Raw genomic sequence first — 57671 nt, 5'->3', positions numbered from 1 at the left:
CACCCTGACCTACGGCGATAACGAGACCGCTTCTGCCGGTTTCGACTACGCCCTGACCGCTGTGGATTCCGATTACATCTATGTCGGCTTCTACGTTGCCCGCAACGCAAGCGTCACCTTCAGCGATGTGCAGCTGACCACCAGCGGCGTCTCCTCCGGTTCCCCGCTCAAGACTGCATGGAACCGCATCGTCAGCATCTTCCCTTTCTGAGTAAGGCGAAAGCTGCCGCATAACCGCTGAAAACCAAAACCCGGAACCTTCTTGAGCCCTTGCGGCTCCGAAAAGGTTCCGGGTTTTTTGCGATCTTTTTTCAGTGAGCTATTGCCCACCGACCATACTGCTTTCTACTCAGCCCAGTGCCTGCTGGATCTTTGCAAAGTCCTCCAGCGTCAGAGCCTCCGGGCGGATGCGGGCATCGAAGCCAGCGGCCTCGATGGCGGCAATGACTTTCTCCTTGGGCAGATTCAGCCCGCCCGCAATGGCATTGGCGGCGGTCTTGCGGCGCTGGCCAAAGGCGGCGCGCACCAGCGCAAAGTAGCCCGCCTCGTCCTCCACCTGCACGGCGGGGGTGGGCCGGATATCCATGCGCACCACGGCGCTGGTCACCTTGGGGGCGGGGTAAAAGCTGCCCGGTGCGGCGGTGAACATCAGCTTGGAGGTGGCGTAGTAGTTCACCGCGCAGCTGATGGCGCTGGAAGCGCGGGTGCCGGGCACGGCAGCCAGACGGTCTGCGGCCTCCTTCTGCACCATGACGGTCAGGCTCTCGATGGGCAGGCGGTCGCCCAGCAGCTTCATCACGATGGGGCTGGTGATGTAGTAGGGCAGGTTTGCGCACACCGCCACCGGCATACCGGGGAATTCCTCGGCGATGAGGGCTTTCAGGTCCACCTTCAGCACGTCCTGCAGCACCAGCTTGAAGTTGTCCACCCCGGCCATGGTCTCGGCCAGCAGGGGCGGCAGGCGCTCGTCCACCTCAATGGACACCACCTTGGCGGCGCGCTTGGCCAGCTCCTTGGTCAGCACACCGATGCCGGGGCCGATCTCAATGACACCGTAGCGCTTGTCTACCCCGCTGGCATCCACGATCTTGGTGGGGATGCCCGGGTTGATGATAAAGTTCTGCCCAAAGCCCTTGGAAAGTGCAAAATCGTATTTTTCGCACAGGGCACGGATCACAGAAAGATCGGTCAGTTCCGGCATAGGGTCAATTCCTTTCTCAGAAAAAGGCTGTTGCAGAACGCAGCAGCCTTTTTGGTGTTATGGTTCAGGATCGCGGGGTTCACTCCGCTGCGCTTGCAGCAGCTTCCGGCTCAGACGCGGCAGTCTCGCCTTCGGCGGGCTCTCCCTCCGCAGCTTCTGCGGGGGCGGTATCGTCTGCTGCGGCAGAGGCTGCGGCACTGTCCGCTGCGGCGGCAGAGCTTGCACCTGCCAGCGTAGTGGTGCCGCTCAGCTGCTGTGCAGCGCTGACTGCGCGCTGCACCTGCGGGTCGGTCTGAGGCGTATAGTCGTAGAAGTTCGTAGCTTCCTCTGCGCTCAGGGCGCGCTCCACGTCCACCGTCAGACCGGTGCCGTCAAAGCAGCTGCCGTCGCCGCAGATCAGCTTTGCCACCGTGATGACCACGGCACTGCCGTCCGACAGGCGCTGCGGGCTGCTTTGAATAGTGCCCTTGCCCATGGTGGTAGTACCCACCAGACGGGCTCCGTTCATGGTGCGCAGGGTGGCTGCGAACAGCTCGGCTGCGCTGGCGGTGTTGCCGTTGACCAAACAGACCATCGGCAGGCTGATGGAGCTTTCGGCATCGCTGCTGCCGATGACGGTGCGGTTGCCGTTTTTATCCTCGGCGTAGGCCACCGTGCCCTCCGGTGCGATCAGGTCGATGCAGTTTACGGCATCTTCCAGAATGCCGCCGCCGTTGTCCCGCAGGTCAAACACCAGACTGGCCGCGCCGTTTGCGGTCAGGGTACGCAGGGCGTAGTCCAGCTCGCTGGGGGTGGTGCCGTCGAATTGACGGATACGGATGTAGCCCACATTGTCCAGCAGCTGGTAGTCCACGGTAGTGCTGGTGTAGCCGGAATGGGTCAGCTCAGCCGTTTTGCTGGCGGCAGCGCTGTCCAGCCATGTCACGGTAACAGTAGTGCCGGCCTCGCCTTGCAGAGCCTTGTACACGGCATCTGCGCCGGACAAGCTCTTGACATCGGTATCGCCCACGGTGGTGATATAGTCACCCACGGCGATGCCCGCCTCCTGCGCGGGAGAGCCATCGTAGACACGGGTCACCTTGGCGTAGCCGGTCTGGTCGATGCCAAGCTCCACGCCGATGCCCAAAATCTTGCCGCTCTGGATGTTCATCAGCTCAGTGTAGGCGTTGGCGGTGTAGTAGCGGGCGTACTTGTCGCCCGTGCCCAGCAGATAACCGGCGGTCAGGCGGTCGTACAGCATCGTCTCGTCGATGGTGTAGTAATCGTTGCTGCGGACGTAGCGGTCCACCTCAGCGATTTTATTGTACATACTTTCCTTTTCTTTTACGCTGTTGACCGTGCTGTCGAACAGACGCATGGCGATGAGCATCGTGATGGAAAAGGTCACGGTCATGGCAAGGATCACGATAGTGACCGCCATACCCAAAGAAATTTTACGGTTCATGGTTCTTTCCTCCCGGTCAGAGCAGCAGCATCATAAGGATGCTGCCCAGCAGCGAGAGTACAAACACCCCTGCCAGAACCAGACAGCCGATGCGCAGCACGCGCTTGCGTTTTTGTTCGTTCATAGATCAACCAGACTCCTTGCGTTGCTTGTTGGGGTGTATCTGAAAACAAAGAAAATGACGAATATTTCGCAAGCACAAGCGGGATTTAAGGCAAATAGCCGCAGGAATCCTTTGTGGATTTCAAGGCTGATTCACGCAAAATCCAGCTGTGCTTGTAGAAATAGACTAAATTTTCGACTTTTCAGATACCCCCTAGTTGTGGGGGATGGGGATGCAGCTGCGGGGGTTCACGGCGTTGGCCTTGGAGCCGCCCTTCCACACCTCCAGATGCAGGTGGTTGCCGGTAGAATTGCCGGTGCTGCCCACATAACCGATCAATTCGCCCTGCTTCACATACTTGCCTGCACTGGTAGCCACCGAGCGCATGTGCGCGTACAGGGTGGTATAGGTATTGCCATCGGACATTTTGCCGTGGTAGATGATAACGTAGTTGCCGTAGCCGCCGGTGGACCAGCCTGCCACCTGCACATAGCCGCTGGCGGCTGCGTAGATAGGCGTGCCGCCGGCTGCCGCAAAGTCGATGCCGGCATGGAGCTTGTTCACGCCGGAGACCGGGTTCTTGCGCCAGCCGTACTCGCTGGAGATGCGGCTGTAACTCTTCAGCGGGCAGGCAAAGCCGCTAAAGCTCAGCTGCGGCTTGCTGGCAGAGGCTGCGGCGATCATCTTCTGGATCTCCTTTTTCACGGCCTCGTAGTTCAACTCGTCGGATTCAATGGCTGCCTGCGCCTTCTGCTGCGCCGCCTGTGCCTCGGCAGCGGAAAGCTGTGCCGCAGAGATGCTGCTGTTCAGCTCGCTCTGCTTACCCTTCATCTGGGCGTTCTGGCTGTCCAGCTCGCTCTTCTGGCTCTGCAGTTCAGCCTTCTCGGCTTCCAGACTGGCTTTCTGCTCTTCCAGCGCGGCCTTATCGTCCTCCAGCCCCTGCTTGGCAGACTTCATTTTGTTCATGATCTCGGTGTCCTTGATGGAGATATCCTGCATCACCTCGTTGAAGGTAAGCAGCTCGTACAGGTCGTTCACTGCGCTGAGCATGGCTACGCTGCCGCCGTCCCGCAGCTCCTGCATGGCAGCCATGTGCTTTTTGAAATCGTCCCACTGACCGTCGATCTCGGCCTGCTTTTGCTCGATCTGGGTCTGCTTGTCCGTGATCTGGGTCTGCATCACACCGATCTGCTGTTCCTTTTCGCCGATGCTGTTCTGCACTGCGGCGATCTGACCGCCGAGCACACAGATCTGATCCTGCAGAACGGTGACCCGCTCCTTCAGTTCGTTTTCCAGCGCTTTGGCGGCAGACTCCTTCTTTTTGGCGTCCGACAGCTCCTTTTTGTGCTGGTTGATGGACTGGGAAAGCTTATCCAGCTTGGTCTGCAAGCTGGCCATACTGGTGCTATTGGTAGCTGCCGAGGCCGGGTACACCGTAGCCGTCAGCAGCAGGCAGACACAGGCCAGCCCAAGGCTGACCGCACGGATCAGCTTGCTGCAGGGGCTTTCCGGCCGGGCGTGCCGACCGGTATAAGGGCCTGTGAGCCGGAAGGGCTTTGCGTGCATTGCTTTACTCATAAAACGCGGCTCCTTTCGGTCACACATTCAGATGTTTGCGGATAGAGAACATACTGCCCACGCCGCCTACGATGGCACCGCTGAGCAGGCTTGTTACCACGATGGTCGGCAGCACGTTTGCCACCGGCACCAGTGCGCGGCCCATGAGCATCTGCCAGATGCCGCCCAAGCCACCGGCGGCGTTGACCACATAGCTGTAGCAGCCAAGGCTGACCGCTGCGGTCAGGATACCGGAGATCAGACCCATGGTCAGACCCTCCACAAAGAAAGGCAGGGTGACCATGCGGTTGGTGGCACCCACATACTTCATGATCTCGATCTCGCGGCGGCGGGCAAAAACGCTCAGGCGGATGGTGCTGCCCACTGTGATGATGCTGACCACCATCAGCACCAGCACGATCATGCGGCCGCCCTTGGTGACGGCTTTCTGGATCTCCACAAAGATATTGGTCATCTCCACCGGGGCGGTAACGCTGACAACGCCCGGGATGGCCTGCATCTTCACGCTCATGCTCTCCATCTGGGTCAGGTCGCTCAGGGTGACCCGGTAGTTGGCCTTAAAGGGGTTATCGGTCTCAAATTCATCCCACAGGGAGGAATAATCCTGCATATAGCCGCGGTAAGTGTCAAGCACATCCTGTTTAGAAACGTACTGCACCCCGCTGACCCCCGGCATGGCCGAAAGGGTCTCGCCTACCTGCGCGGCGGTGGCATCATCACATTCGGGATCCAGATAAACAACCGTCTCGTTCTGGCTGCCCAGATAGGCCACCATGCTGCCCACGTTCACCTCGGCCAAGCTGGCAAAGATGTTCAGGGTCATACACACGCTCAAAGAAGCGATGCAGGCAATGGTCATGGCCCAGTGCTTGCCCAAGTTGCGCACACCGCGCCGGGTGAGGAAGAAGAAGGTAGAGGGTCGCATCATACGGTAGCCACCTCCTTTTTGGCAACGGACGCATCGTCCGCATCAAAGGCGGCAACATCCAGCGAAAGATCGTCCTCGGCGGCAGCCACGGGGTCTGCGGGCACGTCCGAGATGATGCGCCCATGGCTCAGGGTGACCACACGCTGATGGAAACGGTGCACCAGCTCGTGCTCGTGGGTGACCACCAGCACCGTGATGCCCATCTTGCTCACCCGCTCCAGCAGCTGCATCATTTCCTGGCTCAGTTCCGGGTCGATGTTGCCGGTAGGCTCGTCTGCAATGACCAGCTTGGGGTTATGTACCAGCGCGCGCGCCACAGCTACACGCTGCTGCTCGCCACCGGAAAGGGTATCCGGGTAGCACTTGGCTTTGTCCTCCAGATGCACCAGCTCCAGAATGTACTCCACGCGGGGACGGATCTCCTTGCGGGGCACATTGAGGACGTGCATGGCAAAGGCCACGTTCTCGTATACGGTCATGCTGGGGATCAGCCGGAAGTCCTGAAAGATGATGCCCATCTGACGGCGCAGGTAAGGGATCTTATGGCGGCGCAGCTTGGCAACATCCTTACCCAGCACGGTCACCTTGCCGGAGGTAGGCAGTGCCTCCCGCAGGATCAGCTTGAGCAAGGTGGATTTGCCCGCGCCGGAGTGCCCCAGCAGAAAGACGAACTCGCCTTCATCCACATGGAAGTTGATATCCTCCAGTGCAAGGCGTCCGCCCTTTTTATATTCTTTGGAAACGTGTTCAAAATCGATCATGGAATCGTATTAGCTCCTGACATCAAGATTTTTGACGGTCAAGACAGCCCGTCCGCAGCTAACACTGCAAAAAGAACCGGCCAGCATCGGTTTCGAGCGGCCGGTTCGGCGCCGGCGGGGCAAAACCCGCACAGCGGAATATCAGTATTTGGCCGGGTTGTTGGACAGGTACTTCTTGACCATCAGCGCTACCTTAAAGACGATAGCGTCGTCGAACTCACGCAGATCCAGACCGGTCAGCTTTTTGATCTTTTCCAGACGATACACCAGCGTATTGCGGTGCACAAACAGGCCGCGGCTGGTCTCGGACACATTCAGGTTGTTCTCGAAGAAGCGCTGGATGGTGAACAGGGTCTCCTGATCCAGGCTTTCAATGCTGCCCTGCTTGAACACCTCGCGCAGGAACATCTCGCAAACGGTGGTGGGCAGCTGGTAGATCAGACGAGCAATGCCCAGATTATCGTAGCGGATGATCTGCTTTTCGGTATCGAACACCTTGCTCACTTCCATGGCGATCTGGGCTTCCTTAAAGGAGGTAGCCAGATCCTTCACATTGGCAATGGGGGTGCCAATGCCAACCACGGCCTTGATGTAGTGCTCGCCGGAGAGGGTATCCACGATGCTGGCAGCCAGCTTTTCCATATCGGTGCGGTCAATGCCCTTGCGGATCTCCTTGACCAGCACGGTGTCGGTCTCGCTGATATTGAACACAAAGTCCTTCTGCTTATCGGGGAACAGGCTGCTGACCACATCATAGGCAGAGATATCGCCGCCGCTGATCACCCGCACAATGAACACCACGCGGGAGACATCGGTGGCAAAGTGCAGCTCCCGTGCCTTGGCGTAGATATCGCCGGGCAGGATGTTGTCCAGCACCACGTTCTTGATAAAGTTGGACTTATCGAATTTTTCGTCGTGGTACTGCTTGATGCTCTGCAGGCTGATGGCCAGCACACCGGCAAACTGCCCTGCAGTCTCGTCGGCGCCCTCCACGAACACGGCATAATCGTTATGCTTGGCGTTGGAGAACTGCTGGTAAGTATAGCCGTCGCGCACAAAGCGGTCGCCTGCGTTCAGGCGCTCGGCCATATAGCCCTCGCGCACCTCGCCGATCAGGTTCAGCTCCGAGCAGGAAATGACAGCGCCGGTCTCATCCACAACGCCGACCACCCGATTGATCGCGTCCTTCATCTGGTAGATCACGCTTTGAAATACTCTATTGGCCATAAATGGATACCCCTTTTCCTCGTTTGTGCAAGCCGCGGCGGCATGGGTTGTGATTTTAAACAATTTAGCCGCATTACAATCTATATTTTACACAAAAGAATTTACTTTTGCAACAGATTTCAACAAAAAAAATAATTCTTTCTTGTTGAAATTATCTTTCGGGGCCATTTTTTGCCAAAAAAGTGCCTTTTTGCGTGGTTCTTACCGTTATTTTACCGATAAAATGTGATACATTTTTGAAAACCGCGTGAAAAGCGCAGCGTTTTATCTGGTAATTTTTGCCACTTCTTCGTTAGAAAGCTCCCGCCACTGTCCCGGGGCAAGCTGTGCATCCAGTGCAAGGCCGCCAATGGCCTCCCGGTGCAAAGCATTCACCCCAGCACCGTACACGCCGAACATCCGTTTGATCTGATGGTACACCCCCTGCCGCAGCACCACCCGCACGGTGCACCCATCCGGGGAAAGGGCGGTCACCTCGGCGGGTGAAAGGGCGGTGCCGTCCGCCAGCGTGACCCCCGCCGCAAAGCCGGTGCACATCTCCTGCGTGAGCGGGGTGTCGATGGTCACAGTGTAGGTCTTGGACACATGGTGCCGGGGAGACAGGATATCGTGGGCAAAGCCGCCGTCATCGGTCAGCAGCACAAAGCCGGTGCTGGTCTTGTCCAGCCGACCTGCCGGGAACAGCTCCCGCCGGGGGTAGGCGTCCCCTACCAGATCCACCACGGTGGTATCCCGCTTATCGGTAGAAGCGCTCACCACCCCCTCGGGCTTATTGAGCATGAGGTAAACGAATTTCTGATAGCGCAGCGGCGCACCATCCACTGCCACGGTGTCGGTATCCTTCAGCTGGGTGTCCCCTTTTTTGCACACCGCGCCGTTCACCTGCACGCGACCCTTTGCCAGCATGGTTTTGGCCTCGCTGCGGGTGCACTGGGCAGTCTCGGCCAGATATTTATCCAATCGCATAAGCGGTTCTCCTTTGTTGATGATGTCCTCAGTGTAACATGACAGACAAAATCGTGCAAGGCACAAACGCAAAAAAGGAGAAGCCCGCGGGCTTCTCCTTTTTGCAATTGATCCTATTATCAGACGCTCAGGGAGGCGTGCTGCTCCACATCCTCAGGGTCCGCATCAAAGATGGGCTGCAGGACGTTGGCGATGAACTCCTCCACCTGCTGGGGTGCACGGCCCACAAAGTTCTCCGGCACCAGCCCTGCCACGATCTCCTCGCGGGTCAGGCCAAAGGCCGGGTCTGCGGCAATACGATCCACCATATCGTTGGGCAGACCCTCTTCCTTGACCTGCTTACCGGCGGCGATGGCGTGCTGACGCAGGCGCTCGTGCAGTTCCTGACGGTTGCCGCCCTTTTCCACAGCCTGCATCATGATGTTCTCGCTGGCCATAAAGGGCAGCTCGGCCATCAGGCGGCTGCGCACCACCTTGGGGTACACCACCAGACCATCGGTAACGTTGAGCATGATGTTCAGGATGGCATCAGTGGCAAGGAAGCCCTCAGCCATAGCCACGCGCTTGTTGGCGCTGTCGTCCAGCGTGCGCTCAAACCACTGGCAGCCGGTGGTAAAGCTGGGGTTCAGCACATCCACCATCAGGTAGCGGGCAAGGGCGCAGATGCGCTCGCAGCGCATGGGGTTGCGCTTATAGGGCATGGCAGAGGAACCGATCTGGTTCTTCTCAAAGGGCTCCTCCATCTCCTTGAAGTTTGCCAGCAGGCGCAGGTCGGTGGCAAACTTCATGCAGCTCTGACCAATACCTGCCAGCGCGTTCAGGATAAAAGCATCCACCTTGCGGCTGTAAGTCTGGCCGGACACCGGCACAACGGCCTTGGGGTCAAAGCCCATCTCCTTTGCAATGGAAGCATCCACGGCGCGGATCTTGTCGGCATCGCCCTTGAACAGCTCCATAAAGGAGGCCTGCGTGCCGGTGGTGCCCTTGACACCGCGCAGCTGCAGGGTGGCCAGACGATGGTCGATCTCGGCCAGATCCATCACCAGCTCGTTGGCCCACAGGGTAGCGCGCTTGCCCACGGTGGTGGGCTGTGCGGGCTGGCAGTGGGTGTAGGCCATGCAGGGCATATCCTTGTACTCCTTGGCAAAGTGTGCCAGCTTTGCCAGCACACCCACCAGCTTTTTGCGCACCAGCTCAAGGCCCTGCCGCATCACGATGATATCGGTGTTATCGCCCACATAGCAGCTGGTAGCACCCAGATGGATGATGCCTGCCGCCTTGGGGCACTGCTGACCGTAGGCGTAGACGTGGCTCATAACGTCGTGGCGCACCAGCTTTTCCCGCTCGATGGCCACTTCGTAGTTGATATCGTCCACATGAGCTTCCAGCTCGGCTACCATGTCCGGGGTGATGTTGGTCAGGCCCTGATTCATTTCGGCACGAGCCAGCGCCACCCACAGCCGCCGCCAAGTGCGGAACTTGTTGTCGTCCGAGAAGATGTACTGCATCTCATCGGAAGCGTAGCGGGTGGAAAAAGGGCTGATATAGCGATCATGCTGTGACATTGGTTGTTTTCCTCCTGAAAGTAACTCCCCCAGTCGCCTTCCGGCGACAGCCCCCTCGAAGAGAGGGCCCTTCAGCCTCCCTCTCCGAGGGAGGTGGCATCGCGCCAGCGATGACGGAAGGAGTTTTTTCTCTATTCTACCATCAAACCTTGAAATAGTCCACGCCGCCCTCAAAGATCGGCTGGTATTTATCGCCGGTGACGTTCTTGTACAGGTACTCGCCGCTGCGCTCCGAGTGACCCATCTTGCCGAACACGCGGCCGTCCGGGCTGGTGATGCCCTCGATAGCCAGCACAGAGCCGTTGGGGTTGAAACGCTGATCCATGGTGGGCACACCGGTCAGATCCACATACTGGGTAGCCACCTGACCGTTGCGCAGCATGGTGTCCAGCACCTCCTGCGGCGCCACAAAGCGGCCCTCGCCGTGGCTGATGGCGATGGTGTGCATCTCGCCCACCTCGCACTTGCTGAGCCACGGGCTGCCGGTGGAAGCCACACGAGTGTGCACCAGCATGCTCTGGTGACGGCCGATGGTGTTGAAGGTCAGGGTGGGGTCGCAGGCGGTGATGGGGCGGATATCGCCGTAGGGTACCAGACCCAGCTTGATTAGAGCCTGGAAGCCGTTGCAGATGCCCAGCATCAGGCCGTCGCGCTGCTGCAGCAGACGGCGCACAGCCTCGGTGACCGCAGGGTTGCGGAAGAAGGAGGCGATGAACTTGGCGCTGCCGTCCGGCTCGTCGCCGCCGGAGAAGCCGCCGGGCAGCATGACGATCTGGCTTGCGTCAATAGCCTTGACCAGTGCCTCGCAGCTCTCGGCAACGTCGGCGGGGGTCAGGTTGCGCACCACCAGAATTTCGGGGTCGGCACCGGCGCGGGCAAAGGCCTTGGCGGTGTCGTACTCGCAGTTGGTGCCGGGGAACACCGGGATGATGACCTTGGGCTTTGCCACACCGATCTTGGGTGCGGCGGGAGCGGTCAGGCTGCCGTTGATCTTCTCCACGGCAGAACCGGCCTTGCGGTAGGGATACACAGGCTCCAGCTTGCTCTCCCAAATCTCCTGCAGCTCGGCCATATCCAGCTTTTCACCGCAGGACTCGAAGGTGTACTCCTTGGTGGTCTCGCCCAGCAGCATACCGGCGGGAGAATCGGACACCATTTCCAGAATGATGGAGCCGTACATGGGCTCGAACATCTGGTGGGTGGTCATGTTCGCACGCATCTTAAAGCCGATGCGGTTGCCCAGACCCATCTTGAACAGCGCCTCGGCAATGCCGCCGTAGCCCACGGAGCAGGCAGAGGCGACCATGCCCTCCTCGATCATGTTCTCCACGATCTTGTAGTTGGCCTTCAGGGAGAAGAAGTTGGGGCAGCCGGTCTCCGGGTCGATGATGGGCCGCACGAGCACCACGGTACTCTCGGGCTTCTTGAACTCAGTAGAGATTACGCGGCTTGCCTTACCAATGGCAGTGGCAAAGGACACCAGCGTGGGAGGCACATCCAGCTGCTCAAAGGAGCCGGACATACTGTCCTTGCCGCCGATGGAGGCAATGCCCAGACCGATCTGTGCATCCAGTGCGCCCAGCAGGGCAGCCAGCGGCTTGCCCCAGCGCTCGGGCTTGTTGCCCAGACGCTCGAAGTACTCCTGGAAGGTCAGGTAGGCGTCCTCGTAGCGGAAGCCGGTGGCGACCAGCTTGGTCACGCTCTCAATAACAGCCATCCGTGCACCCACATACTGGTTGGCGCTCATCAGATAGGGGTTATAGCCCCATGCCATGCCGGAGCAGGTAGTGGTCTCGCCGTCCACCGGCAGTTTGGCTACCATGGCGTTCTGGGGGGTCAGCTGGTATGCACCGCCAAAGGGCATGAGCACGGTGGCAGCGCCGATGGTGGAGTCGAACCGCTCGGAAAGACCCTTCTTGCTGCAGACGTTCAGATCGCCCACCATGGACTTCATCTTCTGGCTGAAGGTCAGGCCGGCCCACTGGGGCTGCCAGACGCTGCCCTTTTCCACATGGACGTTCTGGTGCTTTTCTGCACCGTTGGAGTTCAGGAACTCACGGCTGATGTTCACGATGGAAACGCCGTTCCACACCATGTTCAGGCGTTTTTCCTCGGTGACCTTGGCCACAGGGGTAGCCTCGAGGTTCTCCTCGGTGGCAATGGCGATGAACTTGTCCACATCCTCCGGGGCAAGCGCCACAGCCATGCGCTCCTGGCTCTCGCTGATGGCCAGCTCGGTGCCATCCAGACCCTCGTACTTTTTGGTGACCTTATTCAGATCGATATACAGACCGTCGGCCAGTTCGCCGATGGCAACGGAAACGCCGCCGGCACCAAAGTCGTTGCAGCGCTTGATCATCTTGCAGGCGTCCTCGCGACGGAACAGGCGCTGCAGCTTGCGCTCGATGGGCGCATTGCCCTTCTGCACTTCAGCACCGCAGTGCTCAAGGCTGTCCAGCTTGTGTGCCTTGGAGGAGCCGGTAGCGCCGCCGATGCCGTCACGGCCGGTGCGGCCGCCCAGCAGCACGATCACATCGCCGGGGGCGGGGCACTCGCGGCGGACGTGGGAGGCAGGGGTAGCGCCCACAACAGCGCCGATCTCCATGCGCTTTGCCACATAACCGGGGTGGTAGATCTCGTCCACCTGACCGGTAGCCAGACCGATCTGGTTGCCGTAGGAGGAGTAACCGGCGGCTGCGGTGGTGACCAGCTTGCGCTGGGGCAGCTTGCCGGGCATGGTCTCGCTGACCGGCTTGAGCGGATCGCCTGCGCCGGTGACGCGCATAGCCTGATAGACATAGCTGCGGCCGGACAGCGGGTCGCGGATGGCACCGCCGATGCAGGTGGCAGCGCCGCCGAAGGGCTCGATCTCGGTGGGGTGGTTGTGGGTCTCGTTCTTGAACAGGAACAGCCAGTCCTCGTCCTTGCCGTTGACATCGCACTTGATCTTGACGGTGCAGGCATTGATCTCCTCAGACTCGTCCAGATTCTTCAGGATGCCCTGCTTCTTCAGCTCCTTGGCACCAATGGTGGCAAGGTCCATCATGCAGCGGGGCTTGTTCTCGCGGCCCAGCTCGGTGCGCATAGCCATGTAGCGGTCAAAAGCTTCCTGCACCACGGCGTCGTCGATCTGCACATCGTCCAGAATGGTGCCGAAGGTGGTGTGGCGGCAGTGATCGGACCAGTAGGTGTCGATCATCTTGATCTCGGTGATGGTGGGGTCGCGCTGCTCGGAGCGGAAGTACTCCTGACAGAACTTGATGTCGCCCAGATCCATGGCCAGACCCTTTTCCTCGATGAACTTGGCAAGGCCAGCCTCGTCCAGCTGGTTGAAGCCCTCCAGCACTGCCACGGCAGCGGGCACAGGGTAATCCATCTTCAGGGTCTCTTTGGTCTCCAGAGAAGCCTCGCGGGCTTCCACAGGGTTGATGACATACTTCTTAATTTCGGCCACCTGCTCGGGGGTCAGAGCACCCTCCAGCAGGTAGACGCGAGCAGAGCGCACCAGCGGGCGCTCGCCCTGACTGATGAGCTGGATGCACTCAGCAGCAGAAGCTGCGCGCTGGTCGAACTGACCGGGCAGATACTCCACCGCGAAGGACACGCCCTCGGCAGCGGGCAGCTCGGCGTAGGTGTTATCCACCGGCGGCTCGCTGAACACGGTGCTGACGCACTGGTTGAACAGTGCCTCGTCGATGCCTTCCACATCGTAGCGGTTCAGCAGGCGCAGACCGGTCAGGTCCTTGATGCCCAGCAGGCTGGTGAGCTCGTTTTTCAGACCGTTTGCCTCGACATCAAAGCCGGGCTTTTTTTCCACATAAATACGATAGACCATTGGGTAGGTTCCCCCTTTGTATTCTTTCTTACTGCTTCTCTGCCAGCGCTTTCAGGGCACGCAGGCCGATATCGCTGCGCTTATGCAGCTTTTCAAAGCTGATCTTTTCGGCTGCTTCATAGGCGTGGCTCAGGGCGTTGGTCAGGCGCGGGCCGGTGGCGGTAACGCCCAGCACGCGGCCGCCGTTGGTCACCAGCTGGCCGTCCTCGGTGATGGCAGTACCGGAGTGGTACACCGTCACGTTCTCCTCGCCGGGCAGCTGACCGTCCACAAGGCCGGAGATGGGCTTGCCCTTCTCGTAGGCCACAGGGTAGCCGCCGGAGGCCAGAATCACGCAGGCCGCAGCACCATCGGAGAACTTGACCTCCTGCTGTGCCAGCGTACCGTCGGTGCAGGCCTGCATGATGTGCAGCAGGTCGCTTTCCAGCAACGGCAGCACCACCTGCGTTTCGGGGTCGCCGAAGCGGCAGTTATACTCGATGACCTTGGGGCCGTCCGGGGTGAGCATGAGGCCGAAGTACAGGCAGCCCTTGAAGGGGCAGCCCTCGGCGTTCATGGCGCGGATGGTGGGCAGGAAGATCTTTTCCATGCACTCCGCAGCCACTTCCGGGGTGTAGTAGGGGTTAGGGGCAATGGTGCCCATGCCGCCGGTGTTCAGGCCGGTGTCGTGGTCGTTGGCGCGCTTATGGTCCATGCTGGAGACCATGGGCTTGACCACCTTGCCGTCCGTAAAGCTCAGCACGCTGACCTCCGGCCCGGTGAGGAACTCTTCCACCACCACATGGTTGCCGGATGCGCCGAACTTTTTGTCCAGCATGATCTCCTTGACGCCATCAGCGGCCTGCTGCTCGTTTTCGCAGATGAGCACGCCCTTACCCAGTGCAAGACCGTCTGCCTTGATGACCACCGGGTACTTGCCCTCGGCGCGGATGTAGTCCATGACCTTTGCGGGGTCATCGAAGGTCTCGTACTTTGCGGTAGGGATGCCGTATTTCTTCATCAGGTCCTTGGAGAACACCTTGGAGGCCTCGATGCGGGCAGCAGCCTTGTCCGGGCCAAAGGCGGGGATACCCACCTTTGCCAGCGCGTCCACCATGCCCAGTGCAAGAGGGTCATCCTGCGCCACCACAACGTAATCGAACTTTTCTTCCACTGCAAAGCCCACCATAGTATCCACATCGGTGGCCTTGATGTTTTTGCACTTGGCGTCATAGCTGATGCCGCCGTTACCCGGTGCGCACCAGATCTCGCCGCAGTCGGGGCTCTTTTTCAGTGCCTTGATGATGGCGTGCTCGCGGCCGCCGCCGCCCACTACCAGAATTTTTTCAGCCATATCATTCACCTTCCCGTTTTTGATCTGCCTGCGTATGCAGGCATCCTCTGAAGGCTTCCCTCTTTGGGGGGAGCCTTTTTGCTGCGTTGCTCCTGTGCAGAGGAAAATCAGTGATGGAACAGCCGCAGGCCGCAGAAGTCCATGGCGATGCCGTACTTATTGCAGGTGTCGATGACCTGCTGGTCGCGGATGGAGCCGCCGGGCTGCACGATGGCAGTCACGCCGGAGCGGCGGGCGCGCTCGATGTTGTCACCGAAGGGGAAGAAAGCGTCCGAACCAAGGCAAACACCGGTCACCTTGCTGAGGTAGGCCTTCTTTTCCTCGGCGGTCAGCGGCTCGGGCTGGCGGGTGAAGGTCTCTGCCCAGACGTCATCACCAATGACATCCTCCGGGGTATCGCCGATGTAAACATCAATGGCGTTGTCGCGGTTGGGCTTTGCCACATCGTCACGGAAGGGCAGATCCAGCACCTTGTCCATGTGGCGCAGCTGCCAGTTGTCGGCCTTCTGACCGGCCAGACGGGTGCAGTGGATACGGCTCTGCTGGCCTGCGCCCACGCCGATAGTCTGACCATTATAGGTATAGCACACGCTGTTGGACTGGGTGTACTTCAGGGTGATGAGGGCAATGATGAGGTCACGCTTCTGCTCCTCGGTCACGTCCTTGTTCTCGGTGACCCAGTTGTTCAGCATGGTGTCGGCGTTGATGACCAGCTCGTTGCGGCCCTGCTCGAAGGTGATGCCGTACACCTGCTTATGCTCGATGGGAGCGGGCTGATAGGCAGGGTCGATGGCGACCACGTTGTAGTTGCCCTTCTTTTTGCCGGACAGGATAGCCAGTGCCTCCGGCTCGTAGCCCGGGGCGATGATACCGTCGGAGACCTCGTGCTGGATCAGCTTTGCGGTGGGCACATCGCAGATGTCAGACAGGGCGATCCAGTCGCCGAAGGAGGACATCCGGTCTGCGCCGCGGGCGCGGGCATAGGCACAGGCCAGCGGAGAAAGCTCTGTCTCCGGGGCAATGTGGTACATCCGGCGCTCCACCTCGGTCAGGGGCAGACCCAGTGCTGCGCCTGCCGGGGAAACGTGCTTGAAGGAGGCCGCTGCGGGCAGACCGCAGGCGGTTTTCAGTTCCTTGACCAGCTGGATGGAGTTGAGAGCATCCAGAAAGTTGATGTAGCCGGGCTTGCCGTTCAGCACGGTAACGGGCAGGTCGGAGCCATCTTCCATATAAATACGGCTGGGCTTCTGGTTGGGGTTGCAGCCGTACTTCAGTGCGAGTTCATTCATTGGTGCATCCTCCTTATATCCTAAGGTTTACTCTTATTCTTCCTCGGCGTCAAGCTTTTTGAGCAGTTCCAGCTCCTCGGGCAGCAGCTCCGGCTCCTCAGGGTCGTCAAAGTCGCTGCACACCGGATCATATTTATTAAAGATCATATCGCCGCTCTCGCCGGTTTCCAGATCAATGACCCGGGCAAACAGGCTCACCTTGTTGTCCAGATTCAGGCTGCTCCACATATCGTGGGCAAAATCGCCGATGGTGCGGGGGCAGGCAAAGCGCAGAGGCTCGCCCTCAAAGCTGGGGATGGGGTTGCCGTTGTGCTTGTAGGTGCTGATGAAGTGGCCCTCGCCTGCAACGGGCTGGGGATAATCAAAGAAATAGCGCTGTACGCTGTCGCCGTTGCCGTCGGCAGACTTGAGGATGCTCATCTGGTAGCTGCCGTCGGCGTACACCACAGCAGAGATGCGGGGGGTGTAGTTGGGGCCGTCCGGCTCAAAGGTGCGGGTGCGCAGGGCGTCGGCAAAGCTCTTGCCCTGACTCATCAGGTCGTAGATGGTATCGGTCTGGTCGCCGTTGGTCACGATGTGGGTCTTGCCAAGGGTCAGCACCGGGTTGTAAATGATCAGGCTGGGGTCCTCCAGCTTTGCGGGGTCGGCTGCAACAGTGCAGATGCCGCCGCGCTCGGGCACGGGGTCAAACACGCGGTTGCGGCTGTTCTCGCTGCGTCCCATGATAAAGTAGCCGATAAACATCTGCCGTCCGTCCGGTGCCATTGCCACAGCAATGCCGCGGCCGGGGTACTCGTTGGCGGCCAGATACTCGTTCAGGTTGATCTTTTCCATTGTTGTTCTCCTATTTACGGAACTCCCCCAGTCGCCTGCGGCGACAGCCCCCTCGGGGAGGGGGCCTTAAGCCTCCCTCCTTGAGGGAGGTGGCGCGCCGTCAGGCATGATAGAAGGAGTTTTTACTCCACTTCACCGTTACAGATCATAGCCACAGCCTTGGGCAGCAGCTTCCATTCAGCCTGCTCCATCACCCGCTTCTGCAGCACCTCGGGGGTGTCGCCGGGCAGGATATCCACGGCCTTTTGCAGCAGGATGGGCCCGCCGTCGCACTCCTCGTTGACAAAGTGGACGGTAGCGCCGGTCACCTTGCAGCCCCGGGCCAGTGCAGCCTCGTGGGGGCGCAGGCCGTACATGCCCGGCCCGCAGAAGGAAGGGATCAGCGCGGGGTGCACGTTCAGGATGCGGCGCGGATAGGCCGCGATGACGCTGGGGCCCAGCACGGACAGAAAGCCCGCCAGCACCACCAGATCAATGTTGTGCGCCCGCAGTGTTTCCAGCAGTGCAGCGTCAAATTCCTCGCTGGTGGCGTAGTCCTTGCGGCGCACCACGCAGCCTTCCACACCGGCCTTTGCAGCGCGTTCCAGCGCAAAGACGCCGGGCTTGGAGGCCACTACCAGCGTAATTTTACCATTGGGGTTCTCGCCCCGGGCCTCGCTGTCCAGCAGCGCCTGCAGATTGGTGCCGCCGCCGGACACTAACACGGCAATGTTCAGCACAGCTCCACGCCCTCACCTTCTGCGATGACGCCCAGACGGTAGGCCTCCGGCTCGCCGTTGGCGTGCAGGATCTCCAGTGCCTTATCAGCCTGCTCGGCGGGCACGGTGAGCACCATGCCCACGCCCATGTTGAAGGTGTTGAACATATCGTGCTCGGAGATGCCGCCCACCTTCTGCATCAGGTGGAACAGCGCCGGGGTGCGCACATCTGCCTTGTTGATGCGGGCGCAGCAGCCCTTCTTCAGGCTGCGGGGGATATTCTCGTAGAAGCCGCCGCCGGTGATGTGGGAGATGCCCTTGACCTGCACCTCTTCCAGCACCTTCAGCACGGGCTTGACGTAGATCTTGGTGGGAGCCAGCAGCGCCTCGCCAAGGGTCTTGCCGCCCAGCTCGGCGGGGGTGGAGAACAGCACATCGGGGTCGGCGTCAATGTTGAACACCTTGCGCACCAGCGAGAAGCCGTTGGAGTGCACACCGGTGGAGGGCAGAGCGAGGATCACGTCACCTGCTGCCATGGTCTCGTTGTTCAGGATCTTTTCCTTGTCCACAACGCCCACGGTGAAACCGGCCAGATCGTACTCGTCCTCCGGCATCATGCCCGGGTGCTCGGCAGTCTCGCCGCCCACCAGTGCACAATCGGCCTGCACGCAGCCCTCGGCCACGCCCTTGACGATGTTGGCGATTTTTTCCGGCACGTTGCGGCCGCAGGCGATGTAGTCCAGGAACACCAGCGGCTTTGCACCGGCGCAGATGACATCGTTGACGCACATAGCAACGCAGTCGATACCGATGGTATCGTGCTTATCCATGATCATAGCCACCTTCAGCTTGGTGCCCACACCGTCGGTGCCGGAGATCAGCACCGGGTGCTTGTAGCCGGTGCAGTCCAGCTCAAACAGGCCGCCAAAGCCGCCCAAGCCGCCGATGCAGTGCTCGTTCATGGTACGGGCGACATACTGCTTCATCAGCTCCACAGAGCGGTAACCGGCGGTAATGTCCACGCCTGCTGCGGCGTAGCTTTCAGAATAGCTCTTTTCCATGTTCTTACTCTCCTAACTTTTTGGCGTCCTTGGGACGGTCGTTCAGGTGACGGTCGTGAATATCGGTAGAAAGCACACTTTCCGGCTCTACGGCATACTCGCCGGTAAAGCAGGCGGTGCAGAAACCGCATTTTGCATTTTTGGCAAGCTGGACAACGTGCTCGTTGGACAAATAGCCCAGCGTATCGGCGCCGATGACCTCGTTGATCTGCTCCAGCGTGCGACCGGTAGCCACCAGCAGCTTCTGGTCCGGGATATCGGTGCCAAAGTAGCACGGATACTTGAAGGGAGGTGCCGAGACCATAAAGTGCACCTCGGCAGCACCGGCATCCCGCAACAGCTTGATGATGCGGGCAGAGGTAGTGCCGCGCACGATGGAGTCATCCACCAGCACCACGCGCTTGCCCTTGACAGTGCTGGACACCACGTTCAGCTTGATGCGCACGCTGTTCTCGCGCTGCTTCTGGCTGCCCTGAATGAAGGTGCGGCCGATGTATTTATTTTTGATGAAGCCGATGCCATAGGGGATGCCGCTCTCCTGCGAGTAGCCCAGTGCTGCATCCAAGCCGGAATCCGGCACGCCGATGACCACATCGGCCTCCACGGGGTGCTCCTGTGCAAGGAAGCGTCCTGCCTGCTTGCGGGCTTCGTGCACCGAGCTGCCCTCGATGACGCTGTCCGGGCGGGCGAAGTAGATGAACTCGAACACGCACATCTGGGTGTCCGGGCGGCCGCAGTGATCCTTGATGCTGCGCAGTTCGCCGGTCTTGGTATCCATCACTACGATCTCGCCGGGCTCCACATCCCGCAGCAGGGTGGCACCTGTGGCATCCAGTGCGCAGCTCTCGCTGGCAAAGACGTAGCCGCCGCCGGGCAGGGTGCCGATGCACAGGGGACGGTAGCCCCGGGGGTCGCGCACCGCGATGAGCTTGGTGGCAGACATGATCACAAGGCTGTATGCACCCTCCAGCACGTCCATGGTCTTGCTGATGGCAGTCTCGATGCTGCCCATGCGCAGACGGTTGCGGGTGATGAGGTAGCAGATGACCTCGGTATCCGAGGAGCCGTGGAAAATCGCGCCCTCATTCTCCAGCTGGCGGCGCAACTCCACGGCGTTGGTCAGGTTGCCGTTGTGGCACAGCGCCATGGTGCCGCGGCCATGACGGACGATCATAGGCTGGGCGTTGGCGCGGACGCGGGTGCCGGCGGTGGCGTAGCGCACATGACCGGTGGCCATGTGTGCCGTGGTAGTAGACAGGCTTGCCAGCACCTCCGGGGTGAACACCTCGTTCACAAGTCCCAGATCCCGGTGGCCGGTGATCACGCCGTCATCGTTGACGGCAATACCGCAGCTCTCCTGCCCGCGGTGCTGCAGCGCATACAGGGCCGAATAAGCCGCTGCGGCCACATCCTCGGTACCGGCACGGTCGTAGATGCCGAAAACGCCGCACTCCTCATGCAGCGGATATGCAAAATCAGACATTGGTTCTCCTTTACAGCTCGTTCAGTTCGTTCTGCAGCTTTTCTTCCTTTGCTGCGATCTGCTGTGCCATGGCTACGCGCTCAGCCTCCAGCTTTTCAGCCAGTGCGTCATCGCTCAGGGCCAGAATTTCAGCAGCCAGCCATGCGGCGTTCTTGGCACCGTTCAGCGCCACAGTCGCCACCGGGATGCCGCTGGGCATCTGCACGGTAGCCAGCAGCGCGTCCAAGCCATCCATCGCGCCGCCCTTCATGGGGATGCCGATGACCGGCAGGGTGGTGTTGGCGGCAAAAGCACCTGCCAGATGTGCTGCCATGCCTGCTGCGCACAGGATGACACCAAAGCCGTTGGCCTTTGCGCTTTTTGCAAAAGCTGCTGCCTCGGCGGGGGTGCGGTGTGCCGAAAGGATATGTGCCTCAAAGGGGATGTCCAGCGCTTTCAGCTGGGCGCAGGCACCCTTGACCACCGGCCAATCGCTGTCCGAACCCATGATCACTGCCACTTTACGAACCATTTTCCAAAGCCTCTCTTTCTCAACTGTCCAACAAGACCGACAAACAAAAAAGGCTGCGGTACACCTGTACCACGGCCTTTATTTCCGGTTTTTCTGTCCGCGCATTTTGCACAAGGTTGCACCATGCCCCTGATTGCAGTGAATGTGACCCCATTCCATGCGACCCGGCACCAGCAGCATCATTGAAGTTTCCCTCCGCAGTTTCCTGTGCAAGCGTTTTTTCAGGCGGCGATGCAAGCCCGATTTTTGGGGCATCGTCCCTGTACTAGATACAGTTTACGGCAAAAAAACCGCTTTGCAAAGAGCGTTTGGGCAAATTCTCCCTTGTGTTCCCATGCCGTCAAAAAACTTTCGAAAGTTTTGTGCAGTTTCGCCATTCTTTTTCTTTTTAAGTATGACTTATGCAGCGGGTATATTTTATGTAAAGGCCGTGTTGATGTATCCCAGATATCGCGCCGGATTTTTAAAAAATGATCTTTGCGGTGGCAGCGCGGGCAGCGCGGATCAGATCCGCCGGGGCGCAGCACACCTGCGTGCCGATGCGCCCACCGGAAACGTAGACCTTCTGCTGGGTCAGCACGCTTTCGTCAAAGACGGTGCGGTACTGCTTTTTCATGCCCACCGGGCTGCAGCCGCCCCGCACATAGCCGGTCACCTTGTTGATATCCGCCACATGGATCATTGCCACGCTCTTTTCGCCCACGCTGCGGGCAGCGGCCTTTAAGTCCAGCTCTGCCGCCACCGGAATGACGAACACAAAATAGTTTTTGCTGCTGCCCTGCGTTACCAGCGTCTTGTATACGCAGGCAGGGTCCTCGCCCATGCTGGCGGCTACGGTCACGCCGTCCACCGCCACCCCCTCCTCGTGGGGGTACTCGTGGGCGATATAGGCCACCTTTTCCCGTTCCAGAATGCGCATTGCGTTGGTTTTAGCTTCTTTTCCCATTGTTATTCCCTCTTTTACATTTGCTCTGTTTCTATTTTACCACTTTTTCTGGAAAAATTCAAAATTTCTCTTGACTTCAGTTTCATGAAGTGATATCATAGCGTCACGCACTTCAGAGTAATGAAGTTTGACACTGCAAGCTGCGGCAAAGGAGCCGGTCTCCCTCGCCGTTTCACAGGATAGAAAAAGGCAAAGGAGACAAAACACTATGATCATCGTACTCAAACAGGATGCCCCCGACGTACAGGTGCGCGAGTTCTGCCACGAGCTGGAGGATATGGGTCTGCAGATCAACGATTCCAAGGGCAGCGACACCCATATTCTGGGGCTGATCGGCGACACCAAGGCCATTGCGGAAAGCTGGGTGCTGGCAAACCCGGTGGTGGAGACCTGCCGCCGCGTGTCCGAGCCCTACAAAAAGGCCAACCGCAAATTCCATCCGGACGACAGTGTTATCGACGTGGAGGGCGTCAAGATCGGCGGCGGTAACTTTGCGGTCATCGCCGGGCCGTGCAGCATTGAGAGCGAGGAGCAGATCACCTACTGCGCCCAGCGCGTAAAGGCGGCAGGCGCTTCCCTGCTGCGCGGCGGCGCATTCAAGCCCCGCACCTCTCCCTACTCCTTTCAGGGTATGCGCAGCGAGGGTCTGGACCTGCTCAAGCTGGCGCGCCGCGCCACCGGTTCGCCCATTGTGACCGAGATCATGAACACCGAGCACCTGCCCCTGTTTGAAAACGTAGACCTGATCCAGGTGGGTGCCCGCAATATGCAGAATTTTGAACTGCTCAAAGCTGTTGGCCGCCAGAAAAAGCCGGTGCTGCTCAAGCGCGGCCTTGCCAACACGCTGGAAGAGTTCGTGATGAGCGCCGAGTACATCATGGCCGAGGGCAACGAGAACGTCATCCTGTGCGAGCGCGGCATCCGCACCTTTGAGACCAGTATGCGCAACACGCTGGACCTTGCCGGTGTGGTCATGCTGCACAAGATGACCCATCTGCCGGTGGTGGTGGACCCCAGCCACGCCTGCGGCCACGCATGGATGGTGCCGGAGCTGGCCAAAGCCGCGGTCGCCGCCGGTGCCGACGGTCTGATGATCGAGGTGCACAACAACCCCGCCAAGGCCAAGTGCGACGGCGCACAGAGCCTGACCCCGGACCAGTTCGATGAACTGATGCAGTTCATCGGCAAAGAGGTAGAGTTCTTCGGCAAAAAAATGAACTGAGCCCGCTCCGTCCGCTCCCCCGCAAGGGGGAGTTTTTTTGTATGCACCGGCGGGTTTTCATTTTCTTTTCACGGGTTTTATGGTATACTATGGTGTATTTTGAAAATTCACTGCCGAAAGAGGTTTTAAAGATGAAAGCACACATTGCACGCAACCAGAACGCCGGGGTGCCGCTGGCGCTGGGCTGGAACCTTTCCCCCGCCGACCGGGGCAAGCTGGAGGGTATGGCACCCGCCCTTGGCATGAAGCTGCTGCTTGTTTCCCCCGCCGATGCCGGCAAGACCGTTGCCCAGCTGCTGGGCGAGGTAGAGGTAAAAGCCCCCAAAACGCTGGTACTGGAGCCGGGCGCCTATCCCCCGGCGCTGGTGCTGGCAAACTTCCGCGATAAGGACGTGGACACCCTGCTGGACCTGATGCGGCAGGCACAGGTGACCATCCCGCTCAAGGCGGTGGTCACCCCCGCAAACCGCAACTGGATGTTTGCAGACCTGCTGGCGCATTTGCAGGAGGAGCACGCCGCCTTTACCGCCGCAAAGGAGAGCCAGACCGTATGAAGAGCCGCATCACCCGCATGACCGCTGCCATGCTGGCGGCAGTGCTGAGCCTTAGCCTGCTGGTCGGCTGCAAGCCCAAAAAGGAACTGACCCGGTACACCACTATCTTTTATGATGTGTTCGACACAGTGACGCAGGTCATCGCCTACTGTGAGAGCGAGGAAGAGTTCAACACCCAGATGCAGGCGCTACATCAGGATCTGATTGCCTACAACCAGCTCTATGATATCTACAACGACTACGACGGCGTTGTGAACGTCAAGACCATCAACGAAAACGCCGGCAAAGCTCCGGTACAGGTAGATGACCGTATCCTCTCCATGCTGGAGCTGGCGCGGCAGATGTACGACCTGACCGGCGGCAAGATCAACATTGCCATGGGTAGTGTGCTGGGCATCTGGCACGATTACCGCGAAGCTGCCGAACAGAACGCCTCCGAGGCCGACAACACCCTGCCCACACAGGAGGAGTTGGAAGCCGCTGCCCAGCACTGCGATATCAACGACCTTGTCATCGACGAGGAGGCCAAAACGGTCTACCTGTCCGACCCGGAGATGTCGCTGGACGTGGGCAGCGTGGGCAAGGGCTACGCCGTGGAGATGGTCTGCCGCGCCGCCGAAGCCCGGGGCCTGACCAGCGCACTGGTGAGCGTGGGCGGCAACCTGCGCGCCATCGGCACAAAGCCGGACGGCAGCCAGTGGACGGGCGGCGTGGAGAACCCATGGAACGCCTCGGAGGTGTACACCAATAGCAACTCCATCTTCGGCTCGCCCATCAACATGAGCGACCTTGCGCTGGTGACCAGCGGCGACTACCAGCGCTACTTTGTGGTAGACGGCAAGCGCTACCACCACATCATCGACCCGGACACCTTGTGGCCCGCTGCCTACTACAACGGTGTCACCGTGCTGTGCCCGGACTCCGGCATGGCAGACTGCCTGACCACCGCCCTGTTCTGTATGCCGCTGGAAGAGGGACAGAAGCTGGTGGAATCGCTGGACGGCGTAGAGGCCATGTGGTGCACGCCCGATCAGCAGGCCACCACCTCCAGCGGCTGGGACAGCCACCTGAAAAAGTAAGTTCTGCCGTTTTGCAGGCCAACTATTTTTAATTTCGGAATAGCGGAGCGTCTGCGGACGCTCCGCTATTCCCTTTTCACGGAAATTTTTCTTACGCAAAAAGGCTGCCGCACAAAATGTGCAGCAGCCTTTTGTTTGTTTATCCGGTTATCCCGTCCGGCATCACTCCACGATGATGCTCTTGCCGGTCATCTCGGCGGGAACGGGCAGGCCGATATAGGGCAGCATGGTGGGTGCGATGTCGGCCAGACAGCCGCCCTCGCGCAGCTTCACGTCGCCGCAGCCAACTGCCACAAAGGGCACAACGTTGGTGGTGTGGGCGGTGAAGGGGGTGCCGTCCGGGTTCATCATCTTTTCGGCGTTGCCGTGGTCAGCGGTGATGAAAGCGCAGCCGCCGGCGTTCAGCACAGCGGTGACCACCTGATCCACGCAGGTATCCACAGCCTCAACGGCCTTGACAGCAGCATCGAACACGCCGGTGTGGCCGACCATATCGCAGTTTGCAAAGTTCAGGATGACCACATCGTACTTGCCGCTCTCGATGCGCTTGACGCACTCGGCAGCGACCTCGGGGGCGCTCATCTCAGGCTTCAGGTCGTAGGTGGCAACCTTGGGGCTGGGGATGACGCAGCGGTCCTCACCCTCGTAGGGAGCCTCCACGCCGCCGTTGAAGAAGAAGGTGACATGAGCGTACTTCTCGGTCTCGGCAATGCGCAGCTGGGTCTTGCCATGGGCAGACAGGTACTCGCCCAGAACGTTCTTCAGCTCCACCGGGGGATAAGCAACCTCGCAGTTGGGCATGGTGGCATCGTACTCGGCCATGCAGACGTAGTTCACCTGCTTGCGGCCGCCGCGGCGCTCGAAGCCGGTAAAGGCATCGTCGCAGAAGATGCGGGTCATCTGGCGGGCACGGTCGGGGCGGAAGTTCATGAAGATGACGGTGTCGCCGTCCTGCACGCGGCCACCCTCGCAGGTGACGCAGGGCAGCACGAACTCATCGGTCTTGTCTGCTGCGTAGGAAGCCTCGATGGCCTCGGCAGCGTTGGCAGCGTGCTCACCCTCGCCGTAGACGAAGGCAGCGTAAGCCTTCTCTTCACGATCCCAGTTGTTATCGCGGTCCATGGCGTAGTAACGGCCGGAAACGCTGGCGATCTTGCCCACACCCAGCTCGTCCAGCTTGGCCTGCAGGTCAGCAAGGAAGCCCTTGCCGGAGTGGGGGTCGGTATCACGGCCATCGGTGATGCAGTGCAGGTAAACTTCCTTTGCACCCAGATGCTTTGCCATTTCCAGCACGCCAAACCAGTGGTCGGCATGGCTGTGCACACCGCCGGTGCCCACCAGACCCATCAGGTGGATGGCCTTGCCAGCCTCAATAGCGGCCTTCATGTTCTTGACCAGCACAGGGTTCTTGAGCATCTCGCCATCGTGGATGGACTTGGTGATAAGGGTCAGCTGCTGGTACACGATACGGCCTGCGCCCATGTTGGTGTGGCCGACCTCGGAGTTACCCATCTGGCCATCGGGCAGACCGACAGCCATGCCGGAAGCATCAATGGTGGTCATGGGGTACTTTGCCATCAGAGCATCCAGATGGGGGGTCTTGGCAGCCACAACGGCGTTGCCAAAGGTCTCGTTCGGCACCCAGCCGAAGCCATCCATGATGCACAGAAGAACAGGTTTCTTTGCCATAAAATTGAATCTCCTTTGAATTTATCACGCGTTGCGGGCAAGGCTAAGCGCCCCGCCTGCGGGTGCAGCCTGCGGGTGCATAACACCCGAACGGCTGCTGTAAAAACAGATCAGCGCCCGGCTCAGCGCTGAAAAAACGGCGCAGCCGGGCGCTGAAACAGCTAATTAGGGAAAAAGGCAGTTGCTCAGCCCTTGGTTGCTGCATTGACGATGACTGCAAAGTCAGGAGCCTTCAGGGATGCGCCGCCGATCAGGCCGCCGTCCACGTCCTTCTTGCTCAGCAGCTCCTCGCAGTTCTTGGCGTTCATGCTGCCGCCATACTGTACGGTGGTAGTTTCGGCCACAGCCTCGCCGTACAGCTCGCCCACCACCTTGCGGATCTGAGCGCAGACTTCCTCTGCCTGATCAGCGGTAGCGGTCTTGCCGGTGCCGATGGCCCAGACAGGCTCGTAGGCGATGACAACGTTTGCCATCTGCTCGGTGGTCACGTCACGCAGGGCGATCTTGGTCTGCATACGGACCAGCTCCTCGGTAACGCCCTCCTCGCGCTGCTGCAGGCTCTCGCCCACGCACAGGATGACCTTCAGACCGGCGTTCAGGGCAGCCAGCGCGCGCTTGTTGACGGTCTGGTCGGTCTCTGCAAAGTACTGACGGCGCTCAGAGTGGCCGACGATGACGTACTCCACGCCCAGATCTACCAGCATATCGGCGCTGATCTCGCCGGTGAAAGCACCGGACTTCTCAAAGTGGACGTTCTCGGCACCCACATGGATGTTGGTGCCCTTGGTCTTAGCCACAGCGGTGACCAGATCGGTAAACGGGGTGCAGATGACGACCTCGCAGGTGGCGTCCTTCACGGCGGGGATCAGCTCGTCCACCAGAACAGCAGCCTCGGAGGCGGTCTTGTTCATCTTCCAGTTGCCAGCGATAATAGCCTTGCGCTTTGCCTTATCCATTGTTATTTTCTCCTTACCTTCGTAACTATTTACAAATTGCCTGCACAAAAAGAAAAGATGCGGCGGCGTAAATGCCGCCGCACCCATTGTGATGCCGGAAAAATTATGCGTTCTGGATGACTGCGATGCCGGGCAGCTCCTTGCCCTCCAGATACTCCAGAGAAGCGCCGCCGCCGGTGGAGATGTGGGTCATCTTGTCGCCCAGACCCATCTGCTGCACAGCTGCTGCGCTGTCGCCGCCGCCGATGACGGTGGTAGCATCGCTCTCAGCCATAGCCTTGGCAACAGCCAGAGTACCAGCTGCCAGAGTGGGGTTCTCGAACACGCCCATGGGGCCGTTCCAGACAACGGTCTTGGAAGCCTTGACAGCGTCAGCAAACAGCTTCATGGTCTCGGGGCCGATGTCGCAGCCTTCCATATCAGCGGGAATAGCGCTGATGGGCACGATTGTCACATCCACGGGAGCATCGATGGGATCGGGGAAGTCCTTGATGCAGGCTGCATCCACGGGCAGCAGCAGCTTGACGCCCTTCTCCTTGGCCTTAGCCATCATTTCCTTGCAGTAGTCCAGCTTGGTGTCGTCGCACAGGCTCTTGCCCACTTCGTAGCCCTGAGCCTTGGCAAAGGTGTAAGCCATGCCGCCGCCGATGATCAGGGTATCGACCTTCTCCAGCAGGTTGGAGATGACGTTCAGCTTATCAGCGACCTTAGCGCCGCCCAGAATAGCGGTGAAGGGACGGACGGGGTCGTTGACGGCGTTGCCCAGATACTTGATCTCCTTCTCCATCAGGTAGCCGACAGCGGTATCCTTGATGTAGTCGGTGACACCTGCGGTGGAGCAGTGTGCACGGTGGCAGCTGCCGAAGGCGTCGTCCACATAAGCGTCAGCCAGAGAAGCCAGCTCCTCGCTGAACTCGGGCATGTTCTTGGTCTCTTCCTTGCGGAAACGGGTGTTCTGCAGCAGAACGACGTCGCCGTTGTTCATGGCAGCCACAGCAGCCTTTGCGTTCTCACCCACAACGTTGTCGTCGTCAGCAAACACAACGGTCTTGCCCAGTTTTGCGCTCAGAGCCACAGCAACGGGAGCCAGGCTGAACTTAGCCTCGGGGCCGTTCTTGGGCTTGCCCAGGTGGCTGCACAGGATGACCTTTGCGCCATCGTTGACCAGCTTCTGGATGGTGGGCAGTGCTGCGTTGATGCGGTTCTCGTTGGTGATGACACCGTCCTTCATCGGGACGTTGAAATCGCAGCGGACAAGCACCTTCTTGCCGCAGTAGTTCTGATCGTCGATCGTCTTCTTACCTAAACCCATGGTAAAAACTCCTCTCAAGTTATAATTCTGAACCAGAGTCTCGCTCACAATCGGGGCGTTGCCCCGTACAGCTACTATTATAAACAAAAACTGCGCGCATTGCAAGGATATGAGATAGATAATTGTTTAACAAACATTTGCCGTTGTTGCACGGAAATGTGTCTATTTTGCCCGAAGTGCGGTTTTTTCTGCCCGCAGACGCCGGAAATGCTGTTTTCCTTCACGACAAAAGGGGTCGAAAAACGCCCACAGGCGTTTCTCGACCCCAAATAAAAATAATTTTTCCGCTGTTGATGCGTTATGCAAAATATTCCTGTGCGCGGCGAGCGGCATCGTTGATGCAGTCCCGCAGCTGGTCCAGCGTGTCAAACTTTTTGCTGGGGCTCAGGTAAGCGTGGAACTCCACCACCGGGTCGGTGCCGTACAGGTCACCGGAAAAACCCGGGATAAAGGTCTCGCAGGTCACCTTGGTGGCGTCATCGTTCACAGTAGGGCGGCTGCCCAGACCGGTGGCCGAGGGATACCACACCCCGTTGATGCAGGTGCGGGTGATATAAATGCCGCTGCGGGGCATCTGGAAGCCCTGCGGGTACAGCTGGTTGATGGTGGGCACCCCGAGGGTGTGCCCCAGTCCCGCCCCGTGCTGCACCGCAAAGCGGATGGCATAGGGCATGCCCAGCATGGCGTTGGCGGCGGGGATATCCCCGCCCTCCAGCGCAGTGCGGATGCGGGTGGAGGACACCGGCTTTTCCTCAAACTGTGCCATGGGCACCACCACTACCTCTACCCCAAGGGGGGCGCAGAGGGTGCGCAGCAGCTCCGGCGTACCGGCAGCTTTTGCGCCAAAGGTGAAGTTTTCGCCGCAGAACAGCGCCCGGGCGTGGCAGTTTTCTACGATGCCGCGCACGAACTCCTCCGGGCTCAGCGCCTTGATTGCTTCAAAGTCCGGGGTAAGGTAATACTCCACCCCAAGGCTGTGGATCAAGGCGTGCTTATCCTCGGTGGAGAGCAGGCGCTTGCCCTTCATTTTATTTTCTACCGGCAGGCGGAAGGTGAACACCGCCGGGGCTGCATCATGGGTCTTTGCCCATTGTACCGCCCCTTCGATCACCGCCCGGTGGCCGATATGGATGCCGTCAAAGTAGCCCATGGCCACGGCGGTGCCCTTTTTGGGCTGTGCCAGCGGCAGCGGGGCAAACTGAGAAATGATCTGCATGGGTCTTGTTTCCTTTATTGTTCAATTACGTTCCACGAACAGTTTTTCCACCCGGAGCACCCCGCCGGTGATGTTGGCAAGGCCAAGGAACTGTCCGGCGGCGCTGCGCACCCGGTAGCGTCCGTCTGCCGCCGGGTAGCGGCTGGTGGGGCAGCCGTTGTACAGGTGCTGCTCCACCCATGGCTCCACCACCAGCAGCGGCAGCGGGGTGAACACGCTTTCCACCGGCAGCATCAGTGCTTCCAGTGCAGCGCTTCCCTGCTCCTTTGCGGCAAGAATTTCTTCCAGCGTGTGGGCGTCCGCTTCGGTGTACAGACCGGCAGAAGTGCGGCGCAGAGCGCTCATGGTGCCCTTCTGCCCCATGGCGGCGGCGATCTCCTCCAGCAGCGTGCGGATATAGGTGCCCTTGGAGCAGCGCACCGTCAGCACATACTCGTTTTCTGCCGGACTGCCGCCGTACTCGATGCCGTAGATCTCAATGGGGCGCGCCTTGCGCTCCACGGTCACGCCCTCGCGGGCCAGCTTATACAGCGGCTGGCCGTTGATCTTGACCGCGGAGTACATGGGCGGCACCTGCATCTGCGGGCCGACAAACTGCGGCAGTACAGCCAGCAGCTCCTTTTCTCCGGCGGTAACGGGCGCGGTTTCCAGCACCGTGCCGGTGCTATCGCCGGTATCGGTGCGTGCGCCCAGGCGCAGGGTGGCGCGGTAGGTCTTGTCGTGGTTCAGCTGCAGATCCACCGCCTTGCTGGCACCGCCGCAGAACACCGGCAGAACGCCGGTGGCCATAGGATCCAGCGTACCGCTGTGCCCCAGCTTGCGGGTGCCCAGCACGCCGCGCAGCTTTGCCACCACGTCAAAGCTGGTCCAGTCCATGGGCTTGTCTACGATCAGGATGCCCTGCATCATGCTTCCTCCTGCGGTGCGTCCAGTTCGGCTTCCACCTCTGCAAGGATCGCATTTTTGGTGTTTTCAAGGTCGCCCAGCAGCTCACAGCCCGCTGCGCGGGTGTGGCCGCCGCCGCCCAGCCGCCGGGCAATGGCACAGGCGTCCACGCCCTTTGCGGTGCGCACGCTGATGCGGTAGCTGCCGCCGGGCTGCTGGCGCAGGGTCAGACCCACCTTGACTCCCTCGATGCTGATGGGCAGGCTGGTCAGCTCCTCCAGATCCGCAGGGTCTACCCCGCTCTGCCGGATCTCGTCCCGCGTCAGGTAGATCAGGGCGCAGCGGCCATCCAGATAGTACTCCAGATGGTTGCGGGCGATGCGCTCGGCCTCCATGCGGGCACGGGGCTTGGTGTCGAAGAGCAGGGTGTTCAGCTCCTCCACATGACAGCCGGCCTCAATGAGCTTTGCCGCCACCGTGTGGGTGTTGGCCGTGGTGGAGGAGAACTTGAAGCAGCCAGTGTCGGTGGCAATGCCTGTGTACAGGCAGTCGGCAATGTGGGGGGTGATGGTCACGCCCATCTCCACGATGACCTGATACAGCAGCTCTGCTGCCGCAGCGGCACCGGCATCCAGAAGGGTAAAATCGGCATAGCCGTTGTTGCCCGCGTGGTGGTCGATGCACAGGTCCACATGGCGTGCAAACTGCGGCACACCGTTATTTTCGCCAAACAGCTGCAAACCGGCCACGTCCACTGCGATCACGGTGCGGGGCTCAAACTCGCCCTTGAACAGCCGTGGGTTCGTAAAGGCGTAGCGGGACGGAATGGCATCGGAACAGAGCACCGCCGTTGTTTTTTCCAGCGCTTTGAGCGCATAGTACAGGGCGCTGCCGCAGCCGATGGTGTCACCGTCCGGGTTTTTGTGGCACAGAATCAAAATGTTGTCCGCAGCCAGCAGGCGCTGCGCCATCTGCTGCACATTCAGTTGTTCTGTCATCCAATGATCCATCCTTTCCGCAAAGGCAGTCAGTCCTCGGTCTGTTCGGTATCGGCAGACTGTGCTTCTTCCTCGCCGTTCACGTTCAGACTGCGCAGCAGCTCGTTGATGTGGGCGGCGTAGGCGGCACCGTCATCCTCCACAAAGATGAAGCGGGGTGCCTTGCGGATGTGCATTTTTTTGCTGACCTCGGTGCGCACATGGCCTGCAGCACGGTTCAGCGCTTCGATTGCGGGCTTGGGGCCGTCTGCGCGGCCCATCACGCTTACATACACTTTTGCCACATCCAGATCCGGCGTCACGTCCAGACGGGTGACGGTCAGCAGACCGCCCTCCAGCCGCGGGTCCTTCAGCCGGCCGATGATGGCAATGACCTCGCGCTTCATATCCTGCGCAAGACGGCCCATATTTTTCTGAGACATTCCGTTTCTCCTTTAAAAAGAAAACCCTCTCAGCCTCGCTTCGCTTGGCAGCTCTCCCGATGGGCGAGCTTTTTGCGTGGATACGGGATGCTTTTCCGTTTCTCTGCAAGCCTCCTGCCTCGGGAGAGGCGGCATTGCGTCAGCAATGACGGAGAGGGTTATTTTAAATCTTAGTCGCGGTATTCTTCCATCTTGAAAGCTTCGTACACGTCGCCTTCCTTGACGTCCGCAAACTTCTCCAGGGTCACGCCGCACTCGTAGCCCTCGGCCACTTCCTTGGCGTCATCCTTGAAGCGCTTCAGGGATGCGATCTCGTCCTCGGCAATGACGATGCCGTCACGCACCACGCGCACCTTGCTGTCGCGGGTGATCTTGCCGCTGGTCACGCGGCAACCTGCAACGGTGCCCACGTTGGAGATCTTGTACACCTGACGCACCTGCAGCTCGCCCAGAGAGACCTCACGGAACTTGGGTGCCAGCATACCCTTCATAGCGTCGGTAACATCGTTGATGGCGTCGTAAATGACGCGGTACATACGCATTTCCACCTTGGTGGCAGCGGCTTCTTCCTTAGCCACGTTGTCCGGGCGGACGTTGAAGCCGATGATGATGGCGTTGGAGGCATCGGCCAGATCCACGTCAGACTTGCTGATGGCGCCGACACCGGCGTGGATGACGCGCACGCGCACCTCATCGTTGGAGATCTTCTCCAGACTCTGCTTCACAGCCTCGGCAGAGCCCTGCACGTCGGCCTTGACCACGATGGCCAGTTCCTTCATGTCGTTCTGTGCCATCTGGCTGAACAAGTTATCCAGCGTGACCTTCTGGAAGGAGGAGAACTGCTTCTCCTTGGCGGCAGCAATGCGCTGCTCGGCCAGCTCACGGGCCAGACGCTCGTCCTCAACAGCCTCGAACAGGTCGCCTGCCTCGGGCACGGCGGTCAGGCCGGTGATCTCCACAGGGGTAGAGGGGCCGGCATCGGTGAGCAACTGACCCTTGTCGCTGCGCATGGTGCGCACGCGGCCCACAGCGGTACCGGCAATGATGACGTCGCCGGAGTGCAGGGTGCCGTTCTGCACCAGAATGGTGGCAATGGGGCCCTGGCCCTTGTCCAGACGGGCCTCGACGACCGCACCCTTGGCGCGGCGGTTGGGGTTTGCTTTCAGCTCCATGACCTCAGCTTCCAGAGCAATGCGCTCCAGCAGGTCGTTGATGCCCATGCCGGTCAGGGCAGACACCGGGATGCAGGCCACATCGCCGCCCCAGTCCTCGGTGATGATGCCGTACTTGGTCAGGCCTTCCATCACGCGCTCGGGGTTTGCGGTGGGCTTATCCATCTTGTTCATTGCCACGATGAGCTTGACATTTGCAGCCTTGGCGTGGTTGATGGACTCGATGGTCTGGGGCATGATGCCGTCGTCGGCAGCAACCACCAGAACTGCAATATCGGTCATGTTGGCACCGCGGGCACGCATGGAGGTGAACGCCTCATGGCCCGGGGTATCCAGGAAGGTGATGAGGCTGTCGTTGACCTTGACCTGATATGCACCGATGGCCTGCGTGATGCCGCCGGCCTCGCCTGCGGTAACGTTGGTCTTGCGGATGGCATCCAGAATACTGGTCTTGCCGTGGTCAACATGGCCCATAACGCAGACCACCGGGGGACGCTCCACCAGATCCTCCTGCGAATCCTCTTCCTGCGTGAACAGGCGCTCCTCGATGGTAACGTGCACCTCGTGCTCGACCTTTGCGTGGAACTCCTCTGCCAGCAGAGCTGCAGTGTCGAAGTCGATCACATCGTTGATGGCGTGCATCTCGCCCATCTGCATGAACTTGGCAATGACCTTGCCGGCCTGCTGCTTCAGGCGGGCAGCCAGCTCGCCCACGGTGATCTCGTCAGGGATCAGCACCTTCAGCTGGGCGTTACGGGCCTTTTCCAGCTGGATGCGCTGCAGACGCTCGAACTCGGTCTCGCGCTTGCCCTTCTGGAACTGCTGGCGCTGGCGCTGGCCGCGCTGGGTGAACTTCTGCTTGTTGCCCTGCGGGGTGGGCTTGCGGCGGTTCTCGGTGTTCTTGGTGGAGGCCAGATCATCGTAGCGGGCGTCGAAACGGTCCACGTTCATATCCACAGTGCGGGTATCCACGGTGACCTGATTGTCCTCACGGCGGACAGAGACTGCCTGTGCGGGGGCAGCGGTAGCCTTTGCGCCGGTCTCGCGTGCCAGCTCGCTGAAGGAAACGGTCTTTTCCTCGCGCTTCTTGTGCTGCTCGGGCTTCTTATCGCCGTGCTTGCCGTTGTTGTTATTGTTGTTTGCCTTGGGCTGCTCGGCCTTTGCGGCGGGCTGCTGGGGCTTTTTGTCAGCCTTGGGAGCCTCGGGCTTCTTCTCAGCCTTCTTTTCGGCTTTCTGCTCAGCCTTTTTCTCAGCCTTGGGCTCCTCCTTGGGAGCCTTGGCGCTGTTCAAAAACTCGTCCAGATTCGCCACGCTGTTATCCTTGCTGAACTTCTCCAGCAGATAGTTCAGCTCGTTCTCCTCCAGATTGGAGCTGTTCTTCTTGCCGGTGCTGCCCATGGCGGTCAGCTCATCCAGCACCTTCTTTGTAGAAAGGTTCAGATCCTTTGCAAAGTCACTCACTTTATATTTTACGATCATTCGCTCATATCCTCCTCATTTTTGATTGCTCCGCAGTCCGACAGGCGGTCGAAGCAGAGCTTTGCGAGGTTGCGGTCGGTCACCGCGTAAACAGCCACGGGCTTGTGGCTGATATCGGCCAGCTTATCCTGCGTCAGCGGCATGGTGAACACGTCCACCAAGTCCCCTACGGCGTAGTTCAAACGCTGCAAAGTCTTGGGGCTGATATCCGATGCGGTCATCACCAGCCATGCCTTGCTTTTTACGCAGGCCTCCTCCACGGCATCAAAGCCCATGGTCAGCGCACCGGCCTTGCGGCACAGGCTCACGGCCTGATACAGCGCCTCCTCCGGGGGCAGCTTGGGTTTTGCGGGGGCGTTATTCTTTTTTGCCATCGGCTGCTGCCTCCTTTGCGGCTGCGGCCAGCTGTACAGCCAGCGCGTCGTATACCTCGGCGGGGACCGGCTGCTCAAAGCAGCGCTCCAGCGCCTTTTTCTTCTTTGCCTTGGTCAGGCAGTCCGGGTCCGGGCAGAGATATGCGCCACGTCCCGGCTTTTTGCCTACCAGATCAATGCTGATCTCCCCGCTGGGTGCGCGCACCACGCGCACCAGCTCCTTTTTGGGGCGGCTGGTCATGCAGCCGATGCACTGGCGGGCAGGGATCTTTTTTTGTGCCATCCGGTTTCCCTCCTTCGGCAGATGGTGCCGGGCTTATTCAGCGTCTGCTGCGTCCTTCTTGGGCTCCTCGTCCTCGCCGTAGTAGCCGCTCTCGGGACGGATATCAATGTTGTAGCCGGTCAGGCGGGCGCACAGGCGGGCGTTCTGGCCCTTGTTGCCAATGGCAAGGCTCAGCTGCTGGTCGGGCACGGTGACGCGGCAGGAGCGGGTCTCGCCGGGCAGCAGCTCTACCTTGACCACCTTGGCGGGGCTCAGGGCTGCGGAGATGAACTCCGAGATATCCTCGCTCCACTTGACGATGTCGATCTTCTCGCCGCCCAGCTTTTCCACAACAGCGGCCACGCGGGCGCCGTGCTCGCCGATGCAGGCGGAAACGGGGTTGACGTTGGGGTCCTTGGACCAGACAGCCATCTTGGTGCGGGCACCGGCCTCGCGGCTGATGGCCTTTACCTCCACAGTGCCGTCAAAGATCTCGGGCACTTCCAGCTCAAACAGGCGCTTGACAAGGCCGGGATGGGTGCGGCTGATCATCACGCGGGGGCCGCGCTCGGTGCTGACCACGTCCACGATGTAGACCTGCAGGGTCTCGCCCTCGGTGTACACCTCGCCGGGCACCTGCTCGTTGCGGGGCAGAACTGCCTCGCCGCCCTTGCCCAGATCCAGCGCCACGATGCCCTTCTCGGTATCCACGCGGGTAACGGTGGCCTGCACGATGTCATGTGCGCGGGACTGGATCTCGCTGAGCTGCTGGTTGCGCTCGGCCTCGCGGATGCCCTGACGGATGACGTGCTTTGCGGTCTGGGCGGCAATGCGGCCAAAATCGCGGGTCTTGAGCGGGGTGATGATGCGGTCGCCCACCTCGTAGCTGCTGCGGATCTTACGTGCCTCGGTCACGCCGATCTCGGCGTGCTCGTCGTACCAGTCCTCGTCTGCCACGATGTCCTGGATCAGCGCCACGTCAAAGCGGCCGGTGTCGGGGTCGATGTCCACACGGATGTGATCCTCCTCGACCTCGTAGTTCTTCTTGACGGCAATGATGATAGCCGCCTTGATCTTTTCGATCAGGTATTCTGCGGTGATGCCGCGCTCATGCTCCAGCATGGAGAGCGCTTCAAAAAAGTCCTTATTCGCTGCTGTCATTTTTCGGGTTCCTCCTATATATTTTGTTCTCTTTTCTCCATCAGAGACGGTACTTCTCAGTTAAACAGATCCTCGTCGTCGCACAGCTGCACGCCGGAGGCTGCGTTCACCTCAAAGGTCACGGGGCCGTTCTCGGTTTCCAGTGTCACGGTGCTGCCCTCGCGGCCGGTCAGGATGCCGGACAGCTCCCGCACGCCGTCAGCGTTGGGGCGGATGAGCTTTGCCCGCACCTTCTGGCCCTTCAGTGCCTCGTAATGCTCCGGGCGGGTCAGCTTGCGGCCAAGGCCGGGGCTGCCCACTTCCAGATAATAGCTCTGGTCGATGGGGTCTGCCTCATCCAGAATGGGGTCCAGTGCGTGGGACACCTCTGCACAGGTGTCGGTATCCATGGTGCCGTCCCGGTCGATGAGGATGCGAAGATACCAGTCCGGCCCTTCCTTCTCAAAAACCACATCCCACAGGCGCAGACCCATGCCTTCCACCGTGGGACGGACAAGCGCTTCCACTCTCTGCGCGGTGTTGCCGCCAGACTGCTTCGCCATAAAAAACCTCCAAACAAACAAGAAACGCGGACCTTGCGGCCCACGTTTCAGGTTAAAGTATATCGTACTACTAGAATATAGCATACTCTTGCGATTTATGCAAGCATTTTCGCAATTTTTTTGCAGTTGCACACCCTTTTGGGCTTTTTACAGCACCCAGACGCCGTTTTCAAACAGCGGCACAGTGCGGCCGTCGCGGCATTTGCCGGTGATACGGCTGTCCTCTGCACCGATCATCACGTCCTCGTGCAGGGAGGAGTGGTTCATGCCGCGGGCTGCCAGTTCTTCCTTGGAAAGGCCGGTGCCGCCCACAGTGGTGCCGGGGTAGCTGTCGCCAAAGGCGATGTGGCAGGCAGCGTTCTCGTCAAACAGGGTGTTGTAGAACAGCTTGCCGCTGCGGTTGATGGGGCTGGAAGCAGGCACCAGTGCCACCTCACCGATGTGGCGTGCGCCCTCGTCGGTGTCCAACAGCTGGCCCAGCAGATCTGCGCCCTCGTCGGCGCCGTGCTCCACCACCTTGCCGTCCTTGAAGGTGACGTGGAAATTCTTGATCAGCTGTCCGTTAAAGACGTAGGGCTTTGTGCCGTAAACGATGCCGTCCACCTTATCTTTATGGGGTGCGGTGAACACCTCCTCGGTGGGGATGTTGGGCAGGAAGGGCACACCCTTCTCGTTTTTGCTGCCGGCGCTCTCCCACACAGCCTGTTCTGCCAGACCCACGGTCAGGTCGGTGCCGTTGGCGCTTTCAAAATGCACGCTTTCCAGATCAAGGGCGTTCATCTTTGCGCCCAGCTCGTTCAGGCGGTCCAGATGCTTCTGCCACTCCCCTACCGGGTCGCCGCCGGTCACACGGCAGGTATCAAAGATCAGCTTCCACTGTGCTTCAATGGCGGCGGCAGTGTCCAGCTCCGGGAACATCTTCTTTGCCCACGGCTCTGCGGGCAGAGCGGCGATGGACCACTGCACCCGATCGTTCATGGTGTACTCCCGCCACGGCTGCATAAAGCTGCGGTTGGCGCTGTTCACCCGGCTGATCTTAGCGCCGTCCAGCCCGGCAAACAGTTCCGGGTCGTCCGCGATGAGGTGCAGCACGCACACACTGCCCTCGCTCTCGGCGTAGTCCAGATAGCGGCGCAGCTGCCAGCCCTTGTGGTCGGTCAGTGCCTCCTCGCTGCCCAGCTCCATGCGGATGCGGGTAACGGCGTCATCCTGCCAGTTCACCTGCACGTCCCGCGCACCTGCTTCGTAGGCGCTGCGCACGCACAGCCGTGCCAGCGGAGCGCCTTCCAGCGGGCAGTTGATGATCAGGGTCTGTCCCGGCTGCGGGTTCACACCCACCCGGACGATAAAATCTGCATACTTTTGCAGCAGTTCGTTAAAGTTTTCCACGTTAGAACCTCCTGTGGTGCATAGCCACCGTTGTTTTTTCTCAGTATACCGCGTTCCGGCGTTTCTGTCCACTATGGGCAGAGCTGCCGCTCACCCCTCCGATTCAAAAAAGGCGCGGGTCATCTGCACCACCGTGCCGGAAAGCAGCAGCAGCGCAATGAGGTTCGGGATGCTCATCAGGCCGTTGAAGGTATCGGCGATGCTCCACAGCAGGCCAAGGTCCATGGTAGCGCCCAGAATGGCTACCAGAGCATACACCACAAAGAAGGGGCGCGCCACTTTGTTGCTCTTGCACAGGAACACCAGAAAGCGGGAGCCGTACAGACCCCAGCCGATGATGGTGGAAAAGGCAAAGCAGCACAGCGCCACAGCAGTAAAGATAGACGCCCAGCCGCCGTAGGTGGTGGTAAAGCCGGAGATGGTCAGCTCAGCACCCGCCGCTGCGCCGTAGCTGATCTGGGTGCCGCTGCACAGGATGACCAGCGCGGTCAGGGTGCAGATGACGATGGTATCGGCAAACACCTCAAAAATACCGAACATGCCCTGTTTGACCGGCTTTTTGGTATCGGCGCAGGCATGGGCGATAGAACCGGTGCCAAGACCGGCCTCGTTGGAAAAGATGCCGCGGGAAACGCCCTTTTGCATACTGACGAACAAACTGCCGATGGTGCCGCCGGTAAAGGCAGCGGGGTTGAACGCACCCGCCACGATGGATTCCAGCACATAGGGCAGGCGGGAGAAGTTGAGCACCACCACGCCCACCGACAGCACAATGTAGAACAACGCCATAAAGGGCACCAGCTTCTCGCTCACGCTGCCAATGCGCTTGATGCCGCCCAGCAGCACCAGCGCCACCAGCACCGCCACAAGGATGCCCACGATGAGGTTGAGGGTGGGCAGAAAGCTGCCGCCCACCAACCCGTATTCCAGCAGGGCAGTATCCACCGCCGCCACGATGGTATTCACCTGCGTTGCGTTGCCGGTGCCGAACACGGTCAGCACGCCGAACAGCGCGTACAGCACCGCCAGAAACTGCCAGCGGCGACCAAGGCCGTTTTTAATATAGTACATCGGGCCGCCCACCCACTCGCCGGTGTCGCTGCGCTCCCGGAAATGCACAGCCAGCGTTACCTCGGCAAACTTGGTGCACATGCCCAGCAGCGCAGAGCACCACATCCAGAACACGGCACCCGGGCCGCCGATGGCGATAGCGCCCGCCACACCGGCAATGTTGCCGGTGCCCACCGTGCCCGCCAGCGCGGTGCACACCGCCTGAAAGGGAGTCATGGCACCGTCCGAAGCATCCCGCTTGCGGAACATCCGTCCCACGGTGGTGCGGATGGCGTAGGGGAATTTGCGGATCTGCAAAAAGCCCGTGCGGACACTGAGCAGCAGCCCCACGCCAATGATGCACACCATGGCGGGGATACCCCAGATAAAGCTGTTCACCGCCTGATTGACGGCGGCAATGGTCTCGATCATATACTTCCACATCCTCTGTAATATCTTGCGCACTGACAGTTTTTGTCAAAACACGAAAAATATTTTACCGTACTTTTCCCGTAGTGTCAATGAAAAATAGGGACGTTATGAAACGCCCCTATCAGAAATTCTTATTTTTTATGTGTGACCGCCCGGCGGTAGACCGCACCGGAGACCACCGCTGCCAGCACCTCGGTAAGCCAGAAGGCGTGCCACACGCCGTCTGCGCCCAGCCAATTGCACAGCAGTGCAGCCAGCGGCATGATGAAAACAACATACCGGCACAGCGCGATGACCAGCGATTCTGCGCCCTTACCTAGCCCCTCCAGTGCACCGGAAGCGGTGGTGGAGACTGCCGAGATGACAAAGCCGATGCTGATGATGCGCAAGGCAGTCCGCCCGGCGGCGATGGTTTCGGGGTTCTGGGTGAACAGCCCCATCAGCTGCCCGGAGGCAACCTGACAGATCACCGTGCCCGCCGCCATGATGGCAGCGCTCATGAGCAGGGTCAGCTGGAACAGCTTTTTCACCCGGGCGTACTCCCGCGCACCGTAGTTGTAGCCGATAAGAGGGCGCATGCCCTGCACGAAGCCGTTGGCGGGCAGGTACAAAAAGGTCTGCAATTTATAATAGATGCCCAACACCACCACATAACTCTGGGAAAAGGCCGCCAGCAGCCCGTTGAGAAAGGTGACCAGCAGCGAGGGCAGCGCTAGATTTAGGATGGCCGGAACGCCGATGGCGTACAGTCTGCCATCCAGCATTGCATCCGGGCGCAGGCAGCTGCGGCGCAGCCGCACCGGCAGCTCGGTGCGCAGGTAGACCACAAGGTAGACCACCACGCTGAGCATCTGACCGATGCCGGTAGCCAGTGCCGCGCCCGCAATGCCCATGGCAGGCACCGGCCCCAGCCCAAAGATGAGTACCGGGTCCAACAGAATATTGCACACGCAGCCGGTGATCAGGGCGATCATGGACACCTTCATGCGGCCCACCGCCTGAAAGATCTTTTCAAAGGCCAGCGAGACCATGTTCACGACCAAAAACAGGAACACGATGGTGGAATAGGTGATACCGGCAGCGATCAGCCCCTCGTCCTGCGTAAAGCGGCGCAGAAAGCCGGGCATGATGGCGATGCTGACCGCCATCATCACCACGCCGTGCACAAGGCTGAGCACAAAGCCATGGGTGGCGGCCGTCTCGGCCTTTTCGCGGTCGCCCGCGCCCAGATACAGCGCGATCATGGCATTGATGCCGATGCCAAAGCCGATGGCAATGGCATTGGAAAAATTCTGGATGGGGAACACCAGACTTAACGCGGTCATGGCGTCCTCGCTGATGCGCGCCACAAACAGGCTGTCCACGATGTTGTAGAGGCTGTTCACCAGCATGGAGATCACGTTAGGCAGCGCCATCGAGAGCAGCAGCGGCAGCACCGGCTTCTCCTTCATAAAAGTTTCGTTCATTGAAAAATTTCACCTGCTATCTGTAAAAAGTAAAAATGTGGCGGGCACAGCATCGGCTTGCAGCCGGTTTCCGGCGCACAAAAAAGCCACACAATGACCCTTGGAAGGTCATTGTGTGGCGAAAAGTAGCAATTCTGCCGTAAAAATCCACACGGTTTTTATGATCGCGGCAGCTGTCCGCGATATGCACCCTGCGCATTTGCGGGCTGCAACCTTAGCAGAATACCACATCCCAGGCGGTATGTCAAGGGGTTTTGGCGCAAAAGTATGACTTTTGCAAGTGCTTGACCATTTTTACAGCAGGCGCTACAATAAGGCAAACCGGCTTTAAGGGAGGGCATTATATATGAAATGGATGATCGCATCAGACCTGCACGGCTCCTATTATTATGCGCAGCAGCTGCAACAGGCCTTTGAACGGGAGCAGGCCGACCGCCTGCTCTTTCTGGGAGACCTGCTCTACCACGGCCCCCGCAACGACCTGCCCCGGGACTACGCCCCCAAGCAGGTCATCCCCCTGCTGAACAGCCTTGCGTCCAAGCTGCTGTGCGTGCGCGGCAACTGCGACGCCGAGGTGGACCAGATGGTGCTCAATTTCCCGGTGCTGGCAGATTACGCTGTGCTGCCGGTGGGGCAGCGGCTGGTCTACGTCACCCACGGCCATGTGTTCAACCTGAACCATCTGCCGCCCCTTGCCCCGGGGGACATTCTGCTCCACGGCCACACCCATGTGCCCGCATGGACAGACTTCGGACAGGGGAACCTTTATCTGAACCCCGGTTCCGTGAGCATCCCCAAGGAAAACACCGCTCACAGCTACATGACCTTGGAGGGAAACACCGTCTGCTGGAAAACTATGGAAGGCACGTGCTACCACCAGTTACAGTTGTGATAATGTTGTGATATTCCAGTCTTTGCCGGAAAAAGCTGGAAAAAGCCCTTGACGAACTGCCCGAAATGCTGTAAACTAAGTACAACCTTTAAAAATAGAGGGAGCTGTAAGCTTTGTACTGAACGCAGGCGGTGCAAAGTGTAGCAGTAAACCCCATAAGGCATCATAAAAAGACACCGGAGGCTTTGCATCAGCTTCCGGTGTTTTTTTATGTGCCGCCGGGCTATCTTTTGCTGCGCGGTCATGCTACAATAGAAAGAAAACGCGAATTGCAGGAGGAATTATGGATTTTTACGGAACCATCGGCCCTGCCTGTGCCGATGTAAAGCTTTTGCAGCAGATGGTGGAAGCCGGCATGACCGGCATCCGCATGAATCTTTCTCACGGGCCGCTGGCAGCGCACAAGGACTGGCTGGAGATGCTGCATAAAGCCGGGGTCAAAAAGCTGCTCATCGACCTGCAAGGGCCGGAATTGCGCATTGGTCGTCTGCCGCAGCCGCTGTCCCTGACCGCCGGGCAGACCGTGCGTCTGGGCGCGCAGGGCATCCCCTGCCCTGCTGCACTAGTACAGGGCGTGCAGCCCGGGCAGGAGCTGCTGCTGGATGACGGCAAGCTGCTGGCACGGGTGGACACCGCAGAGCCGGAAGCGCTCGTGTGCACCGTAGTGCGGGGCGGCGTGCTGCAAAGCCGCAAAAGTCTGGCAGCACCGGGGGCAGACATCCAGATGCCCACCCTGACCGCTGAGGACAAGGAAAACCTTGCCATCGCCGCCGGTTGCGGCGTCACCGGGGTCATGCTGCCCTTTGTGCGCGGCGCTGCGGATATCCGCAGCCTGCGGCAGGCGCTGGCAGAAGCCGGTGCGCCGCAGCTGAAAATTCTTGCTAAAATCGAAAACCTTGCGGGCGTACAGGCGCTGCCGGAGTTTTTGCCGCTGGTGGACGAAATCGTCATTGCCCGGGGCGACCTTGGCAACGCCATGCCCCTGTGGGAGCTGCCCCGCTGCCAAAAGCAGCTTTCTGCCGCCTGCCGGGCAGCCGGGGTGCCTTTTATGGTGGTGACCCAGATGCTGGACAGCATGCACACCCGGGCTGTGCCCACCCGCGCCGAGGTGAGCGACATCTACAACGCCGTACTGGACGGCGCATCCAGCCTGATGCTCACCGGCGAGACCGCCGCCGGGCAGTACCCGGTGCAGGCCATGGAGTATCTGGTGCGCACCGCCCGCACGGCGATGTAAGAGGAAGAATTATTTTTTATTTGGGCTTCCGAAAAGTCTGCGGACTTTTCGGAAGCCCTTTTTCACGGAAAGGGGTCGTGACCGGAAACAGCCCTCCTGTGAAAATGCGTTTTGCGCGTCCCGCCTTGGAGACATTTTTCCGCAAAAGCAGACAAAAGGATAGCATCTTTTGTCTGCTTCCTGTATAATACAGGTAAAATCAACTGAAGTCAGAAAGGTTTATCGTTTATGGGCATCGTAGTCATCGGAGCTGTTTTTGTGGATATCAAGGGCTATCCCCTTTCCACCTATATCCCCGGCGGGCGCAACGCCGGACGCATCGAGCAGGTACACGGCGGCGTGAGCCGCAATGTGGTGGAGGATATCGCCAACGTGGAGCTGCGCCCCACCTTTGTGGGTCTGGTGGATGACACCGGCATGGGACAGGACGTCATCGACAAGCTGGCAAAGCACAAGGTGAACACCCGCTTTATCCAGAAAAAGCCGGACGGCATGGGTACATGGCTGGCCATTTTTGACAACGACGGCGATGTGCACGCCGCCATCTCCAAGCGGCCGGACACCACCCCGCTGACCGGCCTGTTACAGGAGCAGGGCGATGCCATTTTTGCGGATTGCGATTCCATTGCGCTGGAACTGGACCTTGAAAAAGAGACAGTGAAGCAGACCCTGCGCTACGCCAAAAAGTACGGCAAAAAGGTGTTTGCCGTTGTCTCCAACATGAGCATCGCCATGGAGCGACGGGATTTCTTGCAGCAGATCGATTGTTTCGTCTGCAACCAGCAGGAGGCCGGGCTGCTGTTCTCGGACGACTACGACCACCTCTCCCCAGACGAGATGTGCCGGGTGCTCAGCAGCAACGTGCGCAGCGCCAATATCCCCAGCATGGTGGTGACCATGGGCGGGCAGGGCGCGGTATACGCCTGCGCGGACGGCAGCTGCGGCATCGTGCCCGCCAAAAAGGTGGACGTCATGGACACCACCGGCGCGGGCGACGCCTTCTTTGCAGGCACGGTCATCGGCCTGACCTACGGCAAAACGCTGGCAGAATCCTGCGAGATCGGCAGCCGTCTTGCTGCTTCGGTCATCTGCATCACCGAGAACGTCTGTCCCCGCTTCCGCCCGCAGGAGTTCGGGCTGGATGTACCGGTGGTGGATTAACGGTTTGGAATGGTCTCCGCTGCGCTCTGACCATTTTCAGCGGAAAAATTATTTATATTTTGCCAACCGGGAAAATCTGCGGATTTTCCCGGTTGGCCTTTTCACAAGAGGAGCCGCAAAGGAAAGCTGCATCTATAACTAAAATTGCGGATTTTTCGGCTCGCCTTTTCACGGGAGGGGCATAGAGGGAACCGGCATCCGTCTATTGGATTTTTGCGAAAAACCGCATTTTCCCCCTTGACAGAAGCGGCAGTTTCTGGTATCAATAAAAATGATAAAGGGGAGTAAAGGGCAGCCCGCCGGTCAAGGCTTTTTTCCGGCAGGCCGCTGCATGGCAGCGTCATCACGGCAGCAATGCCCGATGTCATGTGTTCGCTTGAGACTTTTGTCACAGATCGTACGCTGTGGCAAGGGTCTCTTTTTTTCTTGCCGCAGCATCAGAACAAAAGGAGGCAGAAAAACATTATGAATTTCTGGAACACATTCGCCGCGCTCTTTTCAAACTTCGGGGCGCTGACATGGCAGATGGTGGTCATGTGGGGCATTGGTGCCCTGCTCATTTACCTTGCCATCGTCAAAAAGATGGAGCCCAGTCTGCTGCTGCCCATGGGGTTCGGTGCCATTCTGGTCAACCTTCCCGCATCCGGCGCTATCACGCAGGGCGACACCGTTGGCCCCATCTCTGCCCTGTTTGAGGCAGGCATGTCCAACGAGCTGTTCCCGCTGCTGCTGTTCATCGGCATCGGTGCCATGATCGATTTTGGCCCGCTGCTGGAAAAACCGTGGCTCATGCTGTTTGGCGCAGCGGCACAGTTCGGCATCTTTTTCACCCTGTTTCTGGCCGGGTTCTTCTTTGATATGAAGGACGCCGCATCCATTGCGGTCATTGGCGCTGCCGACGGCCCCACCGCCATTTTTGTGGCAAACACCCTGAAATCCCAGTATCTGGGCGCTATTATGGTGGCGGCTTACAGCTATATGGCGCTGGTGCCCATCGTTCAGCCGCCAGTCATCCGGCTGCTGACCACCCAGAAGGAGCGCCGCATCCGTATGCCCTACGAAAAAGGCAACGTCACCCAGCTGACTAAGATCCTGTTCCCCGTTGTGGTCACGGTGGTCGCCGGTCTGGTAGCCCCGGCCAGCGTGGCGCTGGTGGGCTTTTTGATGTTCGGCAACCTGCTGCGGGAGTGCGGGGTGCTGAACTCCCTGAGCGAGACCGCCCAGAACGTGCTGGCAAACCTCATCACCCTGCTGCTGGGTCTGACCGTAGCCGGGCAGATGACCGCCGACAAGTTCGTCCGGCCGGATACCCTGCTTATCATGGCGCTGGGTCTTGTGGCCTTTATCTTTGATACCGCTGGCGGCGTGCTGTTCGCCAAGCTGCTGAACCTCTTCCTGCCCGAGGGCAAAAAGCTGAACCCCATGATCGGTGCGGCAGGCATTTCGGCCTTCCCCATGAGCGGACGCGTGGTCAACAAGATGGGTCTGGCCGAGGACAGCCAGAATTTCCTGCTGATGTACTCCATCAGCGTCAACGTTTCCGGGCAGATCGCATCCGTCCTTGCCGGCGGACTGATCCTTTCCCTGATGGCTTAACGGAGGTGCCTTTATGCTTCATCTTTCTTCCTGGATGACCACCCTGCCCATGATGCTTATCGGCATGACCGGTATCCTGCTGGTCATCGGCTTTCTCGTGCTGGTTGTGATGGCGCTGAACTGCCTCACCCGACGCAAGTAAGGGCAAATAATAGAATAAGCAAGCCGCCCGGGAGGATCTGCGGATCTTTCCGGGCGGCTTTTTTCACAGGTGCGGACGGCGCTGCTTTTGCCGGATTCATCCCCGGGCGTCCTGCCGGGTGGTGTGGAAGTACTCCTTGGGGGTCATGCCGTACTCCTTTTTAAAGGCGCGGAAAAAGTGGTTGTAGCCGCCAAAGCCGCTGGTCTTGTACACCTCGGTGATGGGCAGCCCCTGCTCGATGAGGGTGCAGCAGCGGTCCAACCGTGCTTTCACGATGTAGCGGTGCACCGTCTGCCCGGTCTGGCGCTTGAATTCCCGGGCAATATGCTCCCGGGAGACGAAAAACTCCTTTTCCAGCCGCTCCAGCGTCAGTTCCTCGGTAAGGTGCGCCTGAATAAACAAAAACACCTCGTCCAGCATCAGATGGTGGCGGCTGACCGATGCGGTGTGGAACTCCGCATGGATGCAGGCACGCAGCGCCAGCACCACGAACATTTGCAGAATACCGTGCTCGAACACCGCTGCGCCGAACTGGGTGCGCTCCTGCGGGAGCATCAGCAGCTTCCGGGCAAGGTTTTTCAGCAGCATATAGATCTGGCTGTCCGGGCGCACAGCCACCTGCCGGAAGGGCACCACGTTGAAGCTTTTTTCAAGGTCGGTGTCGGCGTCCGAAAGCTGCGCCAGCGTCTGGGGGGACAGCTGCACCCGGATAATCTCCAGCGGGCCGTATGCACCGGCATATTCCAGCCTGCCGCCCTGACCGGGCTTGAAGATGATGAGGTTCTGCTGCTGGGCGGGCAGCACCACCTCGGGGCACCGGAATACTCCGCTGCCCCGCATGACCAGAAACAGGTCGTAATATGCGCCGGAGTAAAACTCCCGGACGGCGCTCTTCTCGAAAAAATAACGCTTGGCTGTATAGTTCACCAAAAACTCCTCCGCAAAACTGTCATGTGTAACAGTTTGTTGTACACAACAGAAAAGTACAACTGTTATAATTGCATAATACATCAATTTGCGATAGTTTTCAATCATTTTTTGGATATGTATTGATGGAAATTTAACGTATAATGCAAAGCGTAGAAAAGAGACTTGTGCGAAAAGTCTCGTGGTTTCACTGTTTTTAAGGAGGATAAAACACAATGGACCAGAAAAAGACCATCCGACCCTTCTCTATGAAGGACAAGATCGGCTATACGCTGGGCGATCTGGGCTGCTGCTTCACCGAGCAGTACCGCGCCATGTATCTGTCGATCTTCTACACCCTGATCCTGCAGGTCAACCCCTTCCATGTGGGTATCCTGCTGCTGGTCACCAAGATCTGGGACGCCGTTAACGACCCCATCATCGGTGCGATCGTGGACTCCCGCAAGGCCACCAAGGGCGGCAAGTTCATCCCTTGGATCCGCGCCTTCTCCTTCCCCATGGCAGTGCTGTGCATCCTTGGCTTTGTCAATGTGGGCAACATCAACTACGGCCTGCGTCTGGCCTACATGTTCATCACCTACGTTCTGTACGAGGCACTGTACACCTGCGTCAACGTGCCCTTCGGCACCCTGTCCAGCGTGATGACCGATGATGTCAGCCAGCGCACCGCACTGTCCCGCTACCGCAGCCTTGGCGGCACCATCTTCATGACCGTCATGGTCATGGTCGGCCCCCTGTTCCTGTATGTGAACAACCAGCCCGTGGCTGGCCGCTTCCTGATGCTGGCCTGCATCTGCGCTATGCTGGGTCTGCTGTGCCTGCAGATCACCTGCGTGTGGTGCAAGGAGCGCGTGGCAGTGCCCGAGCGTCCGCAGGGCGAAAAGCTGAACTACCTGCACGTCCTCAAGGAGATTTCTCACAATAAGGCTCTGCTGGGCGTTATGTTCTTCAGCCTGACCGGTATGATCGGTGCTTCCGTGGTCAACGGTCTGAACACCTACCTGTACAAGGACTTCTTCGGCAACGTCAAAATTCAGGCTGTCTCCGGTATGCTGAGCGTGCTGTACGCTGTGCTGTCCTTTGCCATCACCCAGCCTCTGGCCAACAAGTTCGGCAAGAAGGAGTGGTGCTGCATGGGCGCTGGCTTTGCTGCCATCGTGTTCGGCATCCTGTTCTTCTTCCCCGTCCATAACCCCGTGGCCTTCATCGTCATCAACGGTATCTGCTATCTGGGCGCTTCCGGCATGCAGGTGCTGATCTGGGCCATGGTTAACGACGCCATCGACTACCACGAGCTGCAGACCGGCGAGCGCAACGAGGGCATCGTCTACTCCACCTACTCCTTCTTCCGCAAGCTTGCAAGCGCCATTTCCGGCAGCCTGTCCAGCTTTGTGCTGGGTGCTATCGGCTACAACGTTACCGCAGGCGCTGTGCAGACCGCAGGCGTTGTGAACGCCATCTGGAAGAGCTACACCGGCATCTACTTCCTGGGCTACGGCATTGCAGTTGCCATCCTGTTCTTCGTCTACCCCCTGACCAAGCAGAAGACTGCTGAGATGCTGACCGAGCTGAAGGCTCGCCGCGCCGCAAAGGAGAGCAAGTAAACCATGAAGATCTTACAGGTTCAGTTTAAAAACCGCAACGGCCACACCCTGCGCGGCATCGTGACCCTGCCCGACACCGAGGGCAAGGTACCCTTTGTGGTGCACCTGCACGGCTTTGCCGGCAGCTGCAGCGGCTACAAGTCCATGTACACCCACCTGTCCCGCGCTCTGGCAGCGCAGGGCATCGGCAGCGCCCGGTTCGATTTCTACGGCAACGGCGAGAGCGACGGCGAGTTTGAGGATATGAGCTTCGACGGCCTGCACACCGATGCACAGGATATCTTTGCATGGGCAGCTGAGCAGCCCTATGTGGACAGCGAAAAGCTGTTCCTCTCCGGCCAGAGCATGGGCGGCTACATTGCCGCCTCCTGCGCACCGGTCATCCAGCCCCACGGCCTGATCCTGCTGTGCCCGGGCGCCGGCATGTGGTTCGGCTGCGCACAGCGCGCCGACGGCGTTGTGCAGGCCGGCAAGGACTACGCCGACATGGAGGGCCTGTGCTACAAGATGGCCTTTAACTACGAGATGGCCAAGCACCCCGACCCCTTTACCGAGGCCAAGGGCTACAACGGCCCGGTGCTGCTGCTGCGCGCCGACGATGACCGTCTGGTGGACGAGGGCACCTGCAACCGTTACGCACAGGTGTACACCGCACCCGTGATGGACACCATTGCAGGCGGCGGCCACAACTTTGCCACGCTGGCAGCCCGTGCCGCCGTGGAGGAAAAGACCGCAGCATTCATCAAAGCAAATCTGTAAAGCAAAGCGTATCTGCAAGGAGGCTTTTGTATGGAAAACGTAATTCTGCAGCCCATCGAGGTGGGCGGACAGACCTTTAAAAACCGCATCATGTTCCCCCCGCTGACCACCGGCTACGAGAAAAACGGCATGATCAGCGAGCAGGACATGGGCTTCTACACCCGTCTGGCAAAGGGCGGCGTGGGCTACATCGTTCTGGGCGATGTGGCACCCATCAACAGCTTTTCTCCCACCCCCAAGCTGTTTGACGACAGCCAGATCCCTGCCTTCAAGGCACTGGCCGACAGCGTACACGCCTACGGCACCAAGCTGGGCATCCAGATCTTCCACCCGGAGTACGATGTGGACGCCATCAACAGCCTGTTTATGCAGAAGAAGTTTGACGAGATGCGTCAGCGCCTGCACCACGACATGATGTTCTTCACCGATGAGGCCAGCGAGGAGATGCTGATGTCCATCATCGATAAGATGTGCGCCTGCGCAGTGCGCGCCCAGAAGGCCGGTGTGGATGTCATCCAGATCCACGGCGACCGCCTGAACGGCTGCCTGTGCTCCACCCGCATGAACCACCGCACCGATAAGTTCGGCGGCAGTCTGGAGAACCGCGTCCGCTTTGCCCGTATGCTGACCCGCGCCATCCGCAAGGCTGTGCCGGATATGGTCATCGACTACAAGCTGTCCATCGTCACCCCGCAGCGCGGCAAGGGCGGCATTGACGAAGCCGACGCCGTGCAGTTTGCCCAGTGGCTGGTGGAGGACGGCGTGGATATGTTCCACGTTGCCCAGGCTAACCACACCGGCAACATGGCCGACACCATTCCTCCCATGGGCGTACAGCCCTACGGCTTCTTCGTCAAGATCGCCGGGGACATCAAAAAGGCTGTCAATGTGCCGGTCAGCGCCGTGGGTCGTATCATGGACGCCGATATGGCTGCACGTGTCATCGAGAGCGGCATGGCCGATATGGTTGCCATGGGCCGTCCGCTGCTGGCAGACCCCGACTGGGGCACCAAGATTGCTGCCGGGAAGGCCTGCGATATCCGCCGCTGCATCAGCTGCAACAAGGGCTGCACCGATGCCATCCAGAACCGCCAGTTCCTCTCCTGCGTGCTGAACGCGGAGAACGGCTACGAGAATACCCGCAGCATCCAGCCCGCAGCACAGAAAAAGAAGATCGCCGTCCTCGGCGGCGGCCCTGCCGGTCTGGAAGCTGCCCGTGTGGCAGCGCTGCGCGGCCATGACGTGACCCTGTTTGAAAAGACCACCTCTCTGGGCGGTCAGCTGAACATTGCCTGCGTACCTCCCCGCAAGGAGGAGATGCGCCGCGCCGCACAGGACCTGATCCACGCGGTCTGCAACGCCGGTGTGCACCTGTGCATGGGTCAGACCCGCACCGCAGAGCAGCTGAAGGACGCCGGTTTCGAGGCCGTCATCAACGCTGTGGGTGCCCACAGCGCCGCACCCCGCATCCCCGGCATTGACAGCGTGAACGTTGCCGACGCGTGGAAGGTGCTGGCCGGCGAGCAGCAGGTGTACGGCACGGTGGCTGTCATTGGCGGCGGCATGGTAGGCTGCGAGACCGCAGAGTATCTGGCTGCCCGCGGCTGCAAGGTGTCGGTCATCGAGATGATGGACAAGATCGCCGCCGGCGAGAGCACCACCATTCTGCCCACCCTGCTGGAAAACTACAAGACCTACGGCGTGGAGCAGTACCCCAGCCACAAGGTCAAGGAGTTCCGCATGGATGCCGTCGTCTGCGAGAACAAGGACGGCGCAGAGGTGACCATCCCCTGCGATTACATCGTGCTGGCCATGGGCGCACGCTCCAACGAATTTGACGCTGCTGCGCTGGAAGCTTCCAACATCCCGGTGTATTCCATCGGCGATGCCGCCGGTAAGGCTGCGGATATCTCCAACGCCATCCGCACCGGCTACGATACCGCCTGCCAGCTGTAAAACAAAAAATATCGTTCTATTTGTGGGTCAGAAACGTCTGTGGGCGCTTCTGACCCACTTTTTTTACCCTCTCAGGCAAAGCCGTCAGGGTTTTGCCACGCCCTCTCAGGCGCTAACGCGCCAGATTCCCCCTTTTGTCACCTACGGTGACATCTTCCCCCGGAGCAGGGGAAGTCTTTCCTCAAAGGGAGAGCCAAGGTTTAAAGTCCGTTGCTAAAGTATTAGGCGCAATGAGAAAGCTTCCGGTGGTGCTCTTGGCTCTCCCTTTGGGAGAGCTGTCAGGCCCGACAGGGCTTGACTGAGAGGGCGCACGCCGCTGAACTCCCCCAGTCGCCTATGGCGACAGATTCCCCCTTTTGTCACCTGCGGCGACATCTTCCCCCGGCCGGGGGAAGTCGTCCTCTGGAATGGGGCCTTTGGCATGACGGTATCGTTTCCGGCTAAAGCGCAAAGCTTCCGGGCGCGCCAGAGGCTCCCTCCCAGAGGAATCTGGCAAAGCCGTCAGGCTTTGACTGAGGGAGTTCGTTCCAAACCCCTCCCGTGAAAATGGAATACCGGAGCGTCCGCAGACGCTCCGGTATTCCGAAATTATAAATAATCTTTCCGCTGATGATGCGCAAAGCGAACGCGGAGCGCATTCCAAATCGTCCCACATAAAAAGGCTGCTGCACAAAACCCTGTGCAGCAGCCTTAACTATTTTACGTTTACAACAGATCAGATGCTGAACTGCACGGCGCAGAAGGCGGCATAGATGCACAGCAGTGCAATGCCCTGCGGGCGGCTCAGCTTGCCCTTGATCAGTGCGGGCAGGGTGAGCAGCAGCATCACGGCAAACATGACCGGGATATCCATCACCAGCGAGGCGTTCATGCCTGCGATGGTGGAGTTCTGCGGGATGCTGAAAGGTGCCAAAGTGACGGACACGCCGCTGACCAGCACCAGATTGAACACGTTTGCACCGATGACGTTGCCCAGCGACAGTGCGCCGTGACCCTTGGCCAGCGAGGTGATGGCGGTGACCAGCTCCGGCAGCGAGGTGCCCAGTGCCACAAAGGTCAGCGCAATGACCGACTCCGGTACGCCCAGTGCCTGTGCGATGAGGGTGCCGTTGTCCACCAGCAGGTCAGCGCCCACAGCAATGAGCACTGCGCCGATGGCCAGCAGACCCAGCTCCTTGGCAAAGGAGCCTTCCTCTGCCTGCTCCTCCTCTTCCGGGGCGGTGGCGTTTTTCATAGCCAGCACGTTGCACACGATGTAAGCCACGAACATGGCCAGCAGGATCAGACCCACCGGGCGGGTGAAGGAGCCGGTGGTGTAGGCCACACCGGCATAGAAAGCGGCAGCCACAAAGAAGAAGGCCACCGGGGTGCGCAGGCTCTTGGGGTCAACCTTGCCCGGGCGCACCGCAATGGTGATGGCGGCGATCAGTGCAGCGTTGCAGATGACCGAGCCGATGGCGTTGCCGTAGGCGATCTCGCCATGACCGGTGAGGGCAGAGGTGGTGGACACCATAACCTCCGGCAGGGTGGTACCGATGGACACCACCGTGGCACCGATGAGCAGCTCCGGCACATGGAAGCGGCGGGCGATGCCGGTGGCACCGTCCACAAACCAGTCGCCGCCCTTGATCAGGCACAGCAGACCCACGATAAACAACAGAACAGGGATCAGCATAATATCTCTCCTTTTTTTAAATGATGGCGGCAGAGGCACAAAAAAAGACCCTTATCACATCCTGCCCAGAACGGGAAAATGTGATAAAAGTCTCAAGCATCCGGTACTGCATCGGGCATTTCTGCCGGGACTGTCGCTACAGCACAGCGCACCGGTTTTTCAACCAAGGTACGCCCCTTACTCCCTTTTATCCAGAGAATATTATACCGGTTTTCCGGCAAAAACGCAAGGGGAAATATGGAGTTTATTCTGCCTTGTTCACTTTTTTGGCGTTGGGGTAAATGCGCTCCATGCGGGCATTGTCGAAATGCGCGTCAAGGAACACTTCCAGCTGGCCGTTGGGTGCTTCGCCGCTGGTGCGGGCATCGTACCGCGCCAGTGCCAGCGCACTGGTGAGCATATTCACCGCCATGAACACCGCCAGCGCCGCCGTCATCCACGGGCGGATATGGCTGCGCACCTTTTTCATCAGCTTCAGCACCAGCGGGTAGCCGTAGCGCATCCACAGCACCGCCGCAATGCCCCAGAAAAAGCAGTACAGCAGGTTGATGCGCCCGCCCAGATTGAACTTGAACTTGCTGTAATCCCAGAACACCGTGCCGAACAGCAGCTCGGTAACGGCGCTGCACACATATTCATATACGCCGCCCAGCACCGTGCCGAAGGCAAAGAGATAGCGGTCGCTTTTTTCCTGATTCTGCCGCAGCAGCACGGTAGCCATGGCCAGCGCCAGACCCCACACCACGCTGAAAGGCCCCCACACCAAGCTGGAGCGGCTCATCCATACCCCGGCGGTCAGGCGGCAGAACACGGTCTCCACTACATCGCCCAGAAACGCCCCGATGACGAACAGCCACAGCAGGTCTGCCGCGCTGAGGAAGTCGGCTTTTCCCTTCTGCGCTGCCGTGGGCTGCTGCCGGGCGGCTTCCGGGTAGGCGCGCTGGATGCGCTTTTCCACATACACGGCAATGCGGCGGCGCAAGGTATCGGAGCGTGCCTCCAGTTTCTGGTTCAGCTGTTCCAGCACCGGGTGCTGCGCCGCATACCGCCCCACCAGCACCGCCGAGCCCAGCTGGTCCAGCGCCGCGATGCCCAGCGCCGCCCACACCAGCGGATGCAGCAGCCAGCCCGGCACAAGGGCGCACAGACGCAGCAGCAGCCCATTGCCCCAAAGCACGGTCACCATGCCCAGCGCGCCCCACAGCACCGAGTATTGCAGGCAGACGTAGCCGTTCAGGTTGAACTTTTTATCAGAGTAGTCCCACCATTTGCGGTTGTGCAGCCGCTCCAGCAGCTTTGCCGTGAGCCACTCCACCACGGTAGCTGTGAGCATACAGGCCACAAACAGCATCGCAGGCTTTGTGCGCATATCTGCAAAGCCCACTGCCATCAGGATGGCCGTGGTGCCATACACAAAGCAGAACGGCCCCGCCGCCATGCCGCGGTTTGCAAACCGCTTGCCCCGGAAGGTAGCCACCACGGTCTCCCCTACCCACCCAAGGAAGGAATAGACCAGATACAGCACACCCAATGTATAGAAGTTCAGTGTCATCGCGCTTTCCTCGCCTTCTAGTTTTATGCTCTGATTGTACTCGCTTGCGCCGGTTTATACAAGGGGACGGCAAAAAAATGTTACAATTGGCGTGCGTTTTCATTTTACGAACGCATCATTCCGGGCAGACCGCAGTCTGCCCGGAATGATGCAATTAAAAACATTTTTCCGTTAAAAAAAGCCGCTGCACATGCACGGTGCAGCGGCTCTCGGAGTTTACTTTTGTAGATTACAGCTGGCTCTTATACAGCTCCACGATCTCCTCCACGCTGGTGTCGCGGGGGTTGCCGGGACGGCAGGCGTCTGCAAAAGCGGACTCGGCGAGGAACTGGATATCCTGTTCCTTCAGGATGCCGTGCAGGTTTGCGGGGATGCCCACATCTGCGCTCAGCTGCTTGACGGCAGCGATGGTGGCATCAGCGGCTTCCACATCGTTCATCTCGTCGATGCCCATAACGCCCATGGCCTTGCCCACGGCGCGGTAACGCTCACCGGCAACGCTCTTGTTGTATTCCAGACCCACCGGCAGCAGAATGGCGCAGGCCACACCGTGGGGGGTATCATACAGAGCAGACAGGCCGTGTGCCATGGAGTGCACGATGCCCAGACCCACGTTGGAGAAGCCCATACCGGCAATGTACTGACCCAGAGCCATGCCCTCGCGGCCCTCCGGGGTGTTCTGCACAGCGCCGCGCAGGCTCTGGCTGATGAGCTTGATGGCTTCCAGATGGAACATATCGGAGATGACGCAGTGGCCCTTGGTGATGTAGCCCTCGATGGCGTGGGTCAGCGCATCCATACCGGTAGCGGCAGTCAGGCCCTTGGGCATGGAGGACATCATATCGGGGTCGACCACAGCGATCTCGGGGATATCGTTGGTGTCGACGCAGACGAACTTGCGCTTTTTCTCCACATCGGTGATGACGTAGTTGATGGTGACCTCAGCAGCAGTACCGGCGGTGGTGGGCACTGCAATGGTGAACACTGCGTGCTTCTTGGTGGGAGCAACGCCTTCCAGAGAGCGGACGTCCGCAAACTCAGGGTTATTGATGATGATACCAATGGCCTTTGCGGTATCCATGGAGGAGCCGCCGCCGATGGTCACGATGCAGTCAGCCTCGGCAGCCTTGAAGGCAGCCACGCCGTCCTGTACGTTGGCGATGGTGGGGTTGGGCTTGATCTCGCTGTACACAGCGTAGGCAAAGTTTGCAGCATCCAGCAGGTCGGTGACCTTTTTGGTAACGCCAAACTTGATCAGGTCGGGGTCGGAGCAGACGAAAGCCTTCTTGTAGCCGCGGGCGGTCAACTCGGGAACGATGTTCTCGATAGCGCCGTGGCCGTGGTAGGAGATGGTATTCAGAACAATGCGGTCAGCCATAATATAAATCCTCCAAATCTGTTTGCAGCCGCCTTTCCGGCGGCGTTTCTCTACGTTTCAGCATAGCACATCGTCAAAAAATTTGCAATGTAAAATTGTTTAAATTTGTAGCATATTTTTATACTTGTGTATCGTTTTCTGTTATTTTTGTCTGTTTCCAAGGATTATCATCCCCTGCAAAAAAACAATCCTTGCCAAATGGCCGTGCCTGTGTTATACTATTCTGGTAACCTTTGCTGGTGTGGCGCAATGGCAGCGCAACTGATTTGTAATCAGTGGGTTGCAGGTTCAACTCCTGTCACCAGCTCCAAGAAAAATCCTGCGATATACCGCTAGAATGGCGGCGTGTATCGTGGGATTTTTGCTTTTATATGCGTTGCAAAATGCCCGGAAAGGATGGCATAATCTAACAAAGAAGCCAACAAATCAGCATTTCGCCCTCTGCATAACACACATCTGTATTACCTGCGCCGCCGGGTGCCACCCGGGGTGACAAACAGCACCTGCCAAAAGACATCTAAGGTGTTCCCCCGCAGACATTTTTGGTGTATAATGGTAAAAACGCACTCAAATCAAAGGAGGAACCAAGCATGATCCAATTCGGTCTGCGTCTGCACGACGCGGAAAAGCTGCCCATTGAGCAGGTGCTGCCGCTGGTGCACCAGAAGGGCTTTTCCTGCGTGCATCTGGCACTGAGCAAATCCCTGAAGGAGTTGCCCAACACCCCCTCTGCTCTCACCCCCGGCTACGCGGCCTATCTGCGCCGCCTGTTTGCCAAAAACGAGCTGGACATTGCGGTGCTGGGCAACTACCTGAATCTGGCGCACCCGGATGCGGATGCCCTGCACGCCATTCAGGAAAAGTACTACGCGCATATCCGCTTTGCCAGCCTGCTGGGCTGCGGCATGGTGGGCACCGAGACCGGTGCACCCAACGCGGAGTACAAGTTCTGCCCGGAGTGCCGCAGCGATGCCGCCCTTGCCACCTTTATCAAAAACTTCAAGCCGGTGGTGCGCTGCGCCGAGCAGTACGGCGTGACCATTGCCATTGAGCCGGTGGTCAAGCACATCGTGTATGACGCCCGCCGCGCCCGCACTGTACTGGACGAGATCGGCAGCCCCAATCTGCAAATTCTGCTGGACCCGGTGAACCTTTTGAACATGGAAAACGTAGACCGCCGGGAGGAAGTGTTCGCCGAGGCTATCGAGCTGCTGGGCAAGGACGTGGCCATGATCCACTTCAAGGACTTCTTGCGGCAGGATGCCGGCGGGCAGCTGGCTGCCACCGGTGCCGGGCAGGGCGGCATGGGCGACTACCGCACCATTCTGCGGTTCGCCAAGGAGCAAAAGCCCTATGTGTTCGCCACCTT

49 protein-coding genes and 1 tRNA gene (2 of these 50 running past the window's edge) are annotated in these 57671 nt (G+C 59.4%); 14 read left to right on the top strand and 36 right to left on the bottom strand.

Going from position 1 to position 57671, the window contains the following annotated elements; all coding sequences use genetic code 11:
* On the top strand, nt 1-211 hold the 3' end of the coding sequence (locus MTP39_RS05755; protein ID WP_249241796.1) for a right-handed parallel beta-helix repeat-containing protein. 3842 nt of this gene lie to the left of the window's left edge; 211 of the gene's 4053 nt are visible here — the last part of the coding sequence; its start codon lies beyond the left edge, outside the window; the stop codon is at nt 209-211.
* Between the two features lie 138 nt (nt 212-349).
* Here MTP39_RS05755 and rsmA read toward each other — a convergent pair whose 3' ends face one another.
* The 17 genes from rsmA to ybaK form a co-directional block, all read right to left on the bottom strand.
* Nucleotides 350-1201, bottom strand: a complete 852-nt coding sequence (gene rsmA / locus MTP39_RS05750; RefSeq protein WP_112121500.1) for a 16S rRNA (adenine(1518)-N(6)/adenine(1519)-N(6))-dimethyltransferase RsmA — start codon at nt 1199-1201, stop codon at nt 350-352.
* Nucleotides 1202-1280: 79 nt separating this feature from the next.
* Complete coding sequence (locus tag MTP39_RS05745) at nt 1281-2645, bottom strand: S41 family peptidase (protein ID WP_249241795.1); 1365 nt, start codon at nt 2643-2645, stop codon at nt 1281-1283.
* Nucleotides 2646-2961: 316 nt separating this feature from the next.
* Nucleotides 2962-4326: a murein hydrolase activator EnvC family protein gene (locus MTP39_RS05740; RefSeq protein ID WP_249241794.1), complete on the bottom strand. Its 1365-nt coding sequence runs from the start codon at nt 4324-4326 to the stop codon at nt 2962-2964.
* Between the two features lie 19 nt (nt 4327-4345).
* Nucleotides 4346-5254: a cell division protein FtsX gene (locus MTP39_RS05735; RefSeq protein WP_249241793.1), complete on the bottom strand. Its 909-nt coding sequence runs from the start codon at nt 5252-5254 to the stop codon at nt 4346-4348.
* Nucleotides 5251-6015: a cell division ATP-binding protein FtsE gene (gene ftsE / locus MTP39_RS05730; protein WP_249241792.1), complete on the bottom strand. Its 765-nt coding sequence runs from the start codon at nt 6013-6015 to the stop codon at nt 5251-5253. Before ftsE ends, MTP39_RS05735 begins: the two co-directional genes overlap by 4 nt.
* Nucleotides 6016-6156: 141 nt before the next feature.
* Complete coding sequence (locus MTP39_RS05725) at nt 6157-7242, bottom strand: PucR family transcriptional regulator (protein ID WP_055185345.1); 1086 nt, start codon at nt 7240-7242, stop codon at nt 6157-6159.
* A 264-nt stretch (nt 7243-7506) separates the two neighbouring features.
* Nucleotides 7507-8208: a pseudouridine synthase gene (locus MTP39_RS05720; protein ID WP_249241791.1), complete on the bottom strand. Its 702-nt coding sequence runs from the start codon at nt 8206-8208 to the stop codon at nt 7507-7509.
* Between the two features lie 119 nt (nt 8209-8327).
* Entirely contained in the window at nt 8328-9773 is a 1446-nt protein-coding gene (purB, locus tag MTP39_RS05715) for an adenylosuccinate lyase (protein WP_249241790.1), read from the bottom strand.
* Nucleotides 9774-9915: 142 nt separating this feature from the next.
* On the bottom strand, nt 9916-13608 hold the full coding sequence (locus MTP39_RS05710) for a phosphoribosylformylglycinamidine synthase (protein ID WP_249241789.1): 3693 nt from the start codon (nt 13606-13608) through the stop codon (nt 9916-9918).
* Nucleotides 13609-13636: 28 nt separating this feature from the next.
* Nucleotides 13637-14941: a phosphoribosylamine--glycine ligase gene (gene purD, locus MTP39_RS05705; protein ID WP_097779927.1), complete on the bottom strand. Its 1305-nt coding sequence runs from the start codon at nt 14939-14941 to the stop codon at nt 13637-13639.
* 107 nt (nt 14942-15048) lie between these two features.
* Nucleotides 15049-16230, bottom strand: coding sequence for a phosphoribosylaminoimidazolecarboxamide formyltransferase (locus tag MTP39_RS05700; protein WP_249241787.1), 1182 nt, complete (start codon nt 16228-16230; stop codon nt 15049-15051).
* A 33-nt stretch (nt 16231-16263) separates the two neighbouring features.
* Nucleotides 16264-17064 carry an IMP cyclohydrolase gene (locus MTP39_RS05695; RefSeq protein WP_249241786.1) on the bottom strand — a complete coding sequence of 267 codons (801 nt, stop codon included), beginning with the start codon at nt 17062-17064 and terminating at the stop codon, nt 16264-16266.
* Nucleotides 17065-17186: 122 nt separating this feature from the next.
* Nucleotides 17187-17783 carry a phosphoribosylglycinamide formyltransferase gene (gene purN / locus MTP39_RS05690; RefSeq protein ID WP_249241785.1) on the bottom strand — a complete coding sequence of 199 codons (597 nt, stop codon included), beginning with the start codon at nt 17781-17783 and terminating at the stop codon, nt 17187-17189.
* Complete coding sequence (gene purM / locus MTP39_RS05685; protein WP_015538200.1) at nt 17777-18823, bottom strand: phosphoribosylformylglycinamidine cyclo-ligase; 1047 nt, start codon at nt 18821-18823, stop codon at nt 17777-17779. The genes purN and purM overlap by 7 nt, the downstream gene beginning before the upstream one ends.
* A 4-nt stretch (nt 18824-18827) precedes the next feature.
* Nucleotides 18828-20306, bottom strand: a complete 1479-nt coding sequence (gene purF, locus MTP39_RS05680) for an amidophosphoribosyltransferase (RefSeq protein ID WP_249241784.1) — start codon at nt 20304-20306, stop codon at nt 18828-18830.
* Nucleotides 20307-20316: 10 nt separating this feature from the next.
* Nucleotides 20317-20817, bottom strand: a complete 501-nt coding sequence (gene purE, locus MTP39_RS05675; protein ID WP_097779922.1) for a 5-(carboxyamino)imidazole ribonucleotide mutase — start codon at nt 20815-20817, stop codon at nt 20317-20319.
* Between the two features lie 463 nt (nt 20818-21280).
* The gene (ybaK, locus tag MTP39_RS05670; protein WP_249241782.1) at nt 21281-21763 is read right to left on the bottom strand and encodes a Cys-tRNA(Pro) deacylase; all 483 of its coding nucleotides are present in this window, start codon (nt 21761-21763) and stop codon (nt 21281-21283) included.
* A gap of 208 nt (nt 21764-21971) precedes the next feature.
* Here ybaK and aroF point away from each other — a divergent pair, with 208 nt between their 5' ends.
* From aroF to MTP39_RS05655, 3 genes are all read left to right on the top strand, one after another.
* Complete coding sequence (gene aroF, locus MTP39_RS05665) at nt 21972-22985, top strand: 3-deoxy-7-phosphoheptulonate synthase (protein ID WP_005922307.1); 1014 nt, start codon at nt 21972-21974, stop codon at nt 22983-22985.
* Between the two features lie 131 nt (nt 22986-23116).
* The gene (locus MTP39_RS05660) at nt 23117-23539 is read left to right on the top strand and encodes a DUF3783 domain-containing protein (protein ID WP_249241780.1); all 423 of its coding nucleotides are present in this window, start codon (nt 23117-23119) and stop codon (nt 23537-23539) included.
* Nucleotides 23536-24618: an FAD:protein FMN transferase gene (locus tag MTP39_RS05655; RefSeq protein ID WP_249241779.1), complete on the top strand. Its 1083-nt coding sequence runs from the start codon at nt 23536-23538 to the stop codon at nt 24616-24618. The genes MTP39_RS05660 and MTP39_RS05655 overlap by 4 nt, the downstream gene beginning before the upstream one ends.
* 162 nt (nt 24619-24780) lie before the next feature.
* Here the strand turns inward: MTP39_RS05655 and gpmI are convergent, their stop codons facing one another.
* The 15 genes from gpmI to MTP39_RS05580 all read right to left on the bottom strand — a co-directional run bounded on the left by gpmI (nt 24781) and on the right by MTP39_RS05580 (nt 41423).
* Nucleotides 24781-26307: a 2,3-bisphosphoglycerate-independent phosphoglycerate mutase gene (gpmI, locus tag MTP39_RS05650; protein WP_118658334.1), complete on the bottom strand. Its 1527-nt coding sequence runs from the start codon at nt 26305-26307 to the stop codon at nt 24781-24783.
* A 185-nt stretch (nt 26308-26492) separates the two neighbouring features.
* Nucleotides 26493-27263 carry a triose-phosphate isomerase gene (gene tpiA, locus MTP39_RS05645; RefSeq protein ID WP_249241778.1) on the bottom strand — a complete coding sequence of 257 codons (771 nt, stop codon included), beginning with the start codon at nt 27261-27263 and terminating at the stop codon, nt 26493-26495.
* 103 nt (nt 27264-27366) lie between these two features.
* The gene (locus MTP39_RS05640) at nt 27367-28575 is read right to left on the bottom strand and encodes a phosphoglycerate kinase (RefSeq protein ID WP_113621263.1); all 1209 of its coding nucleotides are present in this window, start codon (nt 28573-28575) and stop codon (nt 27367-27369) included.
* Between the two features lie 298 nt (nt 28576-28873).
* The gene (gene ribF, locus MTP39_RS05635; RefSeq protein WP_249241777.1) at nt 28874-29791 is read right to left on the bottom strand and encodes a riboflavin biosynthesis protein RibF; all 918 of its coding nucleotides are present in this window, start codon (nt 29789-29791) and stop codon (nt 28874-28876) included.
* A gap of 21 nt (nt 29792-29812) precedes the next feature.
* Complete coding sequence (truB, locus tag MTP39_RS05630; protein WP_249242038.1) at nt 29813-30697, bottom strand: tRNA pseudouridine(55) synthase TruB; 885 nt, start codon at nt 30695-30697, stop codon at nt 29813-29815.
* On the bottom strand, nt 30697-31686 hold the full coding sequence (locus MTP39_RS05625; protein ID WP_249241775.1) for a DHH family phosphoesterase: 990 nt from the start codon (nt 31684-31686) through the stop codon (nt 30697-30699). Before MTP39_RS05625 ends, truB begins: the two co-directional genes overlap by 1 nt.
* A 17-nt stretch (nt 31687-31703) precedes the next feature.
* Nucleotides 31704-32096, bottom strand: a complete 393-nt coding sequence (rbfA, locus tag MTP39_RS05620; RefSeq protein ID WP_249241774.1) for a 30S ribosome-binding factor RbfA — start codon at nt 32094-32096, stop codon at nt 31704-31706.
* Between the two features lie 170 nt (nt 32097-32266).
* Nucleotides 32267-34747 (bottom strand): translation initiation factor IF-2, encoded by a 2481-nt coding sequence (gene infB / locus MTP39_RS05615; RefSeq protein WP_249241773.1) that lies wholly within the window; start codon nt 34745-34747, stop codon nt 32267-32269.
* On the bottom strand, nt 34744-35121 hold the full coding sequence (locus tag MTP39_RS05610) for a L7Ae/L30e/S12e/Gadd45 family ribosomal protein (RefSeq protein ID WP_005922333.1): 378 nt from the start codon (nt 35119-35121) through the stop codon (nt 34744-34746). Before MTP39_RS05610 ends, infB begins: the two co-directional genes overlap by 4 nt.
* The gene (gene rnpM, locus MTP39_RS05605; protein WP_005922334.1) at nt 35105-35404 is read right to left on the bottom strand and encodes an RNase P modulator RnpM; all 300 of its coding nucleotides are present in this window, start codon (nt 35402-35404) and stop codon (nt 35105-35107) included. The genes MTP39_RS05610 and rnpM overlap by 17 nt, the downstream gene beginning before the upstream one ends.
* A gap of 33 nt (nt 35405-35437) precedes the next feature.
* Complete coding sequence (nusA, locus tag MTP39_RS05600; protein ID WP_097783735.1) at nt 35438-36544, bottom strand: transcription termination factor NusA; 1107 nt, start codon at nt 36542-36544, stop codon at nt 35438-35440.
* Between the two features lie 56 nt (nt 36545-36600).
* Nucleotides 36601-37086 carry a ribosome maturation factor RimP gene (gene rimP / locus MTP39_RS05595; RefSeq protein ID WP_005922338.1) on the bottom strand — a complete coding sequence of 162 codons (486 nt, stop codon included), beginning with the start codon at nt 37084-37086 and terminating at the stop codon, nt 36601-36603.
* Between the two features lie 147 nt (nt 37087-37233).
* Entirely contained in the window at nt 37234-38475 is a 1242-nt protein-coding gene (locus MTP39_RS05590) for an aminopeptidase (RefSeq protein WP_005922340.1), read from the bottom strand.
* A gap of 90 nt (nt 38476-38565) precedes the next feature.
* Nucleotides 38566-39957: an alanine/glycine:cation symporter family protein gene (locus tag MTP39_RS05585; protein WP_249241771.1), complete on the bottom strand. Its 1392-nt coding sequence runs from the start codon at nt 39955-39957 to the stop codon at nt 38566-38568.
* 131 nt (nt 39958-40088) lie between these two features.
* A complete protein-coding gene (locus MTP39_RS05580) occupies nt 40089-41423 on the bottom strand; it encodes an MATE family efflux transporter (RefSeq protein ID WP_249241770.1) in 1335 nt (444 codons plus the stop codon).
* Nucleotides 41424-41769: 346 nt separating this feature from the next.
* On the opposite strand from MTP39_RS05580, the gene yfcE reads away from it, so the two are divergent.
* The 5 genes from yfcE (at nt 41770) to MTP39_RS05555 (ending at nt 46451) form a co-directional block, all read left to right on the top strand.
* Nucleotides 41770-42315 carry a phosphodiesterase gene (gene yfcE / locus MTP39_RS05575; protein WP_249241768.1) on the top strand — a complete coding sequence of 182 codons (546 nt, stop codon included), beginning with the start codon at nt 41770-41772 and terminating at the stop codon, nt 42313-42315.
* A gap of 283 nt (nt 42316-42598) precedes the next feature.
* Nucleotides 42599-43552 (top strand): pyruvate kinase, encoded by a 954-nt coding sequence (pyk, locus tag MTP39_RS05570; RefSeq protein ID WP_249241767.1) that lies wholly within the window; start codon nt 42599-42601, stop codon nt 43550-43552.
* 228 nt (nt 43553-43780) lie between these two features.
* Nucleotides 43781-44713 (top strand): carbohydrate kinase family protein, encoded by a 933-nt coding sequence (locus tag MTP39_RS05565; protein ID WP_249241766.1) that lies wholly within the window; start codon nt 43781-43783, stop codon nt 44711-44713.
* 465 nt (nt 44714-45178) lie between these two features.
* A complete protein-coding gene (locus MTP39_RS05560; RefSeq protein WP_112090222.1) occupies nt 45179-46309 on the top strand; it encodes a sodium ion-translocating decarboxylase subunit beta in 1131 nt (376 codons plus the stop codon).
* Between the two features lie 13 nt (nt 46310-46322).
* Nucleotides 46323-46451 carry a hypothetical protein gene (locus MTP39_RS05555; protein ID WP_015538181.1) on the top strand — a complete coding sequence of 43 codons (129 nt, stop codon included), beginning with the start codon at nt 46323-46325 and terminating at the stop codon, nt 46449-46451.
* Between the two features lie 96 nt (nt 46452-46547).
* Here the strand turns inward: MTP39_RS05555 and MTP39_RS05550 are convergent, their stop codons facing one another.
* Nucleotides 46548-47378: a helix-turn-helix domain-containing protein gene (locus MTP39_RS05550; protein ID WP_249241765.1), complete on the bottom strand. Its 831-nt coding sequence runs from the start codon at nt 47376-47378 to the stop codon at nt 46548-46550.
* 215 nt (nt 47379-47593) lie between these two features.
* Between MTP39_RS05550 and MTP39_RS05545 the strand changes: the two genes are divergently transcribed.
* From MTP39_RS05545 to bilR, 3 genes are read left to right on the top strand one after another with little or no spacing between them, the layout of a single operon-like run.
* On the top strand, nt 47594-48982 hold the full coding sequence (locus tag MTP39_RS05545) for an MFS transporter (RefSeq protein WP_249241764.1): 1389 nt from the start codon (nt 47594-47596) through the stop codon (nt 48980-48982).
* Between the two features lie 3 nt (nt 48983-48985).
* Complete coding sequence (locus MTP39_RS05540) at nt 48986-49741, top strand: alpha/beta hydrolase family protein (RefSeq protein WP_249241763.1); 756 nt, start codon at nt 48986-48988, stop codon at nt 49739-49741.
* A 30-nt stretch (nt 49742-49771) separates the two neighbouring features.
* A complete protein-coding gene (gene bilR / locus MTP39_RS05535) occupies nt 49772-51697 on the top strand; it encodes a bilirubin reductase, long form (protein WP_249241762.1) in 1926 nt (641 codons plus the stop codon).
* A gap of 715 nt (nt 51698-52412) precedes the next feature.
* On the opposite strand, the gene MTP39_RS05530 is transcribed toward bilR, so the two are convergent.
* The 3 genes from MTP39_RS05530 to fucO all read right to left on the bottom strand — a co-directional run bounded on the left by MTP39_RS05530 (nt 52413) and on the right by fucO (nt 56302).
* Nucleotides 52413-53372 carry a calcium/sodium antiporter gene (locus tag MTP39_RS05530; protein WP_249241761.1) on the bottom strand — a complete coding sequence of 320 codons (960 nt, stop codon included), beginning with the start codon at nt 53370-53372 and terminating at the stop codon, nt 52413-52415.
* 244 nt (nt 53373-53616) lie between these two features.
* Entirely contained in the window at nt 53617-54924 is a 1308-nt protein-coding gene (locus tag MTP39_RS05525) for a putative ABC transporter permease (RefSeq protein WP_249241760.1), read from the bottom strand.
* Nucleotides 54925-55153: 229 nt separating this feature from the next.
* Entirely contained in the window at nt 55154-56302 is a 1149-nt protein-coding gene (gene fucO / locus MTP39_RS05520) for a lactaldehyde reductase (protein WP_249241758.1), read from the bottom strand.
* A gap of 235 nt (nt 56303-56537) precedes the next feature.
* Here fucO and MTP39_RS05515 point away from each other — a divergent pair.
* Together MTP39_RS05515 and MTP39_RS05510 are read left to right on the top strand one after the other, a co-directional pair.
* A tRNA-Thr gene (locus MTP39_RS05515) sits at nt 56538-56612 on the top strand.
* 280 nt (nt 56613-56892) lie between these two features.
* On the top strand, nt 56893-57671 hold the 5' portion of the coding sequence (locus tag MTP39_RS05510) for a sugar phosphate isomerase/epimerase family protein (protein ID WP_249241757.1). Its footprint extends 70 nt past the window's final position; only the first 779 of its 849 coding nucleotides appear in the window; the start codon lies at nt 56893-56895; its stop codon lies beyond the right edge, outside the window.

The organism is Faecalibacterium sp. I3-3-33 (assembly GCF_023347295.1).
Classification (GTDB): domain Bacteria; phylum Bacillota; class Clostridia; order Oscillospirales; family Ruminococcaceae; genus Faecalibacterium.
The sequence above is the reverse complement of the archived record's forward strand: the minus strand, read 5'-3'. Positions and strand labels throughout refer to the sequence as shown.

What these genes read in the sequence shown, in the direction of transcription:
- rsmA (WP_112121500.1), bottom strand. Translation starts at nt 1,201, where the DNA reads ATGCCGGAACTGACCGATCTTTCTGTGATCCGTGCCCTGTGCGAAAAA.
- MTP39_RS05745 (WP_249241795.1), bottom strand. Translation starts at nt 2,645, where the DNA reads ATGAACCGTAAAATTTCTTTGGGTATGGCGGTCACTATCGTGATCCTT.
- MTP39_RS05740 (WP_249241794.1), bottom strand. Translation starts at nt 4,326, where the DNA reads ATGAGTAAAGCAATGCACGCAAAGCCCTTCCGGCTCACAGGCCCTTAT.
- MTP39_RS05735 (WP_249241793.1), bottom strand. Translation starts at nt 5,254, where the DNA reads ATGATGCGACCCTCTACCTTCTTCTTCCTCACCCGGCGCGGTGTGCGC.
- ftsE (WP_249241792.1), bottom strand. Translation starts at nt 6,015, where the DNA reads ATGATCGATTTTGAACACGTTTCCAAAGAATATAAAAAGGGCGGACGC.
- MTP39_RS05725 (WP_055185345.1), bottom strand. Translation starts at nt 7,242, where the DNA reads ATGGCCAATAGAGTATTTCAAAGCGTGATCTACCAGATGAAGGACGCG.
- MTP39_RS05720 (WP_249241791.1), bottom strand. Translation starts at nt 8,208, where the DNA reads ATGCGATTGGATAAATATCTGGCCGAGACTGCCCAGTGCACCCGCAGC.
- purB (WP_249241790.1), bottom strand. Translation starts at nt 9,773, where the DNA reads ATGTCACAGCATGATCGCTATATCAGCCCTTTTTCCACCCGCTACGCT.
- MTP39_RS05710 (WP_249241789.1), bottom strand. Translation starts at nt 13,608, where the DNA reads ATGGTCTATCGTATTTATGTGGAAAAAAAGCCCGGCTTTGATGTCGAG.
- purD (WP_097779927.1), bottom strand. Translation starts at nt 14,941, where the DNA reads ATGGCTGAAAAAATTCTGGTAGTGGGCGGCGGCGGCCGCGAGCACGCC.
- MTP39_RS05700 (WP_249241787.1), bottom strand. Translation starts at nt 16,230, where the DNA reads ATGAATGAACTCGCACTGAAGTACGGCTGCAACCCCAACCAGAAGCCC.
- MTP39_RS05695 (WP_249241786.1), bottom strand. Translation starts at nt 17,064, where the DNA reads ATGGAAAAGATCAACCTGAACGAGTATCTGGCCGCCAACGAGTACCCC.
- purM (WP_015538200.1), bottom strand. Translation starts at nt 18,823, where the DNA reads ATGGAAAAGAGCTATTCTGAAAGCTACGCCGCAGCAGGCGTGGACATT.
- purF (WP_249241784.1), bottom strand. Translation starts at nt 20,306, where the DNA reads ATGTCTGATTTTGCATATCCGCTGCATGAGGAGTGCGGCGTTTTCGGC.
- purE (WP_097779922.1), bottom strand. Translation starts at nt 20,817, where the DNA reads ATGGTTCGTAAAGTGGCAGTGATCATGGGTTCGGACAGCGATTGGCCG.
- ybaK (WP_249241782.1), bottom strand. Translation starts at nt 21,763, where the DNA reads ATGGGAAAAGAAGCTAAAACCAACGCAATGCGCATTCTGGAACGGGAA.
- aroF (WP_005922307.1), top strand. Translation starts at nt 21,972, where the DNA reads ATGATCATCGTACTCAAACAGGATGCCCCCGACGTACAGGTGCGCGAG.
- MTP39_RS05660 (WP_249241780.1), top strand. Translation starts at nt 23,117, where the DNA reads ATGAAAGCACACATTGCACGCAACCAGAACGCCGGGGTGCCGCTGGCG.
- MTP39_RS05655 (WP_249241779.1), top strand. Translation starts at nt 23,536, where the DNA reads ATGAAGAGCCGCATCACCCGCATGACCGCTGCCATGCTGGCGGCAGTG.
- gpmI (WP_118658334.1), bottom strand. Translation starts at nt 26,307, where the DNA reads ATGGCAAAGAAACCTGTTCTTCTGTGCATCATGGATGGCTTCGGCTGG.
- tpiA (WP_249241778.1), bottom strand. Translation starts at nt 27,263, where the DNA reads ATGGATAAGGCAAAGCGCAAGGCTATTATCGCTGGCAACTGGAAGATG.
- MTP39_RS05640 (WP_113621263.1), bottom strand. Translation starts at nt 28,575, where the DNA reads ATGGGTTTAGGTAAGAAGACGATCGACGATCAGAACTACTGCGGCAAG.
- ribF (WP_249241777.1), bottom strand. Translation starts at nt 29,791, where the DNA reads ATGCAGATCATTTCTCAGTTTGCCCCGCTGCCGCTGGCACAGCCCAAA.
- truB (WP_249242038.1), bottom strand. Translation starts at nt 30,697, where the DNA reads ATGCAGGGCATCCTGATCGTAGACAAGCCCATGGACTGGACCAGCTTT.
- MTP39_RS05625 (WP_249241775.1), bottom strand. Translation starts at nt 31,686, where the DNA reads ATGGATCATTGGATGACAGAACAACTGAATGTGCAGCAGATGGCGCAG.
- rbfA (WP_249241774.1), bottom strand. Translation starts at nt 32,096, where the DNA reads ATGTCTCAGAAAAATATGGGCCGTCTTGCGCAGGATATGAAGCGCGAG.
- infB (WP_249241773.1), bottom strand. Translation starts at nt 34,747, where the DNA reads ATGATCGTAAAATATAAAGTGAGTGACTTTGCAAAGGATCTGAACCTT.
- MTP39_RS05610 (WP_005922333.1), bottom strand. Translation starts at nt 35,121, where the DNA reads ATGGCAAAAAAGAATAACGCCCCCGCAAAACCCAAGCTGCCCCCGGAG.
- rnpM (WP_005922334.1), bottom strand. Translation starts at nt 35,404, where the DNA reads ATGGCACAAAAAAAGATCCCTGCCCGCCAGTGCATCGGCTGCATGACC.
- nusA (WP_097783735.1), bottom strand. Translation starts at nt 36,544, where the DNA reads ATGACAGCAGCGAATAAGGACTTTTTTGAAGCGCTCTCCATGCTGGAG.
- rimP (WP_005922338.1), bottom strand. Translation starts at nt 37,086, where the DNA reads ATGGCGAAGCAGTCTGGCGGCAACACCGCGCAGAGAGTGGAAGCGCTT.
- MTP39_RS05585 (WP_249241771.1), bottom strand. Translation starts at nt 39,957, where the DNA reads ATGATCGAGACCATTGCCGCCGTCAATCAGGCGGTGAACAGCTTTATC.
- MTP39_RS05580 (WP_249241770.1), bottom strand. Translation starts at nt 41,423, where the DNA reads ATGAACGAAACTTTTATGAAGGAGAAGCCGGTGCTGCCGCTGCTGCTC.
- yfcE (WP_249241768.1), top strand. Translation starts at nt 41,770, where the DNA reads ATGAAATGGATGATCGCATCAGACCTGCACGGCTCCTATTATTATGCG.
- pyk (WP_249241767.1), top strand. Translation starts at nt 42,599, where the DNA reads ATGGATTTTTACGGAACCATCGGCCCTGCCTGTGCCGATGTAAAGCTT.
- MTP39_RS05565 (WP_249241766.1), top strand. Translation starts at nt 43,781, where the DNA reads ATGGGCATCGTAGTCATCGGAGCTGTTTTTGTGGATATCAAGGGCTAT.
- MTP39_RS05560 (WP_112090222.1), top strand. Translation starts at nt 45,179, where the DNA reads ATGAATTTCTGGAACACATTCGCCGCGCTCTTTTCAAACTTCGGGGCG.
- MTP39_RS05555 (WP_015538181.1), top strand. Translation starts at nt 46,323, where the DNA reads ATGCTTCATCTTTCTTCCTGGATGACCACCCTGCCCATGATGCTTATC.
- MTP39_RS05545 (WP_249241764.1), top strand. Translation starts at nt 47,594, where the DNA reads ATGGACCAGAAAAAGACCATCCGACCCTTCTCTATGAAGGACAAGATC.
- MTP39_RS05540 (WP_249241763.1), top strand. Translation starts at nt 48,986, where the DNA reads ATGAAGATCTTACAGGTTCAGTTTAAAAACCGCAACGGCCACACCCTG.
- bilR (WP_249241762.1), top strand. Translation starts at nt 49,772, where the DNA reads ATGGAAAACGTAATTCTGCAGCCCATCGAGGTGGGCGGACAGACCTTT.
- MTP39_RS05530 (WP_249241761.1), bottom strand. Translation starts at nt 53,372, where the DNA reads ATGCTGATCCCTGTTCTGTTGTTTATCGTGGGTCTGCTGTGCCTGATC.
- MTP39_RS05525 (WP_249241760.1), bottom strand. Translation starts at nt 54,924, where the DNA reads ATGACACTGAACTTCTATACATTGGGTGTGCTGTATCTGGTCTATTCC.
- fucO (WP_249241758.1), bottom strand. Translation starts at nt 56,302, where the DNA reads ATGGCTGACCGCATTGTTCTGAATACCATCTCCTACCACGGCCACGGC.